Annotated in this window: 48 protein-coding genes, 1 other RNA gene and 1 pseudogene (1 of these 50 running past the window's edge); 21 read left to right on the top strand and 29 right to left on the bottom strand. The window is 44.8% G+C overall.

The window, feature by feature from the left end; all coding sequences use genetic code 11:
• Positions 1-88 precede the first annotated feature (88 nt).
• Complete coding sequence (locus QT984_RS17465) at positions 89-1,723, bottom strand: DUF3352 domain-containing protein (RefSeq protein WP_333057071.1); 1,635 nt, start codon at positions 1,721-1,723, stop codon at positions 89-91.
• A 148-nt stretch (positions 1,724-1,871) separates the two neighbouring features.
• On the opposite strand from QT984_RS17465, the gene thyD reads away from it, so the two are divergent.
• The 3 genes from thyD (at position 1,872) to QT984_RS17480 (ending at position 5,077) form a co-directional block, all read left to right on the top strand.
• Positions 1,872-2,798 (top strand): thylakoid membrane protein ThyD, encoded by a 927-nt coding sequence (gene thyD, locus QT984_RS17470; RefSeq protein WP_333057070.1) that lies wholly within the window; start codon positions 1,872-1,874, stop codon positions 2,796-2,798.
• 310 nt (positions 2,799-3,108) lie between these two features.
• Positions 3,109-3,555: a transposase gene (locus tag QT984_RS17475; RefSeq protein WP_333057068.1), complete on the top strand. Its 447-nt coding sequence runs from the start codon at positions 3,109-3,111 to the stop codon at positions 3,553-3,555.
• A 739-nt stretch (positions 3,556-4,294) separates the two neighbouring features.
• A complete protein-coding gene (locus QT984_RS17480) occupies positions 4,295-5,077 on the top strand; it encodes a hypothetical protein (RefSeq protein ID WP_333208019.1) in 783 nt (260 codons plus the stop codon).
• 538 nt (positions 5,078-5,615) lie between these two features.
• On the opposite strand, the gene QT984_RS17485 is transcribed toward QT984_RS17480, so the two are convergent.
• Complete coding sequence (locus tag QT984_RS17485; protein WP_333057075.1) at positions 5,616-6,560, bottom strand: glutathione S-transferase C-terminal domain-containing protein; 945 nt, start codon at positions 6,558-6,560, stop codon at positions 5,616-5,618.
• 433 nt (positions 6,561-6,993) lie between these two features.
• Positions 6,994-7,893 carry a hypothetical protein gene (locus QT984_RS17490; protein WP_333057066.1) on the bottom strand — a complete coding sequence of 300 codons (900 nt, stop codon included), beginning with the start codon at positions 7,891-7,893 and terminating at the stop codon, positions 6,994-6,996.
• 283 nt (positions 7,894-8,176) lie between these two features.
• Here QT984_RS17490 and QT984_RS17495 point away from each other — a divergent pair, with 283 nt between their 5' ends.
• Together QT984_RS17495 and QT984_RS17500 are read left to right on the top strand one after the other, a co-directional pair.
• Positions 8,177-9,112 carry a class I SAM-dependent methyltransferase gene (locus tag QT984_RS17495; RefSeq protein ID WP_333057065.1) on the top strand — a complete coding sequence of 312 codons (936 nt, stop codon included), beginning with the start codon at positions 8,177-8,179 and terminating at the stop codon, positions 9,110-9,112.
• A 404-nt stretch (positions 9,113-9,516) separates the two neighbouring features.
• The gene (locus QT984_RS17500; protein WP_333057064.1) at positions 9,517-9,840 is read left to right on the top strand and encodes a hypothetical protein; all 324 of its coding nucleotides are present in this window, start codon (positions 9,517-9,519) and stop codon (positions 9,838-9,840) included.
• Between the two features lie 125 nt (positions 9,841-9,965).
• Here QT984_RS17500 and QT984_RS17505 read toward each other — a convergent pair whose 3' ends face one another.
• The gene (locus tag QT984_RS17505; RefSeq protein WP_333057063.1) at positions 9,966-11,318 is read right to left on the bottom strand and encodes a cytochrome P450; all 1,353 of its coding nucleotides are present in this window, start codon (positions 11,316-11,318) and stop codon (positions 9,966-9,968) included.
• Positions 11,319-11,354: 36 nt separating this feature from the next.
• Here QT984_RS17505 and QT984_RS17510 point away from each other — a divergent pair, with 36 nt between their 5' ends.
• The 3 genes from QT984_RS17510 to QT984_RS17520 all read left to right on the top strand — a co-directional run bounded on the left by QT984_RS17510 (position 11,355) and on the right by QT984_RS17520 (position 12,321).
• Complete coding sequence (locus tag QT984_RS17510) at positions 11,355-11,486, top strand: hypothetical protein (protein ID WP_333153426.1); 132 nt, start codon at positions 11,355-11,357, stop codon at positions 11,484-11,486.
• A 300-nt stretch (positions 11,487-11,786) separates the two neighbouring features.
• Positions 11,787-12,011 (top strand): DUF433 domain-containing protein, encoded by a 225-nt coding sequence (locus QT984_RS17515; RefSeq protein ID WP_190662860.1) that lies wholly within the window; start codon positions 11,787-11,789, stop codon positions 12,009-12,011.
• Positions 11,995-12,321, top strand: a complete 327-nt coding sequence (locus QT984_RS17520; RefSeq protein WP_333041785.1) for a hypothetical protein — start codon at positions 11,995-11,997, stop codon at positions 12,319-12,321. Before QT984_RS17515 ends, QT984_RS17520 begins: the two co-directional genes overlap by 17 nt.
• A 54-nt stretch (positions 12,322-12,375) precedes the next feature.
• On the opposite strand, the gene QT984_RS17525 is transcribed toward QT984_RS17520, so the two are convergent.
• The 3 genes from QT984_RS17525 to psb28 all read right to left on the bottom strand — a co-directional run bounded on the left by QT984_RS17525 (position 12,376) and on the right by psb28 (position 14,620).
• Positions 12,376-13,308 (bottom strand): methylated-DNA--[protein]-cysteine S-methyltransferase, encoded by a 933-nt coding sequence (locus tag QT984_RS17525; protein ID WP_333057062.1) that lies wholly within the window; start codon positions 13,306-13,308, stop codon positions 12,376-12,378.
• 284 nt (positions 13,309-13,592) lie between these two features.
• Complete coding sequence (locus QT984_RS17530; RefSeq protein ID WP_333057061.1) at positions 13,593-14,099, bottom strand: MogA/MoaB family molybdenum cofactor biosynthesis protein; 507 nt, start codon at positions 14,097-14,099, stop codon at positions 13,593-13,595.
• Between the two features lie 185 nt (positions 14,100-14,284).
• The gene (gene psb28 / locus QT984_RS17535) at positions 14,285-14,620 is read right to left on the bottom strand and encodes a photosystem II reaction center protein Psb28 (RefSeq protein WP_333057059.1); all 336 of its coding nucleotides are present in this window, start codon (positions 14,618-14,620) and stop codon (positions 14,285-14,287) included.
• A 589-nt stretch (positions 14,621-15,209) separates the two neighbouring features.
• On the opposite strand from psb28, the gene QT984_RS17540 reads away from it, so the two are divergent.
• The 4 genes from QT984_RS17540 (at position 15,210) to QT984_RS17555 (ending at position 17,868) form a co-directional block, all read left to right on the top strand.
• Entirely contained in the window at positions 15,210-15,662 is a 453-nt protein-coding gene (locus QT984_RS17540; protein WP_333057058.1) for a MarR family transcriptional regulator, read from the top strand.
• Between the two features lie 14 nt (positions 15,663-15,676).
• Entirely contained in the window at positions 15,677-15,922 is a 246-nt protein-coding gene (locus QT984_RS17545; protein ID WP_333057057.1) for an NAD(P)-binding domain-containing protein, read from the top strand.
• 179 nt (positions 15,923-16,101) lie between these two features.
• Entirely contained in the window at positions 16,102-17,262 is a 1,161-nt protein-coding gene (locus QT984_RS17550) for a transposase (RefSeq protein WP_333057056.1), read from the top strand.
• A gap of 36 nt (positions 17,263-17,298) precedes the next feature.
• Positions 17,299-17,868, top strand: coding sequence for a hypothetical protein (locus QT984_RS17555; RefSeq protein WP_333057055.1), 570 nt, complete (start codon positions 17,299-17,301; stop codon positions 17,866-17,868).
• Between the two features lie 141 nt (positions 17,869-18,009).
• On the opposite strand, the gene QT984_RS17560 is transcribed toward QT984_RS17555, so the two are convergent.
• Positions 18,010-19,326 (bottom strand): transposase, encoded by a 1,317-nt coding sequence (locus QT984_RS17560; RefSeq protein ID WP_333057054.1) that lies wholly within the window; start codon positions 19,324-19,326, stop codon positions 18,010-18,012.
• A gap of 221 nt (positions 19,327-19,547) precedes the next feature.
• On the opposite strand from QT984_RS17560, the pseudogene QT984_RS17565 reads away from it, so the two are divergent.
• Positions 19,548-19,806, top strand: a pseudogene (locus QT984_RS17565) (transposase); the annotation flags it as partial.
• 119 nt (positions 19,807-19,925) lie between these two features.
• Here QT984_RS17565 and QT984_RS17570 read toward each other — a convergent pair.
• From QT984_RS17570 to QT984_RS17590, 5 genes are all read right to left on the bottom strand, one after another.
• On the bottom strand, positions 19,926-21,389 hold the full coding sequence (locus QT984_RS17570; RefSeq protein ID WP_333374541.1) for a DUF1565 domain-containing protein: 1,464 nt from the start codon (positions 21,387-21,389) through the stop codon (positions 19,926-19,928).
• 453 nt (positions 21,390-21,842) lie between these two features.
• Positions 21,843-22,439 carry a Uma2 family endonuclease gene (locus QT984_RS17575; RefSeq protein ID WP_333057052.1) on the bottom strand — a complete coding sequence of 199 codons (597 nt, stop codon included), beginning with the start codon at positions 22,437-22,439 and terminating at the stop codon, positions 21,843-21,845.
• 294 nt (positions 22,440-22,733) lie between these two features.
• Positions 22,734-24,461 (bottom strand): hypothetical protein, encoded by a 1,728-nt coding sequence (locus QT984_RS17580; protein ID WP_333339860.1) that lies wholly within the window; start codon positions 24,459-24,461, stop codon positions 22,734-22,736.
• A gap of 158 nt (positions 24,462-24,619) precedes the next feature.
• Entirely contained in the window at positions 24,620-25,600 is a 981-nt protein-coding gene (locus QT984_RS17585) for an SMP-30/gluconolactonase/LRE family protein (protein WP_333232962.1), read from the bottom strand.
• Between the two features lie 267 nt (positions 25,601-25,867).
• The gene (locus QT984_RS17590; RefSeq protein WP_333057049.1) at positions 25,868-27,592 is read right to left on the bottom strand and encodes a zinc metalloprotease HtpX; all 1,725 of its coding nucleotides are present in this window, start codon (positions 27,590-27,592) and stop codon (positions 25,868-25,870) included.
• Between the two features lie 226 nt (positions 27,593-27,818).
• Between QT984_RS17590 and QT984_RS17595 the strand changes: the two genes are divergently transcribed.
• The 3 genes from QT984_RS17595 to folB all read left to right on the top strand — a co-directional run bounded on the left by QT984_RS17595 (position 27,819) and on the right by folB (position 31,384).
• Entirely contained in the window at positions 27,819-29,102 is a 1,284-nt protein-coding gene (locus tag QT984_RS17595) for a glutamate-5-semialdehyde dehydrogenase (RefSeq protein ID WP_333057048.1), read from the top strand.
• Positions 29,103-29,498: 396 nt separating this feature from the next.
• Positions 29,499-30,866, top strand: coding sequence for a serine/threonine-protein kinase (locus QT984_RS17600; RefSeq protein WP_333374544.1), 1,368 nt, complete (start codon positions 29,499-29,501; stop codon positions 30,864-30,866).
• Positions 30,867-31,027: 161 nt separating this feature from the next.
• Positions 31,028-31,384, top strand: a complete 357-nt coding sequence (gene folB, locus QT984_RS17605; protein WP_333057046.1) for a dihydroneopterin aldolase — start codon at positions 31,028-31,030, stop codon at positions 31,382-31,384.
• A gap of 112 nt (positions 31,385-31,496) precedes the next feature.
• On the opposite strand, the gene nuoK is transcribed toward folB, so the two are convergent.
• The 13 genes from nuoK to QT984_RS17670 form a co-directional block, all read right to left on the bottom strand.
• A complete protein-coding gene (nuoK, locus tag QT984_RS17610) occupies positions 31,497-31,802 on the bottom strand; it encodes an NADH-quinone oxidoreductase subunit NuoK (protein WP_228042566.1) in 306 nt (101 codons plus the stop codon).
• 79 nt (positions 31,803-31,881) lie between these two features.
• Positions 31,882-32,505: an NADH-quinone oxidoreductase subunit J gene (locus tag QT984_RS17615; RefSeq protein WP_333057044.1), complete on the bottom strand. Its 624-nt coding sequence runs from the start codon at positions 32,503-32,505 to the stop codon at positions 31,882-31,884.
• 116 nt (positions 32,506-32,621) lie between these two features.
• Positions 32,622-33,197, bottom strand: coding sequence for an NAD(P)H-quinone oxidoreductase subunit I (gene ndhI, locus QT984_RS17620; protein ID WP_193975265.1), 576 nt, complete (start codon positions 33,195-33,197; stop codon positions 32,622-32,624).
• 110 nt (positions 33,198-33,307) lie between these two features.
• The gene (gene nuoH / locus QT984_RS17625) at positions 33,308-34,426 is read right to left on the bottom strand and encodes an NADH-quinone oxidoreductase subunit NuoH (protein WP_333374546.1); all 1,119 of its coding nucleotides are present in this window, start codon (positions 34,424-34,426) and stop codon (positions 33,308-33,310) included.
• Between the two features lie 452 nt (positions 34,427-34,878).
• Positions 34,879-35,269: a transfer-messenger RNA gene (ssrA, locus tag QT984_RS17630) on the bottom strand.
• A 174-nt stretch (positions 35,270-35,443) separates the two neighbouring features.
• Positions 35,444-37,204, bottom strand: a complete 1,761-nt coding sequence (locus tag QT984_RS17635; RefSeq protein ID WP_333374548.1) for a serine/threonine-protein kinase — start codon at positions 37,202-37,204, stop codon at positions 35,444-35,446.
• 237 nt (positions 37,205-37,441) lie between these two features.
• The gene (locus QT984_RS17640; RefSeq protein WP_333057038.1) at positions 37,442-39,769 is read right to left on the bottom strand and encodes a hypothetical protein; all 2,328 of its coding nucleotides are present in this window, start codon (positions 39,767-39,769) and stop codon (positions 37,442-37,444) included.
• Between the two features lies 1 nt (position 39,770).
• The gene (locus QT984_RS17645; RefSeq protein WP_333279169.1) at positions 39,771-43,724 is read right to left on the bottom strand and encodes a hypothetical protein; all 3,954 of its coding nucleotides are present in this window, start codon (positions 43,722-43,724) and stop codon (positions 39,771-39,773) included.
• Positions 43,725-43,808: 84 nt separating this feature from the next.
• Positions 43,809-44,129, bottom strand: coding sequence for a type II toxin-antitoxin system Phd/YefM family antitoxin (locus QT984_RS17650; protein WP_333057036.1), 321 nt, complete (start codon positions 44,127-44,129; stop codon positions 43,809-43,811).
• Positions 44,130-44,232: 103 nt separating this feature from the next.
• A complete protein-coding gene (locus tag QT984_RS17655; protein WP_333057035.1) occupies positions 44,233-44,844 on the bottom strand; it encodes a hypothetical protein in 612 nt (203 codons plus the stop codon).
• Positions 44,845-44,871: 27 nt separating this feature from the next.
• Positions 44,872-45,120, bottom strand: coding sequence for a hypothetical protein (locus QT984_RS17660; protein WP_333057034.1), 249 nt, complete (start codon positions 45,118-45,120; stop codon positions 44,872-44,874).
• Between the two features lie 148 nt (positions 45,121-45,268).
• Positions 45,269-47,269: an ArnT family glycosyltransferase gene (locus QT984_RS17665; protein ID WP_445305859.1), complete on the bottom strand. Its 2,001-nt coding sequence runs from the start codon at positions 47,267-47,269 to the stop codon at positions 45,269-45,271.
• Between the two features lie 452 nt (positions 47,270-47,721).
• Positions 47,722-48,300, bottom strand: coding sequence for a hypothetical protein (locus tag QT984_RS17670; RefSeq protein WP_333057033.1), 579 nt, complete (start codon positions 48,298-48,300; stop codon positions 47,722-47,724).
• Between the two features lie 364 nt (positions 48,301-48,664).
• On the opposite strand from QT984_RS17670, the gene QT984_RS17675 reads away from it, so the two are divergent.
• Positions 48,665-48,997: a DUF565 domain-containing protein gene (locus tag QT984_RS17675; RefSeq protein ID WP_333057032.1), complete on the top strand. Its 333-nt coding sequence runs from the start codon at positions 48,665-48,667 to the stop codon at positions 48,995-48,997.
• 75 nt (positions 48,998-49,072) lie between these two features.
• Positions 49,073-50,233, top strand: a complete 1,161-nt coding sequence (locus QT984_RS17680; protein WP_333057030.1) for a glycerate kinase — start codon at positions 49,073-49,075, stop codon at positions 50,231-50,233.
• A 226-nt stretch (positions 50,234-50,459) separates the two neighbouring features.
• Here QT984_RS17680 and QT984_RS17685 read toward each other — a convergent pair whose 3' ends face one another.
• Entirely contained in the window at positions 50,460-50,825 is a 366-nt protein-coding gene (locus QT984_RS17685) for a hypothetical protein (RefSeq protein WP_333057028.1), read from the bottom strand.
• Positions 50,826-51,152: 327 nt separating this feature from the next.
• Here QT984_RS17685 and QT984_RS17690 point away from each other — a divergent pair, with 327 nt between their 5' ends.
• Positions 51,153-51,680, top strand: coding sequence for an orange carotenoid protein N-terminal domain-containing protein (locus tag QT984_RS17690; RefSeq protein ID WP_333057027.1), 528 nt, complete (start codon positions 51,153-51,155; stop codon positions 51,678-51,680).
• Between the two features lie 306 nt (positions 51,681-51,986).
• Here QT984_RS17690 and QT984_RS17695 read toward each other — a convergent pair whose 3' ends face one another.
• Positions 51,987-53,855: a PAS domain-containing sensor histidine kinase gene (locus tag QT984_RS17695; protein ID WP_333057026.1), complete on the bottom strand. Its 1,869-nt coding sequence runs from the start codon at positions 53,853-53,855 to the stop codon at positions 51,987-51,989.
• Between the two features lie 394 nt (positions 53,856-54,249).
• Here QT984_RS17695 and QT984_RS17700 point away from each other — a divergent pair, with 394 nt between their 5' ends.
• Together QT984_RS17700 and QT984_RS17705 are read left to right on the top strand one after the other, a co-directional pair.
• Positions 54,250-54,969, top strand: coding sequence for a response regulator transcription factor (locus tag QT984_RS17700; RefSeq protein ID WP_333057024.1), 720 nt, complete (start codon positions 54,250-54,252; stop codon positions 54,967-54,969).
• A 645-nt stretch (positions 54,970-55,614) separates the two neighbouring features.
• Entirely contained in the window at positions 55,615-57,267 is a 1,653-nt protein-coding gene (locus QT984_RS17705; protein ID WP_333057023.1) for an alpha-amylase family glycosyl hydrolase, read from the top strand.
• 346 nt (positions 57,268-57,613) lie between these two features.
• Here QT984_RS17705 and QT984_RS17710 read toward each other — a convergent pair whose 3' ends face one another.
• Positions 57,614-57,671 carry the 3' end of an EAL domain-containing protein gene (locus QT984_RS17710; RefSeq protein WP_333374551.1) on the bottom strand. It continues 2,594 nt past the right edge of the window, so the window shows 58 of its 2,652 coding nt (coding positions 2,595-2,652); its start codon lies off the right edge, out of view; it ends in the stop codon at positions 57,614-57,616.

The raw sequence follows: 57,671 nt of genomic DNA on the forward strand, positions 1-57,671 counted from the left end.
TGTCTACACAGTCTCTTATGCTTATTTTGTTAACTTTGTCAAGTTCATATTATACCAAATTAGATGAGCTTACCCTGTTACAAATTGCCTAATTGTTGTTAGATTTCAAGGCAAAAAGCATCTCCAACTCAGCAGTTGTCGGTTGCGTAGAAGCTGTGGCTACGCTAACTCCTCGGAGAGAATTCAGCAATTCAGCGGCGGGCGGGGAAACTAAATTTGGCTGTACTGCAAGCAAATATTGGTTAGCCCAAGACAGGGTTTTTTCCATATCTATGTAAAAGTAACCTTGGTTGGCTTGCGGTAAAGAAGTGGCGATCGCCTGAAAACTCGGACTGCTGCTTAACGGCTGGGGCGGCGTCGAAGTAATCACATCAACTAAAGGGCCACCGAAAGCTACAAACACAGAATTTTCATTCAGCCAACCGTGCCCGAATAAAGTGCCTTGCTGGGGTATTTTCCATTCCGTAACTTCCTTTCCTTGAACTTGTCTGGGGGCGACACTGACTGTAGGATTGCTTTTGGCGATCGCATCGAGTTTTTTCAGAGTTGCTTCTGCAGCAGGGCGATCGCTGGTTTCAAAAATCATCGCCGCCCCCATGCCCAACTGAGACAAAATCCCTTGATCCGAACCGATCGCCCCGATCGCAAATTCCCCATTCATCCAACCAAAAACCTCTCGATCCGCATCCAAATCCAACCGCTTAAAACTATCCCTCACCTGCTGAACTCCCCTGTCAACTTCCGGGCTATCTTGTGCCTCAGCGGTTGCTTGCGACCAAATTTGATCGATTCCCTTGCCGCCGACTAAAGCAAGAGTTTCACCAGGAAATCTGGGCAACAATTTTGATGTAAATTGTGGAGTTTGCTGCACGAATTTAGGGTCTAACTGAGCAATAGTTTTTACCCTCAATCCCGCACTATCCGCACCAATTCCCGCAACCAAAGACTTAACCTGTTTGAACTGCGAAAACACTGTCCAAGGCAACTGGATATCAGCGGGCAAATTAGCTTTCAATTGCTCAATTGCCGCAGGATAGTCAGCAATATAAACAGTTGCGATCGGATTCTTGACACCAGCACTCTCTGCAAAAAACTTAGTTGTGCTCTGCTGCGTAGCGAGGGAGGGTTCTCCTTTAAAAGTATCGATCGCCAATTCCACAGGCTGTCTCAAAGGAGCCATCACTAATTGGTCGTTCAGCAAAGCCACACTGTAGCGCTTGCCAGTTGGCTCTGCAATCTCAAAAATTTTAACTCCTTTATACTCGGTTTCTTGAGTAGTTGCACCGGGCTGAGATTTTAATTTATTCGCAAAATTCCAAGCGCTAATTTTATTTTTGACGCTGACTACTACCAGCAGTTTTGGAGGCTCTGTATTCGTGACAGCATCAGGGGGTAGCAAAGCGACCATCACCCCCCCCAGCCAAGGCTTTAAGTCCCTGTCAAAGTCGATTTGAGTGCCTGCCAAGCTTTGTTCTTGAAAGGCCTTCAAACCCTGACCGATCAACTTTTGAGCCCCTGGCGTGCCAAATCGCTGCAATTGTGACAGCGCTTGGGGATTGGGGGAGATAAACGCGGCCATCATTGCTTCGTCGGGTACAACTTTGGCGCTGTCTTGAGGGTTGGATACTTGTTGGCTCAAACCCTGGAAGTAAAAGTAGACCGCAGCGCTACCTGCTGCGGCGATGGAGGCAGCAATTAGAAGCTTTGATTTTTTTGCAGGCATGGTTTGTTTTCCTCGCGTCCCATATCAGTTTAATCAAAATACACTTGGCTTGTGGGGAGGCGATCGAGGCTGCTTTTTATTTTTGTATGATTTAACACAAGTTTGGACGATCGTCTAAACTACTAAAAATGTGCATTGCGGGTAAAAGATGAAAGTAGCGATCGCGGGAGCAACGGGATTTGTAGGTAGCCGGCTGGTGGAGAAGCTGCAAGCTGCGGGACATCAAGTGGTGGTTTTGAGCAGGGATGGGGCGAAGGCTAGCCGAGTTTTTCCGGCTTCAGCTTATCCGAATTTGGAAGTTGTCGCCTACACTCCTGCGGAGTCTGGTGATTGGCAAAAGTCGATCGCGGGCTGCGACGCTGTTGTCAATTTAGCTGGGGTTCCGATTGCGGAGGAAAGGTGGACGGAGGCGCGCCAGCAAGCAATTCTGGACAGTCGCAAACTGACTACGGCAAAATTGGTCGAGGCGATCGTCAATGCTAATCCTAGACCATCTGTGTTTGTTAGCGCATCGGCGATCGGCTATTACGGAACCAGCGAAACCGCTGAGTTTGACGAAACTAGCCCTGCGGGAAACGATTTTTTAGCAGCAGTTTGCAAAGACTGGGAAGCAGCCGCCCAACCTGCAAAAAATGCGGGAACGCGGTTAGCAATTTTGCGGCTGGGGATAGTTTTGGGAATGGGAGGCGCATTGGCAAAAATGCTGCCACCTTTTAAACTATTTGCAGGCGGGCCGCTGGGCACTGGGAAACAGTGGTTTTCTTGGGTGCATCGCGAGGATGTGGTTGATTTAATTTTGTACGCTTTGCAAAATTCGCAAGTTGAAGGCGTTTTGAATGCAACAGCACCGAATCCGGTGCGGATGAATGAATTGTGCCAAACTTTAGGGGAAGTTTTAAAGCGGCCTTCTTGGTTGCCGGTGCCAGGTTTTGCTTTAGAAATGCTTTTGGGAGACGGGGCAAAAGTTGTTTTGGAAGGGCAGAAAGTGTTGCCGAAACAAACTTTAGCTAGTGGTTTTCAATATCAATATCCGACGCTGAAATTAGCACTCGAAGAGATTTTATCGGGAAGTTAGAAGTCGCATCCTCGTTGTCCAAGAAACCGGGTTTCTGCGATAATTTTGGCATCTTCACGCCCGATTTGGTGAAGAAACCCGGTTTCTGAGGCCCTGCCAACCATCCAAGAAACCGGGTTTCTGCGATACTTTTGGCATCCTACCGAAGATTTGGGTAAGAAACCCGGTTTCTGACTCCCCGACGCGCGCCCCTCAGCCTCAGCCAAGAAACCGGGTTTCTGCGACAATTTTGGCATCCTACCGAAGATTTGGGTAAGAAACCCGGTTTCTGAACCCTCCCCTTCCGCTAGCCACTCACCTATCCTCTGATATGCCACGTCGCCAAATTATCTTCCAAGCGGGTAATTACTACCATGTTTATAACCGAGGTAATAACCGTCAGCTTATCTTTTTTGAGCGAGAAAACTATATTTATTTTTTACGTCAATTAAGAAACCATCTGATTATTCATGGTGTCGATATTATTGCTTATTGTTTGATGCCGAACCACTATCATTTATTAGTTTACCTGCAAACGGATGATTTTTCCAAGCTGATGCAGTCATTTACTCTGTCTTATGCTAAGGCTATCAATAAACGCTATCAAAGGGTGGGTTCACTATTTCAGGGACGGTTTCAGGCGATTCATGTGGATGGAGAAGACTATTTATTACACTTAACTCGATATATTTACTTAAACCCAGTCTGTGCTAATATAGTTGAAAAAGCAGAGGATTGGGAGTTTTCCAGCTATCAGGAATATATTGATTTGCGTTAGGGAAGTTTACCTAAAATAGATGGAGTGCGATCGCAATTTTTTTCAGCCGATGCTTATCGTGACTTAACATTTGAAGAATTGAAGGCTTTAAGAAACCGGGTTTCTGGGAGAATTTTGACATCCTCACGCCCGATTTGGGTAAGAAACCCGGTTTCTGAATCCCCACGCGTGTTCCCAGAAACTCCAAGAAACCGGGTTTCTGGGATAATTTTGGCATCCTACCCAAGATTTGGGTTTCAAACCCGGTTTCTCAACCCCCCACGCGATCGCGCCTAACCCTGAGCCAAGAAACCGGGTTTCTGTGATAATTTAGGCATCCTACCCAAGATTTGGGTTTCAAACCCGGTTTCTGAGCCCCACGCGCGACTATATCTAGTTGTTATAATAAATAAACCTGAGCATTTTTTCTTCTAATAGAATAGCTTGTATTAATTGCCAGATGAAGATTAAGCGCGATCCCCCCCCCGGAGAGTGACAGAAGAGGGATATAGGGTTTAATCTTCAATATTGCGATCGCAATATAAACGCATTCTTAATATTCTGTTTATTCCTTGCTATTGAAACTGTTTCAGAGTAATCTAGTAACCATAAGTCAGTTATAATATTTTCATAAGTTGGATTCACGAAAAATTTCTGCAAGTTTAACTCACATCTCTTGCGCTCAAATCATATGGACACATCTGAAAAGTTTTGTTTTTGTACTCTAGCTGTAGGTGATAGGTATCGTGCTCATGTAAAGATGCTAGCTCAAGATATCCAGACCCATATGCCTTCCACAACTTTATGTATCCTAAGCGATCAACCAGAGCAGTTTAAAAATTTCCCTCATGTTCTGGTGTTCAAGCACCACCTCCAGAGTGTGAAAGGGTATCATGACAAACGTTTCGTTCTTGAAAAAGCTCTCTCACTATTTGAGAGTTGTATGTTTTTAGACTCTGATGTTAGATTGCTAGGCCCTCTAGTAGAAGAAATGAATTGGTCTCCTGGAATTACAGCAAGAGCAGGTACTGATTTGGTCAAACACATACAAAACATTAAAAATCCGAAAGAAATTGAAGTTATAAAAGCAGCAGGGCAAAAACTAAATATCGATCTTCAACAAGTGAAGTGGCTTCACGAGTTTATGTTTGTCATGAAGAGACAGAATGGATTAGAAGGAGAATTTTTTGAACTTTGGCAGACAATTTCTTACTTTTTTGAAATGCAAGAAATCTATCATGGTGAGGGTTATGCTATGGGGCTAGCTGCGGCTCGAATTGGGATGACATTTGATTTTTTCCGCGAAGACAAATTTCCATTCTTTAAGGATAATATTGAACGAGTAAGAATCCAAAATGGACAAGCAATTATTCAGGAGAAACAAATTTACTTCGACATCCATAAACAGATTGAATATCCCAAACGTTCTCTTTGGAAGAAAATCAACAACAAACTAAGTAAACAGGTTGTGTTTTATTATCGATTATTTAGACTGAGAGTTTTTATTAAAAAAGATCCTAATTATTATAAAATCTTTGGATGAGTATACAAAAAATAATGGCTCTTCATTACTTGGTATGCCAAATTGTATAGAAATGTAGTCAAAACCTTTGCTCCGCAAAGGTTTTGACTATTTATTTAGATGAATTGGGCTAGAATGAGCGATATTTCGTTTAATCCTTATTTAATATTGTTTCCGGTTGCATCGGAATGATTTAACCACAGAGAACGCAGAGAACACAGAGGGAGATAAGAGAGATGAATAATTCCGATGCTACCGGATTTGATATAACAAGGTTTACAGCTTGATTTTGGGTTGTTTAGCATACTACGTACTGAAGAACCAAATATTTCAACCTGAAAGCAGATGATGCAGTAATTTGCAGTATAGAAAATGGAAAAATAGTCATAGAGCCTGTAAATCAGAAAGTTTCCAAATATACCCTAGATGAATTATTAGCAGGCGAAATAGAACCGGGCGAAGAAATCTCTTGGGGAAAACCAGAAGGAGAAGAATTTTGCTAAAATATATCCCCGAACGAGGTCATTTTATTCGCTTCAATTTCGATAATCACAGAGATTTATGGAGAAACCCGGTTTCTGAACCCTGCCCGATCGTGAGCTTTGAGCAAACTCGCCGGATCGGGCCCAGCCGGGATAATGCAGCCGGGATTCAGCGGGAACAAATTGCCGTAATAATCGCGCTTGACAGCCTCCAAATCGCAAGTGCCGGCAACTCCCGGTAACTGGTACAAATCGCGCAGATAAGCTCCCAAATGCTCGTAATCTTGAATGCGGCGCAGATTGCATTTGAATAAGCTGTAGTAAACGGCATCAAAACGGAATAGAGTAGTAAAAAGCCGCACGTCTGCTAAAGTCACCCGATCGCCACACAAGTAACGACTCCTCAAGAGCGAGCGATCGATCTCGTCTAAAACAGCAAACAATTCACTGCAAGCCGAGTCATAAGCAGCTTGAGATTGCGCGAAACCGCAGCGATAAACGCCGTTATTCACCGATTGGTAAATCTTCTCATTCCACTCGTCAATTTGTTCTCGCAAATCCAGAGGATAAAGATCCATTTGAGGATTGCTAGCAAACTCGTTAAACTCCGAGTTTAGCATCACAATAATTTCCGAACTCTCATTATTGACGATCGCCTTTTTCGAGTCATCCCACAGCACCGGCACCGTACACCGCCCCTGATAGCCCGGTAAAGCCAACTGGTAAAGTTCCGGCATCGTGTTGCAGCCAAAAGTCTCCGACTCCATCACCCACATTCCCCCTTCCGAGGGATAGACAATAGATACGGATATCGCATCTTCAAGCCCTTTGAGCGCCCTCGTCACCAGAGTGCGGTGCGCCCAAGGGCACCCTTTACCCACGAAGAGGCGATACCGTCCCGTGGCGGGCCCGTGAGGGTTGTCTGGTGCAGTGCTGACAAAGTTCCGGAAACTGCTGCTGGGGCGAATGTATGCTCCCGTGCGATCGGGCGGCGCTAGTTTTGACATCATTAATTGCCACATTGATGTCCAGACAAATTTACCTAGCTTGACTGTTACGGATGAAGGAAGCGATTTGTTTTTCACAATGCGATTAAAAGAGGTTTGCTAAACATAATCTGCTTATTTTAACTCACAGCCGAAGGAAGAAGGAAGAAGGAAGAAGGAAGAAGGCAAACTAAGCAATGGTTTCAGCAATTAATAATGCACTCCCGCCTTCCGGGCGGGCTAGGAGCAACGGCCCACAATAAATTTAATTTTTGTAGAACAGGCTTTTCGGCCTGTTCTTTAAAATGATGAGCGACGAGGTTTGTTCCCTTTATATCTTGGATCATTTGCAATAATGCCCTTCAGGGCGGGCTAGAAGCCCAACCCCTACTCCCCACAATAAAATTTAATTTTTGTGGAACAGGCCGGAAAGCCTGTTAAGCGAGAATGATGAGCGACGAGTTTTATACTATCTATCCGAGGCTATTTCGCCATAAGCTCGATCGATCAATCGGCGAGCAACCGTCTGAATTCCGGTATGTTCGTAATAATTGGTACTCATGTCTAAAAACGCCGCCACATAATCCAATTTGTCATCGGTAACATCAATGTATTGCTTGAGATGGCCTAAAACTATGGCGGGAGTTAAGCCGCGAGACTGTACTAAATTGTTCATCCAACCTTGCGCTGAGGCGAAAGTTGTTGTCACGAATCCAAATTTTGCTGCATTATTAGCGCCGGGAATTAGGTTGCTGATATTTTGGAATGTTGAGTTTTGCTGCAAGGTTGAAGGATTCAATCCGCCTAGGGTATTTTGTGCTACTCTAAGGAAGTCCGGGCCAAGGGGAATTAAACCGTCAGCACAAACTAAAGCAGCCATCCGCATCAGAGATTCGTCTTTGTAATGGGATAAATAATTACCAAAGCTTCCCACATTGTTAAGGGAAATATTGTTAAGTTTGCAGTAGGCAATTAGCTCGATCGCCACTTTGACGCACAAGTCGATCGTTTGAGTTGTGTCAGCTTTGGGAGTGAGGCGGTTGAGAAAGGAAAGAAAGCCGATGTTTTCGCCGATTTTATTCGCCATAGCCGTTGCACCTAACGCACTGTCGGCGCTGTCTGCTAACTGGTAAAGCCTGACTACGCCTTGATATGGCTCGTTGGGGTTAGCGTAAAGCTCGATCGCGCGATCGCGAATTTTCTCAACTAATTTGCGCTTTGTTTCCCCTGTCAGCGCTTGAATAGTATTATCAAAACCCGTGAGATTGTTCCACTCCCCCGGAACCACAAAATCGAGAGATTTTAACATCATCACAGTGACGCCACCCGACGGCAAATTGTCAACCAATTCAACAATAGACTTGCTCATCAAAAACTCCTGAATAGCCCGATTTAAAGTGTTCTTCCAAATACTCCAACTTCAGCAAATCCGATTCCCGATTCCCGGTAAATTCCCCAGCACTAACTAGGCAAGCACAAATAAATATTATACCACCCGATCCACTTTTGCCCTACTCCGATCTTTTCTCTCTTCTCGCTCCTCTGCGTTCTCTGCGCCCTCTGCGGTTCATTAAAAAAAGTCTTTATATTGACCAACTCAAAATCGCCCAAACGTGTTAAAATAGAGGGCGCAAAATAGAAAAACCTAAAAAATGACTGTTGCAGTTAACAAAACTCCCGGATTAGCCTCGCGTTTAGTAAATGGCGTACTCTCCATCAAGCCTTTAGCTAATCTAGCCAAGCACCAAGCGCGGGAAATGATGATAACAAGAGCCGAAAAAATTGGAGTGCATTGGCGACAAGAAGCCCAAGCACTTTTAGCTCGAAATTGGGATGCAGAATTGCTCAGCGTTCAAAATCCCGATCTGGTTTACCCGAAATATTATCTAACTTCATTCCACGCTTACGAACAAGGTAATATGAGTTGGGAAGCTGCTACAGAAGTAGAAGTTGCCGCCCGTACAGTTCACGCCACAATTTGGCCGGAAGCGGGTGCAGAAGGCGATGCAAAACTCCGCGCCAGCTATCACGAAGTCATCAAATCTCAAATTGCTTCTTCGCCGCGAGATATTGTTGATTTGGGATGCAGTGTGGGAATGAGTACCTTTGCTCTTGGGGAGGTTTACCCGGAAGCGAAGATGACTGGAGTAGAGTTATCGCCTTATTTCTTAGCAGTGGCTAAATACCGTTCCCAACAGCGAGAATCCCAATCTTTCAATCAAAAATCTCCGACTTGGGTTCATGCTGCTGCTGAATCTACAGGTTTGCCTGCGGCAGCTTTTGATTTAGTTTCTATTTGTTTAGTTTGTCACGAATTGCCGCAGAAAGCTACTAGAGAAATATTCCGGGAAGCGAGGCGTTTGCTGCGTGTTGGCGGACATTTGACAATTATGGATATGAATCCTCAGTCGGAAGTTTATGCCAAAATGCCTCCTTATATTTTAACTTTGCTCAAAAGTACGGAGCCTTATTTGGATCAGTATTTTGGGTTGGATATTGAGCAAGCTTTGGTTGATTCTGGTTTTGCTGCGCCGACGATTACTTGTAATACAGTCCGACACCGAACTATTGTTGCTGAGGCAAGATAGCGGTTTTCAGTAGAGTGAAGTACAGATATAGCAATCCTTGCAGGAGTCGTAAATTTTTGACCCCACCCCAACCCTCCCCTTATCAAGGGGAGGGAGTAAGAAATTCACAAATGATTGAGGATGGCTAGATCGGGTAGGACACGGCACTGCCGTGTCTAAAGTTGTATTTATTTAATTCGATTGAAAACTGCTATAAATGGTAAAGTTGCAGAGATATTATTCGATCCTTGGGGCGGTGCGTGAGTGTAAATAGTCTAATCTGTGGATTTAAAAATTTCTGCGATCGCGCCCCCTACTGATAAATAATTCCGATGCTACCGGATTTGATATTAGACAGCCGTAGAAGCTATTCACAGCGCCATTTGTTAGACATTTTGAGAGAACCCTAAAAGAAGGACATCATCATGAACTCGACAGCACCCTCTCAAAACATCATCGATTGTTTGCAGGTTATCTTGGATGCCACTGCATCGAAAAATTACGAGCTTTTTACCACAGTGGGGGATGCAGGCTACAAAGCGAGCATTACACAACAAATGTTTGACGATGTTAGCGAGCAGCTTGCTTCCCGCCTGCAAAAGGGATACTCAATTAATTATTTTGGTGAGATAAAACAAGGTAATTTTCCGATTTATTTGTGGAAGCTGAGTTTTGAAGATGGTGGAGATGAATTTGTGGCACACATGACTATGAATGAAGACAAAGTTGCGGGGATTTTCATCGAATGACATACAGCATATTCCATGTATATGTAGTACACACAATCTTGAGATCGCCCGTGTAAGGTGCGTCGCCATCAACAATCTGCAAGTTTTATCCAATATCTCGCAGCGACGCACCCTACAGATTAACACTACAGCCGATCGCCCACAACCGTTAATCGGAATCGATCGGGCGGCACAAAGGTGATTCCCCGGCGCGCCGGACGAATTGGCCGATCGAGATTCGATACAAACTCACGGGAAGACAGCACCGTGGCTAAAACCAGCTTCATTTCAAACATCGATAACGCCATCCCGATGCAGCTTCGACTCCCGCCTCCAAACGGTAAAAATTCAGAGGCGGAAAACTTGCGATCTAAAAAGCGATCGGGGTTGAACCGGGCGGGATTTTCGTAGGTTTCAGGGCGACGGTGGGCCAAATAGACACAGGGGATTAAAATCGTTCCCGGTTGATATGTATAGCCTTCGAGTTCGATCGTCCGTTTCACCTTGCGCGGCTGCGAAATTAAGGCAATTGGATAAACCCGCAGCGCTTCCTTGCAGACTGCTGTTAAGTAGGGCGACTGCGAAAGCGCAATCGGATCGGGATTCTCGCCTAATTCATCCAATTCCTGCCGCAACCTAGCAAGGCATTCGGGAAACTGATGCAGCCAGTAAAACGCCCAAGTCAAGGCCGATCCAGTCGTTTCATGTCCCAATAACAACAGCGTCATCAACTGATCGCGCAATTCTCGATCGCCGAGGGATTCGCCGGTGTCGTCGCGGGCCATCATCAACACCGACAGAATATCCGTGCGAGACGAATCGAGAGATTGCGATCGCCTCTCGGCAATTTCCGCATAAATCAGCGAGTCAATCTGGGCCATCTGCTGCAAAAACTGCCCCCACGGGCTCCAAGATCCCAAATTTTGCTGCAAGGGTTCAAAGAAAAATTGTAGGGAGTACAGCTCAGAGGTAATCGCCTCTAAAAGCCTGCTGAGCAAGTGTTTCAGGCGTTCGTAGCGCTCTCCCGGCACTAATCCAAACACGACTTGCAAGATTACTTGCAGGGAAATTTCTGACATTTCTTCGCGGACTGCGATCACATCTGGGGCTTTCCAGTCGATCGTCTGCTTTTTCGTCAAATCAACAATCAAATGCCCTTGACTCTGCAACTGTTCCCGATGCAGCGCGGGCATTAATAGCTGTCGCTGTCGCAGATGTCGCGGCCCTTCATTCATAATTAGGGATTCATTTCCCACCAGGGGGCGAAATACGTTGGTCACTTTGCCAAACTCAAAGGCATCGGCTAAGGTCGTAAACACCGCCTGAATCGCTTCTGGAGAGCCCAGAAACACTACGGGGGGCGAAGCGGGCCCCAACACGCGGGCGGTAAATGTATCGCCGTATTTGGCCGAGTTGCGATCGAAAAATGCGATCGGGTCAGCTACCAGCGAAAGCGTTTGGAACAAAGCAGGAGAACGAGATCCGGTAGGCAGCGTCATTGAAAAACTGGCGATACACAATATTTCTAGTGTATTTTGACATACTCCGAAGTCCTCGATCGACCTTGCAGCCTGAAATTTATCTGCGATCGATTGCCAAGGCCAGTAGCAAAAATAGTAATGCTATCGGGATCGATCGCAGATTGTACGGCTAGCTTCCCAACCTAAACTGCTAAAAGTTGTAGTCTTAGATGAAATGGATGCTAGCGATCGTGTGTTTGGCATTATGCTCACGAAAATCAAATGACCGAAAGCATCCAGGATACCCGCCACGTGATTCATTCCGAAAGTAGACTCAGGACCGGTGAAATAAAAAACCTGTATCCGATGAAACTTGCCGAACGTATTTATCTCGCGCAAGTCAATGCTTCAATTCTTTAATCTAAAATCTAAAATCTAAAATCTAAAATCGATTGACTTTGGGATACAATTGTTGTAAAAGCTGGTAGCCAGTTGGCTGAATTTGTTATGACATTAACATCCCGTGTTGTTCATAGCGACCCCGATATTCTGGGGGGAACCCCTGTTTTTGTTGGGACTCGTGTACCAATGAGAACCCTACTTGACTATCTTGAGGCTGGTGATTCATTAGAGGTTTTTCTAGACCATTTCCCTAGTGTCAGTCGGGAACAGACAATTGCAGCTCTTGAATTAGCAAAGGAAATGCTGACAGCCTATGCGAATCCTGCTTGATGAATGTGCCCCACGACCTTTAAAGCGTGAACTTGCTGATTACGAGATACGCACAGTTGTTGAGATGGGATGGTCAGGAAAAAAGAACGGTGAATTACTGCTGCTTATGAGTCAAGAGGGCTTCACAATTCTGCTTACCACAGATCAAAATTTGCGTTATCAGCAAAACTTGCAGCAAGCTGGAGTAGCAGTCGTTGTTCTTGTAGCATCCAGCAACAGACTTCCTGATTTACTTCCTCTGCTACCAGATGCTCGTAACGTTTTGAATACTATTACTCCGGGGGAAGTGATTGAAGTCGGAGGTTCTTAAAAGTTCTCTAGGCGACGCAGCAAAACAACGCCCATGCACCCGATCGCACAGAGGTTATTTGTTGGGAACGGAGGTAGTCTGCAGCGGGTGATTGACACCGTTAGATCGCTCTATTCCTGCGAGGGTGGTTCCGCAGATTGTACGGCTAGCTTCCCAACCTAACATGACTGTTTTACGCTCTACTCCCCAGCCATAGCCACCGAGTTCTCCAGATTCTCGAATGACTCGGTGACATGGAATTAGATAGCCGATCGGATTTTTACCGATCGCATTTCCTACAGCCCTAGCAGCAGTTGGGCGAGCTACCATTTGAGCTATACTCTGATAAGTTGCGATCGCACCAAATGGCAATGTCAAAAGTGCTCGCCAAACTTGAATCTGAAAGTTAGTGCCTTTTACCAAGAGCGTTAATGGTTTTTGCTCGCTGAGAGTTTCTGAATTGAAAATCAGGTCACACAATGATTGAGTGGCTTGCTCATCACGAATAATTTCAGCGTTTTTCCATGCCAATCGCAGTCTTTGTGCGGCGGCTTGTTCGTCTGTTGTATCCAAAAAATAAAGATTACAAATACCACGGGTAGTTGTCGCAATTAGAGAGGTGCCAAACGGGGTATCATGAATACCATAGCGAATTTGTAAACCTGCTCCGCCTGCTTTGAACTCCCCTGGTGACATTGCTTCTAAGTTCACAAATAAATCGTGCAATCGTCCGGGACTCGATAGTCTCACGTCCAATGTTAGGTCGAGAAGGCTTTTAGTCTGAGTGATTTTTGACTTGGCATATTCAACTGTCAGATATTGCAAAAACCGCTTGGGGCTAATGCCGGCCCATTGAGTAAATAGCCGTTGAAAATGATATTCACTAAGTCCTATGTGTTGGGCCACAGTTGCCAGATTGGGCTGGTTTAGGTGGTGTTGTCGCATAAAGGCGATCGCCCGAGCAATCCGGTGATAATCTTCGCTAGCATAGACACTCGCATTCTGCATCGAAATCATCTAGTCTAAGTCAAGGGAATAGTGATGTTTCCTCACTTTAGCCATAGAGTAGGCTCAAAGCCACCCGTTTCTTGCGGTGAATGCAGCCACTCGATTTTAGATTTTAGATTTTAGATTTTAGATTGAAGAGATTGAAGAGATTGAAGAGATTGAAGAAAGCGACCTCATATCGTTTCCGGTTGGATGGGAATGATCAAGTCAAGGTCGCGCAATTCCACATTCCCCCACGGATCACTCCCCACTCCCCATCATAAGGAGTGTTACCGGAATTGATATCACCCTCCGCGCAACTGCGTCACCAAGTGAACTAATTCCGGTAAAATTAGCTTTTCCACAGCTAGTTTCACGCCATTGCTAGAGCCAGGAAGAGAAAAGACTAACTTGCCTTGATACACGCCTGCAACAGCGCGAGAGGCGATCGCCCTCGAACCAATTTCTTGATAGCTCAAAAACCGAAATATCTCCCCAAATCCGGGTAAAATCCTGTCGAGCAAACTCTCCATCACATCATAAGTCGTATCTCGGGGAGCGATGCCCGTGCCGCCGTTAAAAATGATTGCATCTACATCTTCACGCTGGGAAAAAGCCTGCATTTGCAATACAATTTTGGCTGCATCATCTTTAACAACAGTGTAAGCTACCACAGAGTGACCCGCATCTTTTAGCAGCTTCTTAGTTAACAAGCCGCTAGTGTCTGTTTCAGCAGAGCGCGTGTCGCTAACAGTAATGATAGCGCAGTTTACGGTTATTTTAGATAAGTCGGGGTGAGGAATTTGCGTCATATAACAGATATTGAAGGAAAAAGGAAGAAGCAAGAAGGAAGAGGAAATCAGGAAAAGGGAAGAGGGAAGAAGTCATTAGTTAGTTGTGATTTGTTCGTTGTTAGTTATTCATTATCAAATAACTAATAACCAATAACCAATGCCCCATACCCCATGCCCCATACCCATGCCCTATTCCCCATCAATTATGCCTTGCTAAATCCTAAGCCGTTTGATTCCGAGTAGCGTTCCATAAAACGCATAAATCGATCCCATTCTTCGGGACTTCTCATTAGATAAAGAGCTTCCAAACCAGCAGGCTGACCGTTGATGAACTTAGCCTTAACCTCGCGAGTGAGGAGTTCGCCTTCTTCGTCGATCATGTACATTCCAGTAATGTCTTCGGTACTGGTGCTGCTGAGAGCTTTGGGATTTTCAAAGATAAACGTGGCAGTGCCTTGAGCTCCCGTTTTAGAACGGGTTAGGCGCACTTCGGGCACAGCATCTTCGTCTATACCCCGAGAAAATTGAATTTTAGCCATAATTTGACAGTCGAACCTTAAGGATTGCTTACTTAATTTCTTAATGTTTAATCATAAAACGATTCGGGTACTCGCAAATCAAGACTTGAGAGAGTGGGAGTGGGTGAGAGTGGGTGAGAGTGGATGAGAGTGAGGGAATCGGAGACAAGGGCGAGGGGTGATGGGTTGGTTCTTCTGAGATATTGCACCATTCTCAATAATCCTTTCAGGGCGGGCTCTCCGGCCCACCCCACAAGATATTCTAACCAGAGTTCGGGTTAAGCAGAAGGGAGAAAAAAAGCATCGATATTGAGAGAAGGCTTCTTAGGATGAAGGGAATAAAGCGCACTTTCGCCGGGCTGGGTCGCAACCTGCCTCTGATCAAAGATTATGAGGCCCTGCCGCCTAGCCCAGAAGCCTTCGTATATGTGTCCACGATCCGCCTCATGCTCAAGCGGCTCACCAAGCCAAAGCTGGCGAAACGCCAATTTCACGGCCTATGAAACACGCACTTATAGGGATCGCCACAGAAAACCCAGAAAAAAAGTGAATTATAGGTATTGAACTATTATGTAGTGCGCTATATAATAGTTGTTGACTGGATTTTTAAATGGATAACAACTCGAACATCAACGAACGGCGACAGGTGGGGAGGCAGCTTTCGTTTGCCCTCTATAGTGCGTCGAACCGCGTCATTCGGCTTCATCGGCCCTTTCTTGAGCCTTTGGGCCTGACCTATCCTCAGTTTCTGGTCATGCTGGCTCTCTACGAGGGCACCCCGCGCACTGTTGGAGAAGTAGGGCAAGAACTCGGTATGGATAACGGAACCTTGACGCCGCTCTTAAAGCGCCTTGAGAGCGCGGGGTTGGTGACGCGCACCCGTGACCAACAGGACGAACGCCGCGTTCTTATCGAGCTGACAGAAGCGGGCGAGGCACTCCGCGAGGCAGCGTGCTCGATCCCTGAAAAGATCGAGACGGCCTGCCGTCTCTCCGATGAAGACCTTGCTGAGCTTCGCGATACCTTGAACGGGCTGGCAATACCCCGCCAAACAACACAGTAAAAGGATGATTTATCATGGATAACACGAAGAAAATGAACATCGGGATCTTGGGTACTGGCCATATCGGGAAGACTTTGGCACGCAAATTGGCTGAGGCCGGACACGACGTGAAGGTGGCCAACTCTCGCGGCCCTGAGACGATCGAGGCCGATGTGCTGGCTTTCGGCGCACGCGCGGTCTCGACGGCCCAAGCGGTGGAGGACGTTGACCAAAGAAATGGGTACAAGCCCCGTCCTTCTAGGACGGCTTTTCTTCTTTGAGTTTATCGATCCAGTCTTCAATCATTTGCGTTATCGTCTTTTCCCGTTGTACAGCAATTCGTTTCAGCTTTTCAGCACGGTTCTTGGAAACTCGAATATTTAACCGACCTTCTTTCATGGCAGACACACATCGTATGTCTTTTTATGTTATCATAAATCAAGGTAAATAGCTTTGCAGTATGAAGTCCAGATACCAGTATCGTTTCTATCCAACCGACCAACAACGACAGAGTTTAGCTCAGTTGTTTGGATGTGTTCGTGTTGTGTGGAATGATGCTCTGGCTATCTGCAAACAGGCTGAAAAGTTACCAAAGAATGGTGAGCTACAAAAGCTCGTTATCACCCAAGCCAAGAAAACTGAGGAGAGAAAATGGCTATCTGATGTATCGAATATCCCGTTGCAACAGTCTGTAGCAGACTTGGGAGTTGCTTATCAAAACTTTTTCGACTCCCTTAAAGGAAAGAGAAAAGGCAGGAATGTCGGTACGCCGCGATTCAAAAAGAAAACGAATCGGCAATCAGCGCGATTTAGAAAGGGTGGTTTTTCAATTAAGGGAGAGGAGGTTTACCTTGCTAAAATTGGGAACGTCAAACCCATTTGGACAAGAGACTTACCCTCTGAACCCAGTTCTGTTACCGTCATTAAAGACTGTGCAGGTCGTTACTTCCTTAGTTTTGTTGTGGAGGTTGTGCCTTCCACCTTGAAAGCGAATCATCCATCTATTGGGATTGACCTGGGAATCAAAACCTTTGCCGTCTTGAGTACAGGAGAAAAGGTTGCAAGCCCTAATTATTCCAGATTGGATAAGCGGATTCGCCGTAAACAACGCAAGTTGGCACGTCAATCCAAAGACTCAAAACGGAGAGAGAAAACACGCCTACAAATTGCCAAGCTGCATAACCAAATCTCTGACACTCGCAAGGATTTCTTGCACAAACTATCAACCCGTGTAACAAACGAAAACCAAGTTATTGCACTGGAAGATTTAAATGTGTCGGGAATGGTTAAAAACCGCAAACTTGCCAGAGCGATTAGTTTACAGGGATGGCGGGAATTTAGAACATTCTGTGAAGCAAAATCCCAAAAACTAGGGCGCGAATTTGTCGTCATCAGTCGATGGGAGCCTACCAGCCAAACCTGTTCCTGTTGTGGATTTCGCTGGGGAAAAGTTGATTTATCTATCCGCTCAATACTCTGCATGAGTTGCGGGACTGAACAGGATAGAGACGGGAATGCTGCAAAGAATATAGAAATGGTCGGCATGGGGCATCGGCACGACCTTAAATGTACGTCGAGAGATGGTAAGACTACTTCGGTAGCACAACTCAGTGAAGCGTAAAGAATCCCCACGCCTTTAGGCTGGGGAGTATGTCAAGTGGTGATCCTCTCGATCCCTCTCAACCGCATTCCCACAATCGCGCCGCTAATCGCCAACCTACCAGCCGAGACAGTCGTCATCGACACGTCCAATTACTATCCCCACCGCGACGACAAGATCGATGCTATCGAGGCCGGGCAGGTTGAGAGCCTTTGGGTGGCCGAACAGCTAGGCCGGCCAATTGCCAAGGCGTGGAACGCGATAGGATCTGGCTCCTTCGCCACTAAGGGCAAGCCTGCTGGAAGTCCTGACCGTATCGCCCTCCCTGTGGCTGCTGACCGCGAGAAGGATCGCTCCGTGGCGATGGCGCTCGTCGAAGACACCGGGCTTGATGCTTTCGACGCCGGAACGCTCGCCGATTCGTGGCGTCAGCAACCAGGCACGCCCTGCTATTGCACGGATCTCACGCGCGAACAGATGGCGGCAGCGCTGGCATCTGCCGACGCATCACGATCGCCAAAGCGCCGGGACTTAGCAGTTGCAGTGATGCAAGAGCGGCTTGGTGACGCCACGACAAATCCGGATGCCGATTTCGGGGTTCGTCTGAGCCGTGCGATTTATATGTAACGTGAGTTCGGGATAAGAAAGGGACAAGCAAGTAAGCTAAAAGTCATCACACCAAAGCTTTACAGGCTCGTCCCATGATTAGTTTAGAAGAACTATTTTGCGCTGTCGATGATTTCTGCCAAGTTTGTCAACTACCCAGCATCAAGCGGAGTACCGCCGGAGACGTGGGCTTGCATCTGAACTCCACCGCAATTCCGAGAATCTTTGCAGAATCTCAGCTTTAGTTTCACCGCCCGACACATTAGGGGATGCTGACAAGCTCCCCGTACTCGCCCAGTCTTGCCGGACGAGTAACGTTCTCATGGCAATATTTCGCGCACCCACCAAATCAGCATGAAGCTCGTGCCCGCAACATTCACAGCGAAACAATAGCCCTTTTTTAGGTCTATTTGCTACCGAGGTGTGTCCACATTTTGGACAGCTTTGCGAGGTATAATTAGCTGGGACTTTAGTAGCTAAAGAGCCGTTCAAATTAGCTTTGTAGTCAATATAGCCGTGTAATTCGGCAAACGACCATTTAGCTTTATTTCGATTAGCTCTTCGCTGTTTTCTGCTAGCCTTTTTGCCCGACTTGGACTTGGTTGTCTCCCGTATTCCGGTGAGGTTTTCTAGTCCAATTAGGGTGTTACGTTTGGCAATATCCTTACTGATCTGGTGGTTTACATCAGCGATAAACCGTCTTTCTCTTCCCGACAAAGCAATTAGCCTGCGCTTTGCCGAACGAGTGCCTTTACGCTGAAGAGTTATCCGTGCTTTGTGATAGCGGTTGGCTTTATGTCTAGCTTCTGAACCTGAGTAAAATTTAGACTTGTTTTGTAAGTCTGTTTCTACGGCTAAGTAGCGCATTCCCACGTCAACGCCAGAAATTCTGGTTATTTTCAGTGGGTCGACTTCAGGGGTTTCTACCTCAATACTTACCATCAAATAGTAAACTTTAGAGGAACGCTGATAGACAATTTTAGCTGCTCCAACCTTGGAACCATTGGCAATCAAATCTAGATGTTTGTTGTAGCCCTCATACGAGACTACTATTCTACCAGCTAGGGTGATAATACTCACCCTTTGCTCGGATTTAAACGAGTAATCGCGTTGATAATTTAAGGTACAGGTTCGAGAGATATATTTAGGAGGTTGGTCTAGTCCTTTGTACCGTTTCTTGGTGTACCCTTTAGCAATACCATCGTTAGATTGTTTTACTTTAGTCCAGAGAGTTTTGTAAGTTGCCGAAACTTGTCTTGGTACATTACAAGCCATCTGAGCACCGAGTCCAAATCGAACTCGCAATTCATTGTAGACAGCCTTTTGCAACTTAGCGCCATTGCTGGTTTTGTTCGCATCAAAAGCAACTCGCGAAGTATGATTCAAGGCATCGCGATAAGCCAAGGTAGTCTGAGACACCAGAGCTTTTTGCTCGGCATTCAGGTTTAGCTTTAACTTGGCGGTGATTATTTGAGGCATTACTTTCACGAACTCTGAGAAAATTCTATCTCGTGAAGACACCAAAAGCAAGTGGTGTAGTAAAAATCATCTGTTCGCTCATCGACCGCCCCTCACCTTCCGACACATAAAGTCATCGGTTTGGTTCGGGGCGGCTCTCTTCGCTCACGCCAATTCCTCCCGACGCTCACCTGGGTACAGGTAGAGCGCGGGACTCCTTTGGGTTTAGTTGAACCCAGATTGGGATTCAACTGATTACACAGCCAAAGTGCAATATGAAAAATAAGCTGATGCCACTGATGGATAAGCTACTAACGCGCAAACGCTCCATCATTGAGACGATTATCGACCAACTAAAAAACTTCTCTCAGATTGAGCATTCTCACCCGTCGCAGTCCGGTCAATTTCTTAGTCAACTTGGTCTGTGGATTGATTGCCTATTGCCTTCATCCTAAAAAGCCTTCTCTCAATATCGATGCCTTTTTTCTCCCTTCTGCTTAACCCGAACTCAGGTTAATCTACTCTTTGTGGAACAGGTCGGAAAGCCTGTTCAGCGAGAATGGTGCAAGATGTGAGTTCTTTGTAGCCCAAGTTATCCTCTCCCTTGTCTCCCAATTCCCTTAGACGATGTAGGGAGAGTTTATAGGATCGGCCCGCTTTGTGGCTACCAGAGTTTGGTAGATGAGGGCGGATATCTCGCCACGGGTGATGTCGTGGGCGGGGGAAAGCTTTTCGCGCGCGGGATAGTTGACCACGATTTTACGCTCTGTGGCGGTTGCTATCTCGTCGGTGGCAAAACTGGGAATCTGAGCTCGATCGACATAAACGCTCAAAGAATTGGGGTTGCCGCCGCCCAACTGCAAGCCGTTTACCAAAGATACGATCGCCTGAACTCTAGTCAAATTCTGCTCCGGGCGAAACGTGTTGTCTGGATATCCAGCCAAAAAGCCAGCTCGATTAGCTTGGTCGATCGCTCCCTTGGCCCAAAAATCCGCCCCCACATCCTTAAAAACCGTCGCCTCACGGCGCGGCACCAATTCAAACGCCTTCGCCAACATCGCCGCATACTGAGCTCTAGTTACAATCTCGTAAGGTTGAAAAGTGCCGTTGGGAAACCCGCTAACAATATTCATCTTTGCCAAGCGATCGATAAAATCCTTAGCCCAATGCGTGCTGATGTCGCTAAATTTTAGCCCTCCAGGAGTCGGAGTTGGCGTCACATTTCCCAAATCAAATAAACCTTTCACCCGCGAAGAATTGAGCTGATTTCCCACCGCATAAATCTTAACCCCAGTCGCATTTTGCAAGTCGAATTCGCCGTTATTCTGAAAGATATTGCCGCCCAAATCTTTAGCATTCCCCATATCTGGCAGGGACTTTTCCTCCGCAGTCAAACCGTATTCCGTATTTTTTTCAATGCGATTATTGCGTAAAATCGGCTGAGATTCTCCTGCTAAAACTATACCGGAGCGATTTTCCAAAATTTGGTTATCAGCAATCAAAGGAGCCGACTGAGCTTCCAGAGAAATGCCGAAATCCGTCTTTTGAAAAATATTGCGCCGTATTACTCCCTTAGCAGTTCCCGCCATAATCACCCCAGCCGCAGAGTTTGCCATAAATATGTTGTCGAGAATCGCAGGATTAGCGCTACCCGTGGCAAAAACGCCTCCGCGCTTACAAAGTGTGAAAGTGCAGTTAGCCACAGTCGGAGAAGTTGACTCAATCCAGACTCCCGTGCCGCGACTATCGAGATTCGTAACAGTTACTCCCCGCAATTGGGAATTACTTGCTAGCAGTATGGTGATATTTTGGCCCGCAGCGGTGGGACTGACAAATTTGCCGCTGCCTTGAATTAGAATGCCTCTACCTTTGTTAGTTTCATTGCCAATAACTTTTACTCCCGATGGAATTTCCAAGGGGAATTTTTCACCACTAGCAGCGCTGTAAGTTCCCGGTGATAACTGAATCGTAGTTCCCGATGCAGCGCGACTGACGATCGCGCGGGCTATAGTTTTGAATGGAGCCGATTGAGTGCCGGCCGCGGAATCGCTGCCTGTTAGCGGGTTGACGTAAAGTGTTGTCATGTTTTTGTTGAATAGATAATTGGCGATCGAGCTTTTGTGCAATTTTCATTGTCTGTGAACTTGACCCCGAATCTATATTCAGCTTTGATTGCGGGGGTTATTTAATTGCACGATATCTGCAATATTACCAATTAGGAGTTGCAACCACAGAGGGATTCCCCCTACAAAAGACTGTATTTCTCGTTCCCAGCAACAGCAGAACCAGACTTATTTAAGAAGTGCCGGATATAGGGATGCTATTTTTTCCAGATGTTGCCAAAACCACTAAAATTTCGATCGCCTCCACCGGAAAATCGAAGGTTTTGCTGTCATATTATGTCCGGTAGATTCCCTCCGCTTCGCTTCGCCCAAAATCAGGTAGGGGCGGGTAAACCTGCCAATATCTGCCAATAATTGACAATCTCAAAAACCCGCCCCGGCTGGGATATTATGGTCAATCGATCGGACATGATATCATGTACGATCCATCGAGATTCCCTGCCCAAAAACCTTAACCGCTTCAGCCAAATCAGTTTCACCCATTAAAATGCAGCGTCTTAGCAAATCGATATCCAGCGTTTCCAATCCTGACAGTTGACTCTGAATTACTTGCTCGTAGCCATCTTCCCGGAGATGATAAAGCCGCAGCGTGCCATCTTCCCAAAACCAGATTTCAGGCACGCCCAAAGCTCGATATTTTGGCAACTTGCTCAGTCCACCGCTAGTATAAACCACCTCGATCGACAAATCGGGAATCAACTTAGGTTCTCCCAAACAAAACGATTTGTCTGCTTGAGTTGAAGCTTCTGGCGTCTTCTCCTGCGTCATTGAACCAGAAGGGTAAAACTTAATACCTTGTTGCAGCAGAAAAGTAGTCACCAAGTAACCAATGATTTCAGAAAAATTTTCGTGTTGGAATCCCGGCATTAGAATCTCGATCGCCCCTGCAAAAAAAGACAACTTTATGCCAGGGGAATCTTCCGAAACCTTCTGGATTAACTTGAATTGCTCCCAAGTGCCGTTGAGCACCACTCGCCCATCAAGAATTTCGCGATCGAGAACTTGTGTCATTGACCCGCACCATTATCTCCTATTGGCATTATAACTGAGATGTTGGCACCATTCTCAATTATTTGTTTAGGAACAGGCCGGAAAGCCTGTTCCTAAAATTCACTCTTTGTGGAACAGGCCGGAAAGCCTGTTCTTGAGAATGGTGCAATATGTGAGTTATAACGCATTGGGCGATCGCTCCTACAGAATATCCATGCAGCAATTGTAGCTTCAAAATCCGAACAGTTATCTCTAGTTCCCAGGCTCTTCCTAAGAACACATATCCCAAGGCTCTGCCTCGCCTTAACTCCCAGCCTATTTCACAATACAAGACGCATCCAAAACCACTAGAATTTCATTCTGAAAAACCGCACAACTTGTCATTGCTGAAGCTAAGGCGGGAATTTTCCCTTGTTCGAGAGAAAGGCTCGCCTCCGGTATAGAATCAAATTGATTTAGCCAGCCATCATCCTTTATATACTGAAGACTCAAAGCATTGCGATCTATCATCCAAAAATCAACTCCATATTGATTGATAAAATTTTGCAATACAGCTCGATCGGGAGTGTATTGAGCGCGAATTAAATCGTTAAGTCGCTGCAGATATCTGCTGTAGTAGCCTTTCTGATACGGCACTGCATATTCTTTTGCCACCAGAACCGAACGCTGACTAAAGGTTGGCAAATGATCCGTATCGGTGGCGATCGAAGCAATCAATATATCTTTAGGTTGTTGCTCAAAAAATTTGTACAAAGCTGGCATTTTACCTTCTACATACCCGACAGTTGGGAATTTTTTGACCAAGGCGGGATAAAGGACAACGGCGATAGCGATTGTCGCTGTCGTAATTAGTGCCACGATATTTTTTAAATGAAATATTGTTGCTGTTTTTGATGCCCAATGACCGACTCCATCGATAATTAAAGTGAGGGCGATCGCAGTTATTAAAACAACAATAAATCGCAAGCTGTAAGCTGTATATCTACCTGGTTGATACAGCTTGAAAATGGTAGCGTGAGCCGCAAAAAACATCGCCGATGATGCTAAAAATAGCTGAAGCAAAAGCCAGATTTTGCTTTGAATCTGATTTGCTAAGGGAAAAGCCGATCGCAAAAATAGCAGCAGCGGAAATAACAGCGCGACACAGTGAGTTACAGGCGTAAACAGCGACTTGGGAAACATCCCGCTACCCCGCCCTGTCAGCCAATAATCTACCGGATTTGGACGAAAAAAAGCATTTCTGCCACCTGGTGCAAATTCGGCCATTTGCTTCGCTTCTGCTGCGGTATAAGTTGGGCCAAATTCAGAGTTATCTAAAGCATAGGGCAGCATTACTAAAAATATTAATCCCAAACCTGTACTGCAAAATAGGTAATTTGTGCGATCGCCCGACAAACGCAAACCGCCGTTTTTCCAGCATAGCAGGCGCAAAACTAAAATTCCGGCAGCAACCAAGGCGTAAGGAGGATAGAATAGTCCGATCAGCGCGATCGCCCCCAAACAAGGCAGCAACGAACTGCGCGACAAATAATATAAAAAAGCCAGAAATATCGGATAGATAAAAGCTCTTGGCGTTGTGGAAGCCAAATCATCAGTCATCCACATATGCTGATTTAACAGCAAAGATGCAATAAATCCAGTCATCGGCACTGGCAACATTTCTAGGCAAAGACCAAAACAGTAATAGGTGGAGATTAAGCCGAGAAATAGTGGCAATATTTTGTGAAATAATAGCGGGTGAATGCCAACTGTTGCTGCTAATTTGTAGAGCGTGCTGTATCCTGCGGGGGCGACAGATTGAAAATAATTAGCAATGAAATCGTTGGGGAATAATTCAGGATCGACAAACCGCATCATCCAGAAAACGTGCTGCCTCGCATCGTCTTGCACCATATACTCGGCGCTAAAGACTTGCTTGAGTCCTAAAACAGCATAAACTGTGGCAAATGTCAAGCTCAGAGTCAACCAAAATATTGTGTGCGATCGGGATGTGCGATCGACTGTAGCAGTCAGAAATTTGTGCAACCGAGCTATTAATACCATTTTAGATTTGAGATTTGAGATTTGAGAATTGGGAATGACTGATTTTGACAAGTAGGATTATATTATGCCAGGTCAATTACCCCTAATAAAAAGTGTTTGCCGTAAGGACTTTAGTCCTCACGACAAACCGCTTATTTTCAACTTCGCCCTATTTTAGATTATTTTCCAGGCCGCACGCCCGCAATTTTAAGGCGAATCCGATAAAGACTTGTACTTCCGGTAATATAAAGCGTTTTGCGATCGCTTTCTCCCCAAGCCAAATTAGTCGCCGTCTCAGGTACAGAAATCTTCCCCAAAAGCTTGCCATCCGGCGAAAAGATCCACACTCCCCCCGGCCCGGTGCTGTAAACATTCCCCTCTACATCAACTTTTAAACCGTCGGGTACTCCCCTTTGACTGGCATCTTTTAACTCCGCAAAAAGCTGCTGGTTAGTAACAGTTCCGTCCGGTTTTACATCGAAAACAGCAATGTATCCCGCTTCCGAATTGTTGACATAAAGTTTTTGCTCGTCTGGTGAAAAGGCGATGCCATTCGGCAGCACCAAATCCTTAACCAGCAGAGTTAATTTTCCGTCGGGTGCCAGTCGGTAAACACCGTAAAAGCCCAATTCTTCCTGCTCTTTACTAACACCGTAGGACGGATCGGTAAAATAAATACTGCCATCGGATTTAACAACTAAATCGTTCGGACTGTTGAGCCGCTTACCCTCGTATCTATCCGCCAAGGTGATAACTTTTCCGTCCTTTTCTGTACGGGAGACGCGGCGATTTTCGTGTTCGCCAGTAAGTAAGCGGTTTTCTTTGTCTAAAGTATTCCCGTTGGCTTTTCCCGAAGGGCGGCGAAATACCTCAACTTGCTGATTTGAGCCAAATTTATAGATAATATTGGCGGGAATATCGCTGAACAGCAAAAAGCCGTCTGGATGCCAAATCGGGCCTTCTATAAATTGGAAATTGCTAGCTAGTTTTTCTAGTTTGGCGCTGTCATCGAGAATACTTTGCATGGTATTTTTTGTGTTCTGGTTTTCCGTTTGAGCGGTCATTTTTGTGAAGTTTCCGCTAACTATTTCGCTAGGACTGCTGACTGCTAAAGTTAATACCATCAACAACAAACTAATTGTAGCAATTTTGATTGTCATGTTTGCTCATAAATAAATTATTTCCTTCCCGCCATAAGATTAACTATCTCCTTCTTTACTTCTTCCTTTCTTCTTTCTTTTCTCCAAGAGCGCTATCGCGCCCCTTCGCTAACAAATCTAAAGCGGTTCGTAAACTCACTCTTTTGTCCAGCAAAAAAGATGATTGAGAGCGGTATTAAATTTAATAGTACCGTATGGAGCAAAAAAAATAAGCTCTAAAATGCGAGCTTAATTATATTTAACTTAAAAGGTTTTACCTGTCAACTGTTAAGCTGGAAATGAAACAAATAGCGCCGCAATACCAAGAACGATCGCACCGATACCCATCACAAAAGACCAGAAGCGGTGATAACTGTTAACCACCGTACCGCTATCGCTTTCAAGCTGAATCAAATCCATCCAAGGTGCAACACCCCGGCGGAACCAACCCAAAGTCCTAACATCCATCCCAATCAAACTTTCAACCCGTTTCATGCCAAACATAAAATTACCAATTGGCCCAAAACGAGAAGCATAGCGCAGATAAATCATTCCCGTTCTATCTTGCAATTTCAGATCGGAACCGAAGGTATAACCCGCATCGCCGCGACCAATTAATTCGCCTTGTAGTTGCGCCGGTTGACCCCGCAAAGGACTTGCGTAAGGGTCAGACATTAAGGTTAAAACATCCAAATGTTCTGCTTGTTGGTAATTCGGGAACATCACCAGAGTTTTGAGCAAAATTCCTGCACCCAAACCGATCAAAGGACAAGCAACCATCATCATCGGGTTTACAGCATACAGGGAAATGCCGATCGCAAAACCCACCGCTAAGCCCAGAGTTTCTGCACTGTACAGCAGCAAATCGAACACAAAATTGCCGTACAATCTCCGCTTGCTCAAATCGTTGCCTTCGCCGACAATTCGCCCCATGTCAAACTCAATATCTAAGCCTAATTGTTCGGCATAAGTGCTCAAAGCGCGAACTCGTTTACCAGTCAGCGGGTGAGTCGAGTTCAACTCCATCCACCAACCCCACGGATTAAACATATCCCACAAAAACACTCGCCCAATCTTTGCTGGTTCCGAAGAAATCCTGTAAGCAGTGCCAGTAGAGGTGGCAGCTTTGGCATCGTAAATGCCTAAAGCGCGAGTTCCTTCTAATAAGCTGCTGGGTTCTGTTGCTCTTTGTCCTTCTTCCAAAATACCGTAAGCAATTTTTACCAAAGCGCGGGACAAAGCATTGGGATTTCCGGTTGTTTCGGCAGCAAAATGGTCGGCAAAATATTCTCGCGTCCGCGACAAATACAGCAATAAATAAGTGCCAGCGATGTAAAACAAATAAGCAACAGCAGCTACCGTACCGGCCGCATCTTTAGCTTTTTCCCCACCACTTCGACCCATCCTTTGAGTTGTAGTGTAAATTAAATAAGTAATCTGCACCAAAGTCGAAGCTAAAGTCATTACTGCAAAGTCCCAGTGGACGATGTGACCGAGTTCGTGGGCGTAAACAGTGGCAATTTCCTCGTCGTCTAAATAGGTAAAAAGACCTTGACTGACGACTAACCGAGCGCTGTTGGGAAATGAACCGTAAGTAAAAGCAGTAGGGTTTTGGTCGTCGATAATTCCTAAACGCGGACAAGAGAGTTTTTTCTGCTTGCAAACCTTCTTAATAACTTTAGCTGTTTCTGGACTTAGGCTTTCAATTTCTGCTAGGGAAACCCAGCGAGTATGGTATAACCAATTTTGGCTTAAGTCCATCAAGTAAGGTGATAGGAAAAAGGCAGCGATGTTAAAAATCAGAGTTATGGGAAGTGCGATCGCCAATCCGGCGACTGGATCGGGACTGCTGAGAATCAAAACTGAGGCTAAGGATAGCGCTAACACCATACCAAACAGCAGGCTGATGGTGACGCCGGAAGCTAAAACGAGATTTCCCCCAGTTTTCTGTATCAGTTTAACGCCGGCTTTGGCTGCTCGCCCTGCCTTGCGTAAAGGGGCATGAGATGACATAATAATCTCCAAAGGTTATTGACAAAAGGAAATGACCGTGGGATTTTATCTATACTTCACTGTTTTAACCTGTTAATGCGGATTACTGTCAGGGGTCTCAACAAAAATATAGAATTTTCTCTAGAATTGTTAAAACTGAAAACCGCCCCGAAATTTATTTGTGCGGATTCAATTCCCAACTCAAAATTCAAAACCCAACACTCAAAACTATTTAAAAGTTACTGCCATGTCTATTATTGAAATTGCCCAAAAAACGCGCGGATCTGCTAGAAAATTGGCAGTTTTGTCCGCTGAGGCCAAAAATCAAGCTATTGAAGCTATTGCGAAAGCTTTAGAAGCTGCTGCGCCGGATATTGTGGCGGCGAATGCTGCTGACTGCAAGGCGGCTGAGGCTGATGGAATTGCGAAACCGCTGTACGATCGCCTCAAGTTGGATGAGAGCAAGTTGAAAAGTGCGATCGCGGGCGTGCGAGATGTTGCGAAACTCCCAGATCCGATCGGTGTCGTGCAAATCCACCGCGAATTGGATACAGGATTAATTCTGAAGCGCATCACCTGTCCTTTGGGCGTTTTAGGCATTATTTTTGAAGCGCGCCCAGAGGCGTTAATTCAGATAGTATCCTTGGCAATAAAATCTGGAAATGGCGTCATTCTCAAAGGTGGCAAAGAAGCAGTCCGTTCCTGCGAAATCTTGACAAAAGTGATACATCAAGCCTTAGCAGAAACAGCGGTTAATCCAGAAGTCGTGCAGTTGCTGACGACGCGGGAAGAAACAATCGAACTGCTGAAAATGGATGAATATGTAGATTTGATTATTCCCAGAGGTTCTAATTCCTTCGTGCGGTTCGTGCAGGAAAACACGCGGATTCCCGTGTTAGGACACGCCGACGGAATTTGTCATTTGTACGCAGACAAAGCGGCGGATATTCAGAAAGCAGTAGAGATTTCTGTAGATGCAAAAACCCAGTATCCCGCCGCCTGCAATGCCATTGAAACTTTGTTAGTTCACAGGGCGATCGCCCCCAAATTCCTGCCCGCAGTTGCCGAAGCTTTGCAGCAGAAAAAAGTCGAATTGCGGGGAGACGAAAAAACTCGCGCCCTCCTCGAAAATATTGCCGAAGCCAATGAAGCGGATTGGTCTACAGAATACAGCGATTTGATTTTGTCAATCAAAATAGTAGATTCTGTGGAAGAGGCAATTAATCACATTAATACTTACGGTTCCAGACACACAGATGTCATTGTTACCGAAGATAGCGAAGCCGCCGAAACATTTTTAAATGGAGTCGATGCGGCAGGAGTTTATCACAATTGTTCGACTCGATTTGCCGACGGTTTCCGCTACGGTTTCGGTGCAGAAGTGGGGATTAGCACGCAGCAAATGCCACCTCGCGGGCCTGTTGGTTTAGAGGGGTTAATTACCTATAAGTATCGAGTTTTTGGAAATGGCCATATTGCGGCTAGTTATGTGGGGAAAGATGCTAAGGAATTTACACATCGGGATTTGTAAATCCTCGATAGCCGATCAAACCCGACAATAAAAAAGCCTGTAGGGGCGGGTTTTACCAACAATATTTGATGTTCACGAACAATTTATATAAACCCGCCCCTAGACAGCCGATAATCCAAATTAACCTGATGTTCGATCGCAGGCGAAAAATGTAGATTTAGATTGGTCGTTGGGTGGGGGCGGGTTTATTATATTTTTGGTTGATAACATAGATGGTTGGTAAAACCCGCCCCTACGATATCCTGTAGATACTGAATCTTAACCAAAGTGTCGCTTCTCCTTCATCCATCCCAAAAAAAGCGATCGCCCTTCCTTCCCTCGCATTCAAACAAACTTAGCTACAATAAGCTATACTGTGCTCGGCGACTCCCCACATCGAACAATTTGCCGTGGTTTATGTCTAACTCCTCCCTCCTCACCCCAGGTTCAACTCTAGAAAAACGCTACCGCATCCTCCGCGAATTGGGCCGCGGTGGCTTTGGGCGCACTTATCTCGCCGAAGATATCAACCGCTACAACGAACATTGCGTGCTCAAAGAGTTTTCTCCGGTGGTGCACAGCCCGAAAGCCGCCGAATTGTTCGATCGCGAAGCGAGTATGCTTTACCACCTCCAACACCCGCAAATTCCCCGGTTTCGAGAACTCCTGCGAACCGATTTGGCTGGGAATCCATCTTTATTTTTAGTCCAAGATTATATCAAAGGTCAAACCTACGAAGAAATATTGATATCGCGCCAGCAGCAAGGTAAAAATTTTAGCGAAGCTGAAGTTACTCAACTGCTATTTCAGCTTTTACCAGTTTTAGAATACATCCACTCAAAAAATTTAATTCACCGCGATATTTCCCCGGATAATATTATTCAGCATGATGCTGACAAACTACCATTTTTAATTGATTTCGGTTCAGTCAAACAAATTGCAGCCAATGCCGTACTTCAGTTTAACGGACAATCGGATACGGCGATCGGCAAACAGGGTTATTCCCCAGCCGAACAAATGCGACTGGGGAAAGTTTCTGCCGCTAGCGATTTGTATGCTTTAGCCGTCACGGCGTTGGTATTGCTAAGTGGCAAAAAGCCTCAAAAATTGTACGATATCAATAATAAAACTTGGGATTGGCGATCGCACGTCAGTGTCAGCCCTAATTTAGCCACGGTATTGGATCGGATGTTATCAGAACAACCGGGCGATCGCTACCAATCCGCAAAAGCAGTCCGCGAAGCACTCAAAGATCCAAAACTCTCTCAAATTGGCAGTATAATTTCCCAAATGGTGACAATGAACTTTGTCGGCCGCCCTTTCAAAAACGCCACTCAAACTGCTACTAGCAATCATACTCCTGTTCACCAAACTCCTCAAGTTGTTAACCACAACAGCACATTCAAGTTAATTCCTTGGAAAACCCTAGGGAGTTTAAGTGTGATTTTGGTACCGGGAATTTTAGCTTTTAGTGTAGTCAAATCTGGTTTCACATTGCCCAAGTTGCCGGATTTACCTAAATTTTCTTCGCGCCAACCGCCTCCCGATACATCTTTAGAGGAAGCAGAGATAATTCGTCAAGAAAAGATTGGGAAACGACGCAAAAATCTCAACATTGAGCAAGATATATTCTATCAAAAAGTTGATGAATTATATTACAATAAATATCCTGAATTCCAAGGTCGTACCTTGACAGAAAAGCCAGAAGATGCTGAAGTTAGGCGGAAATGGTATGAAGTTGCTGAGGATTTATTGGACAAGTTGGAGAAAGGAGGACGGTTGTGAAATTTAAGATAGAATAAGAGTGATTGAACCGCAGAGGGCGCAGAGGGCGCAGAGGGAAGAGGAAGAGGGCAAAGGGCAAAAAAAGAGAGGGAAGAGAAAGAGAACTTTATCTGGTTTAATACAAATTGGTATAGAACAACGCACTTTTAGTTTATTGCAAAATGGATTCTATTCAACTTACAGGAATTCGCTGTTACGGATATACGGGCTATCTGCCGGAAGAGCAAGTTTTGGGGCAGTGGTTTGAAGTGGATGTTACTCTCTGGCTGGATTTATCGCAAGCTGGAAAAAGTGATGATATTCAACATACTCTTGATTACCGCAGCGCAATTACTCTGATTCAAAAGCTAGTCAAAGAGTCGAAGTTTTTATTAATCGAACGCCTAGCAGATACTATTGTTCAAGCGCTTTTACAACTACCGTTAGTCGAAAAAGTTAAACTACAACTCTCGAAACCTGCTGCCCCCATCCCTGATTTCGGGGGTAGAATTACTCTAGAAATTACTAGAAGTCATTAGTCCTTAGTCCTTAGTCCTTAGTCCTTAGTCCTTAGTCCTTAGTCATCAGTCTTTAATCTGCATTAGTTTGTCGCTAATGACTGATGACTGATGACTGATGACTATTGATTAATTACCACTTCAGCAAGTTAAATTCTTCCATGTCTACTGTATTGCGGTTGCGATAAATCGCCAAAACAATTGCCAAACCCACCGCAGCTTCAGCCGCGGCTACCGTAACTACAAACACGGTAAATACTTGGCCCTTAATTTGTACGGGGTCGAGATAATTGGAGAAACCCATCAAATTGAGATTGACAGCATTCAGCATCAACTCGATCGACATCAACACGCGCACTGCATTTCTGCTGGTAATCAAACCGTAAATGCCAATACAGAAAAGTGCGGCGGCTAATAACAGGAAATACTGGAGTTGCAGTTGCATAAATTTTGCGATTTTGTCTCAATCTAAAGTTACTACAAAACTAACACTATGGTGCGCTCAGCGCACCATAATATTACTTAGATTCTGGCGAAGACACATCTCCGGCCGAAACTAATTCGCGAGGTCTTTCCGGCAAACTAAAAGCTGGTGTTTCAGATAGCTTGTTGGACAATTCATCTGGCAAGAAATCGCGGCGCGCCAAGACAATGGCTCCTACCATTGCCATTAACAAAAATACTGATGCTAACTCGAAAGGCAGCAAAAAGTCGGTGAAGAAATGTTTGGCGATTGTGACGATCGAACTTTCGGCCGGTGCTCCTGTCGTCGCGACAATAGTCCAAGGAGTAGACACCACCATCGTACCCAAAAGCGCAAACAAGCCTACGCAAACTACTGCTGTTGCTACTTGACGCACCCAAGCGTTGGGAATTGTGCGGAAATCTTCGCGCTTGTTCACTAACATAATCGCAAACAAAATCAAGACGTTAACAGCGCCCACATAAATCAATACCTGTGCTGCTGCTACAAAGTCGGCATTCAGCAACAGGTACAAGCCGGCAATGCTGGTAAATACGCCGCACAGCAAAAAGGCTGAGTAAACGATATTTGAGAACAGCACTACTCCTAGTGCTCCTGCAATCATCATTACGGACAATATTCCAAATGAAACAATTTGAACCCCTTCAGCTAGATTCACAATTTTTTATCCTCAATTATTAGTGTTCTATTGTTCGTTTTTACTCATTAGTTAGCAGTCATTAATAATTGGTTATTTCACTAATGACTGATGACTGCTGACTAATGACTAATGACTTACTTTTCGATAATTTCCTCTGGACGCAGACCGGCGCGGCGATCGGTGTAGGAAACTTCATGGGGGTCGATCGCACCTTTCGGCAAATAAGCGAATTCCCGCATCGGTGTCACCATCGGGTCATCTGTAACCTTGTAGGGCAAACGTCCCAGGGCCACGTTGTCATAATTCAATTCGTGACGTTCGTAGGCGGCTAACTCATACTCTTCTGTCATGGACAAACAATTAGTCGGACAATATTCTACGCAGTTGCCGCAGAAGATACACACTCCGAAATCGATACTGTAGTGCTTGAGTTGCTTCTTCTTAGTTTCTTTGTTAAATTCCCAATCCACTACAGGTAAGTTGATCGGACACACCCGAACGCAAACTTCGCAGGAGATGCACTTGTCAAATTCAAAGTGAATTCTGCCCCGGAAACGTTCGGAAGGAATTAATTTCTCGTAAGGATACTGCACCGTAATCGGGCGGCGTCTCATGTGGTCAAAAGTAACAGATAGCCCTTGACCGATATACTTAGCAGCTTGAAGAGTCTCTTTGGCGTATTCGCCTACTTGATTGAGGAATTTTAGCATCGTGTTCTCTCTCTGTACTTGAGTTTTTGGTAATTGCTAATTGATAATAGGTCATGAGAGTTAACAGCTACTCTAGGTTAGCTATTATCTGTTCTGTTACCTATTACGAATTAACCGCCAAAAGCAAAGGGAAAGGCAAGCTTCAAAGCTGCGGTCAACAGCAAATTAACTAAAGCAACGGGAAGTAAAAACTTCCATCCCAAATTTAGCAATTGGTCGATCCGAACTCGCGGCAGAGTCCAGCGGAGCAGAACAGCCAGAAACAAGAAAAAGTAGGCTTTCAGCATGGTCATTGTAATGCCCAGCAAGCCGGTAATTACCTGCAACCAAGGAGTCGTTTCGCTCAATCCTAGGGCATTTGTCAGGACTCCGACAGGAATCGGGGACTCCCAGCCGCCGAGGTACAAAACTGCTACTAACAGGCAAGAAAGGACGAGGTTAACGTAGGAAGCGATATAGTACAAAGCAAATTTCATGCCTGTGTACTCAGTCTGATATCCTGCTACCAATTCTTCTTCTGCTTCTGGAAGGTCAAAGGGTAAACGTTCGCATTCTGCTAGTGCTGCGATCCAGAAAATCAGGAAACCTGCTGGTTGCCGCCAGATATTCCAGCCGAGAATGCCGTAGCCGGCTTGCTGGTGTACGATGTCGATCGTACTGAGGCTATTGGACATCATTACAACTGCCAATACTGCCAAAGCTAGGGGAATTTCGTAGCTGAGGGATTGAGCGGCGGCTCTGAGTCCTCCGAGGAGGGCGTATTTGTTGTTTGAAGCATAGCCGGACATCAGCAAGCCGATCGGCTGAATGCTAGAAAGAGCAATCCACAGAAATATTGCTGTCCCCATATCGGCGATCAGCATATGCTCTCCGAAGGGCACGATTAAGTAGGAGAGAAAAACTGGAATCACCACAATTACCGGGCCTAGGGTAAATAGCAGCGCGTCAGCTTTTGCCGGTACAATGTCTTCTTTGAAGACCAACTTCAAACCATCAGCAACGGGTGCTAGCACTCCCAGAGGGCCGATAAATTCCGGGCCTATCCGCTGTTGAGCGGCGGCGGAAATTTTCCGTTCTAGCCAGACGCTAGTCAGTACCCCGAAGACGGCAGCGACAATCATCAGCAACATTGGCAGCGGTAGCCAAAGCACTTGGGCGATGTCCGCCGGTAAGCCCAAATTCATCAGGGCTTCTACAAAACTTCCTTGTAAGTCAATTCCTGGGTTCATTTTTCCAGCTTTTGAGCGCTCAGCATATAATTTTTCACCCGTCCTTTGTAGGAGTAGGCTTAGAAATCGGGGTCTTTGTAAAGATTTTTAATGCTTTACCGCCTAATAGTATATCGCCCGACAGGCTCCAAGAACGCACAGACAGGGTGAAGTTCTAATTATATGAGCCGGCAGCGTAGCTAATGGGTGGGTAACTTATGGTTGATGGTTGACTGTTGACGGTTGACTGTTGACGGTTGCAAGGCGGTGAGAACGCCAATTGAAAAACGACCAGCAAATATTTCAGTCCCCTCGCGGGGAAAAGGTAGAGCACTGCACGGATTTTGACACGGATACACGGATGAGTTGAGCTATCTGAGCCAAACAAAAGGGCCCAGAGTTAACTCTGAGCCCTTTTAATGCTATAAAGTGGCTTTCAAATGGCTTAAACCATTGATTTTACGTCACTTCTTTTATGGAACTGGGCAGAATCGAACTGCCGTCCAAAGCGGGTATTTACCTTCCGATCGTTCACAGGTTTATCCCCTCTAATCCTCGGGGCGGGAACCATCTTTATCCCAAATGGGGGGATTTTCTAGTGATTGCTTTCCTAGCTAGCCGACTAGAAACGTTTAGCTAGGGCATCCGTTGGGGGTTGTTATGCTACCTTTAACGGAGTGAGGTGGCATACACTCTAAACCAAGCTCAAGAAGTTTTTAGGCTACAGCTACGGCTTTGCGAGCGAAAGGAACGATGTTGTTCGCATTTACTATTTTTTTTGAGCCGATATTAACGAGAGTAGACTCCCTCTCGACCTGCATCACGGAGCAGCTTTCGCCACCCTGTCGAAACCATTACAGCCCCTCGTGCGTTCTCTAATTATAGACAATATTTCGTGTTGCGTCAACCGATTTTAGATTTTAGATTTTGGATTTTCGATTGGGGATTAAAGAAACCGGGTTTTTTGCGGTTTTTGTCTGCTTTAACGAAGTCTTGGAGCAAAAACCCGGTTTCTGACCACCCGTGCGTAATTCCTAATTAATGCAAGTTCTCGTCCCAGACGCCGATGTAAATCCGATCGCGCTCATTGCGTTCGATTATCCCTTCCAGCGAACCTTTCCTAAACGTAAAGCGATTACTCCGGCGCTGCTGCACGTCGCGGAATCCCTGCAAAATCTCCCGGTTTGCCCCGCCCACCATGCCGTTTAAGGCGGTTCGCACCACCAAATCGTCCACAGACTGAGCAAAAGAACCCTCTGTTTGTACTAGCTGGGCCGAATCGCGATCGTAAATGTAACCCAGAGTAATCCGATTTGGCAATATTTCGTAAAGTGCGGTGCGAGTATTTGGCCAATAGCCCCGCGCTTGAGAGTCAGTGGGTTCTCCCAATTCGGCTAAAATCTGACTTTCCGGCGTACCAACGGCATACCCAGGGATTGTGGGAGTCTTCTGATAACTGGTTCCCGGTTGTTCGCTGGGTGCGGGCGATCGATCGGGCGGCAACTCTTTGTCAACAAGTTTTTCTGTTGGTGTGGGTTCGACAGCATCGGGAGAAGGCGCTGGTGTTGGCGCTGGGGCCGGTGTTGGAGTTTCAACAGCAGGCGCTGGATTTTCAGCAGCAGGCGCTGGAGTTTCAGCAGCAGGCGGCGGAGTTTCTCTCGGAGTCGGCGAGAAAGGCGTTGGTGTCGGCGCGGGAATTGGTGCGGGGTTCACGCGCGCGTCTGGATCTGCAGGGGCCGAAGTGCGATCGTCCTGGGCCACCGGTGCGGGTTCCGAAGACGGCCGGTTGAGGAAAACCCTAGCAATACCGACAAAACCTGCCACAATAAGTGCGATCGTCACGAACCCCAAAATCCACCAAACCTTGCGGCTGCCTTGCCCAGAAGACACCACAGCAGGCGCTGTTCTGGAACCCGCCGGCGACTGAGGCCCGTGTCCCGGCATCACCGCCACCGTCGGCCCGGTGCTCGGCGACGCTGCACCATGAGGCTGCCCGTGCAGCAGCGACAGCCACTCATCCACGCTAGCAGGGCGATTTTGAGCTTCTACTGTCATCCCCCGCATCACTGCAGAACTGACAGCCGCACTTAGCTGAGGCCGCAAGTCGCGGGGTGAAGGCATCGGCTGACTGGTACGCAAAATTGCAGCCACCGGCACCTGTGCTGTCAGTAAAGTGTAAAGCGTCGCCGCCATACCGTAAACATCTGTGGCGGGCGTATATTTTCCTTGGGCGAAATACTGTTCTGGGGGCGCGTAGCCGTCGGACACCATATTAGTGTGACTTTGGGTTGCACCGGGAGTAAACTCGCGGGCAATTCCAAAATCTATCAGCACAACTTCTTGGGTGTTTTGGCGCAGCAGAATGTTTTGCGGCTTGATATCTCGGTGCAGCAAACCCTTTTGATGAACAACTTTTAAAGCAGCGCCAATTTGAGTGATGTAGAGAATTGCGAGATTTTCTGGTAGCGGATTATTTGAACCGACTACATCGCCCAAATTCTGACCCGGAACGTAGTCCATCACCATGTAAGGCTGCCCGTCTTCCACAAAGAAATCGCTGACGCGGACAATATTCGGATGAACGCAGGAAGCCAACCGCCTCGCTTCGTCTTGAAACTTGCGATCGAACTCAGCAAAATTAGGTTGCTGCCGCAGAGATTCGTTGAGGGTTTTTATGACTACAGGCTGTCCTAAATAGCGGTGATTTGCCCTGAAAGTTATTCCAAAGCCGCCGCGTCCCAGTTCTTGTTCGAGGGTGTACTTTCCACCCTGTAAAGTTTTGCCGATTAGCGCATCCATATTTCCAGGCGATCGCGTACCAGATAATATGGCTGATTATGGCACGTATGGTCGGCCAAGTTACCAGTCTAAAGGGCGATCGCAATCCTCGATCGGCTCTAAGTAGCAGGTTGGCTTCTAGCTGACGTTGATACTTGTCTCCGGCCTCAGACCAGATGTGAGTGTATCCGATGAGCTTCTCCTCTCGCTGAACTATCTGGATTTTTTCTGAAAGCAGCATTCAAATTCAGCCTTGTTTCAATTTTCAATTAATACTTGTGCTACTTTTTGTAACAATGACGATTGACTGTTTTCCCCGATTTTTAAAACATTGTGAGTTAGCGTACTAAGATGTAAAGCTGTGATGGGATGCTCGATCAGCTCAGATGTGGGAATTGACTCTCCTGAATATCTCTTCCCAATCAAATGATAGACTCTAAACCCTTTCTTAATCACTCCTACGATATTTTGCGCGGGAGGAACATAATACTGAATAAATATTTCGTTCTTTAAATCCAAAGATATCATCTTTTGGATTCTGTTAATAGGTTTAATCTCGCTATTGTAATGGGATACCAAAGGTAAAAATCTACTACTATTTTCACTTTTGTTTTTTCGATCTATTGTTAGTTCTCCGCTTTCCAAGTCTTCAATAATACCAGTCCGTCCAATTAACGTTGGTGTATAAAAATCATCTGTATAACAACTAATATACAGATCCTCTGATTCATCTACAAAATATTTTTGATCGTCAATTAATTTTTCTGACTTATTTTTTTTCTTTTTTAAGAATCGAAACTTAGATTCTATTTGTTTCAAATCGTAGATTACATTTTTTATATATATGCAACCATCTTTGCAAAGAAATTCTACCGCAACCGCTTTAGCTTCCTTGTTTCTAGGGCTGCGGACATAAATACTAAAAAATTGTTTTTCAGTAAATGATTGAGGAGTAGTAATAGGCAAGCCCAAGTTCTCATTTGAAAAACTCTGCGCGATCCAGTTCTTAATTCCCAACTCTATCAAGACTTTCTGAAATTTTGGGGAAATCTTTATCTTGTATTTATCGCAGAAATTTTCCCATTCCTTGCTATCTTCTTGTCCTATTAGATAGCAGGAAATATAACCCTCTACATCCAATAATTTCCCCTCTGTCCAAGCTTTCGTATCATTTTGGAGACTATCTCGATCGATTTGAGCTGTATAATTAAGAACCGCCAAAGCTGATTTATTATTTCCTACACCAGTAAATTCGGGTATATTTATCCCCTGCGTGCTAACAAAAACTCCTGTGTCTAAATAGTTAAATCTTTTCTTTAACTGTGAATAGAAATCTACTGACGATTTATTATCTATTTTTGTTGATGGACACCACAGAGCATCTTTTCTCTGGTAAGCCCTTGAACCGGCTTCTTCCTCCAAAAGTTTATTGAAAACCAAATAGTTTTTTCCTGATTCGAGTTGAATATCTGACCATTTAATAGATTCAGTAATTCTCCAGCAAACCTCTTCCTCACCTTCAGATTCTACTTTTTCATAGGTACTAACAGTTTTTCCCTGATTGTAAAATGCGATCGTAGATACCCCTTGATGTTTCAGAAAATGTTGCAAAAATTGTTGGTCAGATTCAGCTAAATCGACTCCAGTATTATTAATAATGTCTAAAAATTCTACAGATTCTATGTTTTTGATGAAAGGGTTTTCTAAGTAGTGGTCAGCCTGAAAATCAAGAGATTTAAATTTAATCTGGCACTCACTTAAAAAGCCCTCAAGTTTTGTCATGAGGTTTTGGTAATGATAAAGCTGAGTTTTTTTGAACTTGTCATAATTTTTGGGCTCTGTATCAAATTGCATAAAAGGAATATCATTTTTGTGACGAGCATCTAGATCGCGATCGAAGTAGTAATTTTTATTTTTGCATACCAACAACTCTCCTAAATTATCACCATCTACAGTCTTGTAATCTTTTTTATCTTTGGGCAATAAGAATTTTCGGTATTTTCGAGACAAGGTTAATGTTAGTACATTATATGGATTGTATTTGATTAACAAATTATGTCCCCAGACAAAAAGAGATTTTTTTGATTCAATGGGCTTCATCGAATGGAGTAATAGTAATTCTTCAAAACCATTTATTGTTTCAACGGATAAGCCTAGAGACAGAATATAAAACTTGAAAATGAGGTTGAAGATTCTTTCTCGATCGCTAGAATTAGCCGTAAATAACTTTTGCCATCCCGAATGATTTTTATTAGGCGATAAAAAGAACACATATTTTTTGCCACCAGTATAGGATAGGAAGTATTGAATGTCTGAATTTTCCCGTTCTTGCCCATGTTCAGCCAGCCTTTTTTTTATTTCATTTTTAATGTATTTATGCTGTTCTTTATAAAAGCTAGCCCGTGAATCCTCATTCTCAGAATTTTCATCTTCAGCAAGCCGATTTTTAAGAGGAAAATGTTCTATCCCTTGTCCCATTTTAAATAGATACTGAAACAGTTTTTCGGCAACTTCTTGTGGGTTTTGTAATATTTCTATTTGGTTGGTTCGCGATATATCTGATAAGGCTGCTATTTTATTTTTCATTTTATTTCTCCTTGGGAAACAAAAACTCGGTGAGGATATTGGATTGTACTGGACAATTGCGATCGTCAAAGAAAATCAAATTTCCCGAAAATAACCTGGGTGAGTGTTGTTGATTTTTTGCTTGGGCGGCGTGCAAGTTAAGGAGTAACCCTCTCGCAGTGCTAAATTCTGGATAGTCTGAAACAATCGCCTTCAGCTTCTTTTCGGTTTTATCCAGGGTTTTTTTGGACAGGCGATTTCCCGAAGCCACGCTCCAAGCTTTAACATCAATACAAAATAGCGTCTTCTCCTTGACATAGTACAAATCAAACCGCTCGTATAGCTTACGATACTTTGTGAAATCTTGCAATGGCTCAAAACCATAGGTGGATTTTATAGCTTTCCAGTCTTTGCCTTTGAAAATTATATCTTGAATCCAGCGTTCCACAAAATTTTCAGCCAGTGAGGGATACAACACATCGTAAAAGAAATGCGGACGCGGAATATAAGTATTAAAAACTTCGGGTTTGGGGATCAACTTGTTGTACAGTCTGTAGATTAAATCAGTCGAAGGCTCTAGCGAGTCAATTTCATTACCTTCTAAGTCATAGCCTCGATCGCTGATTTTTAGATATTCAGGATATAACCCCTTCTGGTAAAAATAGATTTTTTCCCCATTGATGCTATCACTGATAATCTGGAATTTTTGACCGCTTTCTTCCTCGGAAGCTAAATATGGCGTAAATTCAACTTGTTCTGGGTTGTGATAGAATAATGACTCAATAAAATCATCAGGAAATAGCTCTGAATCTCGCAACTTTTCCAGATACTTGGCTGGGTCCTTGAAAACAATTGGGTCGCGCAACGCATCCCACGCTTGTGCGATATCAAAAGTATGTGTATTAAGATGAAAGCGCTCGATTTCCTCCAACATTTGTGTTCTAAACTCTTGAAAAGCCAGAGTGGCATCAATCTCATCAATAACATGATCGTCATAATCCTTAATCGCTCGTTTTTTCTCTTCTTCTCGAACGCTTAAGTAGACTTTGTGGTTGTTAACGGAAAATTTCCGAATTTCCTCCTTTTCTTCCCGTTCCAGGTATCTGTAAAAATTTACTAGATTTTTTCGGGTTTCTTCATTAACAAATATTTTTACTACTTGGTTTGGAAAATCGCGTCTCTCAGATCGGCCGATAGCTTGCAAAACTTGTTTCCCTAATAAAATCTGGTGTTGCTGCTGTCGAAATTCTCCAGCTTCTGGTTGGCTGAGGTATTGGTTGAAATCTTTGATTTCAATATCAGACTCTCCCAAATTTACAATACTTTTCATTAAGGCAAAATGGTAAAGCGTCATAGATAATCCCGAATCTTTTGATTTGTTAAGCGATGGGCCCATTACTGTATAGTAACTGTCCATTAACAAAGCTAAAGAGTCGAAATCTTTTTCATTGCCGTTAGGGTTTTTGATGATAGGATTCAATCCTTTGGAAGCTGATTGATAAGCCGATATGAAGAATATTTTTTCCCCTTCTTTTTCAACCAGCTCATTCAAATACGTGTTCTCAGCTTTTTTGTCACAGTAAAGACTGTTGAATGATGCCTCATACAAAATTATTTTAATCTGAATCTTACTCTGATATTCCTTATGCTTTACTTGCAGATAATATATATTTGGATGTTTGGGTGACACCTTAAATATAAAGTTAGCATGATTGAGCCGCTCGCAATGTTGAATTAACTGTTTAATCCAGCGTAGAGTTTGAGTAAAAGCAATTGTTTCTTTAATTGAGTCATCCTCAAACAGGTAAAACAAGAAACGAATAAACTTTTGAAGTTCTTGGATTTTGTAATTTCCCAGCCAATTCCCATCCTGCTTGATATCGTCGATAAAACCTTTTAAAATCTTTTCTTCAAATCGTTCCACAACTTTTTGAGTTGCGTTATTTGGGAAAGACAATAAATCCTCACCGAAAAACTTTACTGCAATCTGTCGCTTCGCCTCACGACTCTCTCTGATGTTTTCGCAAAGCGATACTTCTTCCTCGCTCATTTCCTTAAAGGAACTTTCACCGGATTCACTAGCATTCCGCAATTTATCTTTGAAATACTGCATATCATAGCTCGTGCTTAAATCTCCTAAAATTCCTCCTGTTGCTGAAATCAAAAAAATCACATTACTATTATTGCATAACATGGAATTTATCTTGAATTCAGGCGAAGTCAATATAGCCGTACTACCAATAGAAACTTCTCTAAGGGCGCGCTCGATCAGATTATTTTTAGGATTTTGATAACGAGAAATTTCTTTGATATTTACGATCGACTTATAACTTTCATAGACATAGGCAATATTTAAGTATTTTAGCAGTTGATTTTGCGATGGAGTTTCTTCACTTGCCTTTTGGACTTTAGCTATTTGTTTCGACCAAATTTCTAAAGAACGGGATTGAGAATCTTCAGCATCTAAGACGTTAGCTAGAAAATCTTTGATGGTTTTGATTTGCGATCGCACAGCTAGAATGGCATAAATTAACTCTGCTACAGAGGTATTATCTGCCACTTTTTCCTCTGTGATTTGGACGTGCCCGCCAGAAGGTTTGGTTAAAAACAATTTTTGCAGAGGTTCTAGGTTGTAGATGTATAGGTTGTTGTATGCAAAAATGTTCATTAAATCATCACATATTTTATTGTAAAGCTTTTGAGGAATCAACAAACTTCTATTATTCTCGAATTTTGAAATAACTCTGGATAACATTTCAAAATCTACTATAATGGGATTTTCTTCATCATTATTCTCGAAAATTCCCACAATTTCTTCCGTTGATTCGTCAAGCCCCTTTTGAATTTTTACTATTTGTTGTAAAAACTTGATAGAGTTTCCCTCCTCAACAGTCAGTCTTTGATATGTGCGGGCGAATTTTTGCAATTTTTCTTCTAGAACTTTGTCTTTTTCCAAGTGTTCTTGAAATTCGTAAAAAGCTCCCTTATTCTTATCTACAAAAGTTAAAAAATCTCTGTTTTCATTGTTTTGAGTTGAAAACAGCATCGAAAATTCTCTATTGATAGATGACAGCGCATTATTGATGGCCAGTTTTTCAGGAGAGATAATATCAATCTTCTCCTCTAGCATAATTTGATAGCCATCTTCCTGCTCATCCAAGGCAAGGATAAACTTTCGGGAGTTGTCTGTATGCTCAATAACGTATTTATCGAGATGACTGCTTTTCTTTACCCATTTTGTACCATTGTGGATAAAGTACGGAATAGCCGTTTCAAATTTATTATAGGTGAGCATCAAAATTCCAGATTTGTTTTGCAGAAGATGGAGGGGGAAAAATATTTCAATTAACTTTGAGCATTGAGCAGGACAATTTCTTTTATCTAATTCACATTTGATAAAAAACTCTAAAAAGCTTTCAATTAAATGATTCAGTTCCCGTCTGGCTCTCGTAATTTCAGAATCATTAAAATCCTCATCTCCTAAACCTGTGTTTTTTACATATTCAAGGCGTTTAATCACCTCTTTTACTTTCTCTAGGTTGCGTTTATTTTCCTGAACCTTTTCCTCAGAACATACTTTTTTATCAATTCTCCAAAGTTTTGTGTTTTTGAGAATAGAAGATATTAGTTCCTTGTATAATTTGATATACTCATCCGTCGTTTTCATTTCTAACGAATTTATTTTATAGACGGGAATATTTTGGTATTGGCTCTCAACTGAAGTTGGAACACATAAGTGTTCTCTCAATGGCGCAACATATATGCCGATTATTTGAATAGTTGAATGTTCTTCTATGGTTTTATAAATCGCTTGAAACAATTGGTGAGTTTTTCCAGAACCCGTACCATAATTGATAAGTTTTAGTTGGGGACGGTTTTCTCGAAAGCTATCTTCAATAGTTGCCAGGTAGGAATTAATAATTTTGCAACGAACTGATTCTAACTGCTGATTAAGATCGTCTGTTTGCTTTTGCATTATGTGTTATCACCTTATCTAGAGTAAATACATATCGTGGGATAGTCTTTTCTTTGACTGATACCCATAGTAGCGCCTGAACTCTTATGCTTTGTATCGTAAATTGCTAAACACCAGTTTTTTGGCATCTTTCTGTGCCTGCTTGGTGTATACCAGATTCCCATTCACCACTGCAACTGGCGATCGCAATCCTCGATCGCCGTTGCCATTCCTTCCCGAATTGATTCCCGCATCCCTGGCACTGAGAGAAGATACAGTGTCTCCTTCCTGCACAGATGCCCAGTCAGATTCAGATAATAACACTGTATTGCTAGTCTGTCCTGCGATCACAATAGGTTGGTGTGACTGACTCACCGCATCGATCAACTGCTGCAACTGCTTTTGGGCTTCATTGATTGGAATCATAATCTTCCACTTTTCTAAATACGCTTTTCTCGATGATGTGGCGTGGCTGTAGACACTCCCTTAATTATGAGCGATCGTTCCCTTTCTGGCTTCTATATCCATTTTATTTTAAGGTTAGGTCAAGACTTTCTATTTGTTTCTGTGTGTCGGGGTGCACCTGAATATTCAATTGCTCAATTTGTTCTCGCAGATAACCCTCAGAAATGATTACATCGTCCCATTCTTGCGAATAGTAAATCAAGCTTTCACCCCAAAAATCCTGAACTATATAATCTAAAACTTCCAAAGCAAATTTTAATGTCTCTGTGGAAGCTTCGCAATCAGGAGCGGCAGAAAAATGGACAATGATGTTTCGCAGATCGCCAAATTTTTGATATCTATCTAATTCCTTGATTCTATAACCAGTTGTCGCCCAAAGAACTTCAGGTAACTCTGAATAAATTAAAGTTCGACTGTACTTAAAGAGTTCCTTGATACTCAATACATCCTTAGTAGTATTTGATTTAGGGTAGGACTTGAAGATTAAAAGCGGATGCTCTTCAGCAATGCGTGCCTTGATAAGTATTTCTGCTCCATGTGCTGCATGAACTACCGACAACATATGAGCAAAAGGCCTCGTGATCTCGCTAAATGTTGCATCATAAATAGCTCTCCCAAGAATATGAAGCCCAAATTCTTTCATGTGCTGTGATACTTGTTTTGTCTCAGGATTCATCTAATCTACTCCGTAACGCTAGTTAACTCACGATCGCTGATTGACATCTTGAGCCGCCATCATTGCATTGATGTGGGTAAAGATACGATCTAATTCCCCAATGGCATCGAGTTCGGCTGCCTCTTCTGCTATTAGTCGATCGTCCTTCTTCTTCTCTAACAAATTTTCCATACGCTGTTGGAGCGATTCACTAAATTTGAACAACTTCCACCGATCGACTTTTTCAATGCAAATCTCATGGATTAATGAGGAGGGTTTGTTGAGAATTGAAACCATTGTAGGCTCCCAGCTTCGGGCTTTAGGTAGTGACTAGATTATAGCTTTTGCAGTCCTGGACGCACCATATCCAAATTCCGGGGCAACCACGGGGGGATTGCCCCTACTTTCACACCATATAGGTCGGCTCACACCGCAGTACAATCCACTATCGAAATGCTGTTCTCGGAACCCTGGCGAGTTGGTAAGCGCCGCGACTTTCCAACAATTGATATTGATTTGGCTGCAATCCTAATTCCACAAATTTCTCTGGATATCCCAGCAACAAAATAGAGGGAGAATTTGGGTTTTTTGATTCCTTAATGTAGTCGATCGCCCTTCTGACAGCTCGGTAGTAAGTCACCGGCTCTTCGGTATAAAAAACCAGACTTGGTTTCCAGAAACCAACCATAATAAACTCTTCTCCTGGCAGTTTTTGTTGAACGGCAACCTGCGCTAACTGTCTCAGAGGTAACTGGCGGTTGATATCAACCAATTTGTAGGCGGGAGTAAGACCAAAGATGATAAATGCTACTAACCCGATGAAGTTAGCAACCAAAATCCAGCGCTGTTGCCGCTGCCAAAGTAAAAGTCCGATCGCCACCGCTGTAATTATCCAAATCGTACCGCCTACAATCAGCAATCCCGACTGCTGAATTGCTTGGGGAAAATTGGGCATAGCCGGGTCGTCTCCGAGCCAGTTGTAGCAGTAGAAAGTTGCTCCGGCTATAATCAGTAAAAATATGACATTGAAAATGTATGTAACTAACAGCCCTCGCGGTAAAGAATTAGGTTTTTTTTCTAACTTTGCCCGCCTATTTTCTGGTTCGTTGCCTGCAATAATATCGCTCCACAGCAGCGTTACCAAAATCGCAGCGGCGGGGATTAAAGGCAATACATAACTGGGCAATTTGGTCACGGCGATCGTGAAAAAGCCAAAGATGCACCCGAACCAAAAGATGGCAAATAAACTCAACTGAGCCGATCGCGGTTGACGACGCCAGTAACTGCGCTGCCAAAAACGGGTACGGGCGATCGCCACCGGCAAATAAATCGACCAAGGTGCAAAACCAACTAGCACTACAAAAAAGTAAAAATACCAAGGCGCGGAGTGCTTGTTGACTACTCCAGTAAAACGCTGGAAATTGTGATAGCCAAAAAAGCTGTCAATATAAGTTTGACCGTTGTCTAAAATAACCAAAATGTACCAAGGCAAGGCGATCGCCAGAATAATCAAGATTCCCGACACCGGACGCATTTCGCGCCAAAGTTGCCAAAAATTTCCCAAATAAAGCCCGAAGCAGCCAACAATCAGCGCTGGCAAGACAATTCCCACAGGCCCCTTAGCCAGAATTGCTAAGGCAATTAGTACGTAAAAAGTCAGATACCACTTATTGGGAAATCGGGAAGCGGAAACGGTGGAAAATTCGGCTTTTTCTCTCTGTTCTTCTAGAGTGTAACCGAGAAAAAATGCGAATAGTGCCGAACACATACAACTAACTAATAGCATATCTGAAACGCCAGTCCGTCCCCAGGCAATAGTTTGGGGATTTAAAGCTATTAGGGCAGCACCAATCCAGGGAGTAGAAAGAAAAATAGGAATACTAGGAGAAGGGGAGAGTGGGGGAGTGGGAGAGTGGGAGAACGAGGGAGAAAAGACAGTTACATTCATCCGTGTATCCGTGTCCGAATCCGTATCGTGCCCTTCTTCCTTATTCCTGACATCCGTTAAATCCGTTACAGAATCCGTTGCCGAACTTCCTCCTTCCTTCGATAAGGTATAGAATCCGAGGCAAGTCAGACCGATCGCACACAAGGCCGAGGGAAGACGCACGGCCCATTCGTTAACACCCAGCGTGCGGTAAGCCACCGCCATCAGCCAGTAAATCAACGGTGGCTTGTCAAACCTCGTTTCGCCGTTGAAATAAGGAGTGATCCAATCCCCTGTCAGCGTCATTTGACGGGCGGCTTCGGCAAACAACGGTTCGGTTTCGTCAACTAAACCGATGTTGCCGAGATTCCACAAGAAACCTACCCAGGCGATCGCGCACAGCCATAAAAGCGACAGCAGCTTTGGTGCGATCCTCTTCGAGGGCTTTCCTTCGGATCGCTTCGCTAACGCTAACGGGCGCTTCCTAAACTCTGACAAATTTTTAATAACTTCCTTCACGCAAACTTCCTGCGATTTTAGATTTTAAATTTTAGCTCGCATAGAGAGTCTACCGAAAGATTCGCATTCTCGAAACTCCCCATTCGATCGAATCTGGTTAAACTCAGATGTTACACCATTCTCAAGAAGGCTTTTATGAACAGGCTTTCCGGCCTGTTCCACAATAAAATTCACTCTTTGTGGAACAGGCCGGAAAGCCTGTTAAGCGAGAATGGTGCAAGATATCAGTTAAACAGAGATGTTGCACCATTCTCAACAAGCCTTTCAGGGGCTGGCTCTCCTGCCCAACCCCTACTCCCCACAAGAAAATTCACTCTTTGTGGAACAGGCCCAAAAGCCTGTTAAGCGAGAATGGTGCAAGATATGTGAGTTTAACCTCCCATAGCCCATTCTCAACAAGACCGTATCGACCGGAATTCTCGACCAAAATCTCGGCACCTGCAGCTAAGCGTTCACGGCTGCAAAATTAATTGCCATTCTCCGGCTGTGCTGTTCCAAGCCGGCGAGGGTGTCTCCCCGGCGACGAAAGGCCCCCAGTAGCGGCGAGAACCATCCTGAGCAAAAACCACTAAAATGTCTCCCCGTTTGACTTGTAACTTTCCCTCCGGCAGCGATAGCATCAGTCCCTTGCCGCCACCTTCCCCCGGCGCAAAATCCCAGTGCGCCGGTTTGCCGTAGGATTCCTTGGCTTGCCGTTTCGACAGCAGGGCCACTCGCACTGGGTGTTCGCTGCGGTTGCTGACGCGCAAACGGCCGGAGGCTTTAGCATCTACAGGGATTGAGGAAAGCACTTCCTCCTCTGGATCTGGGGGGGTTGGTGTTGAGTCGGGTTTGGGCTCGCTAGCGGTGTCTGCTGAATCTGTCGCAACTGGAGAAATGGGGGGTATGGGGGGGAGTGCGGTGGCTTGTGAGGGCCAATCGCTCGACTGATTTGAACCGTTGGAGATAGTGATTTCAAAACGTCCTAGAAACATTCCTGTAATTAGGACGATCGACACTCCAATTACGAGCTGGTAAATTTTAAGATTCATAAATTTTAGGCTTAAAGGATAGACTGCACCCGCAATGAGTCTTAACTATTTTTAATGTAAAACCAGGGGCTGCTGTGACACAAGATACAGTTACACTTAATGACTTAACCGTTCTCTGCTATAATTCGCCAATCGCTTAATACCATCTTAGATGTTAAATTTTATATTTTAGATGGCGACATACTGACCGCGGTAAGAATTTGGATTTAGCCTGGAGGGGCATTTGTTGACTCATCGTTATAGCTTTTAATAGCAGTTGAAAAAAAAAGTGCTACTCTATGCCCGTACTCCAAAACCCAATATTCATCAGTAATTCCGCATCTCAAATCTCCAATCTCGAATCTCCAATGGTATAACTTTTTTTATGCAGAATACCCGAATTAACAGATTGATTGATGTTCTGGGCGAGCGATTCCGAGGCTGGCTGAGCAATCCTTGGCGGCGGATTTCGCTACTGCTAATTAGCCTGCTTTTCGGCACTTTTTTGGGAACTGCTATTTCGACTATCGCCGGACAATCAGCAGATTGGGATATTATCGCGGCCGGGCTGTTGGTGTTGTTGACTGAGTTTGCGAGCTGGCTGGTTTACGGCAGCCCGCGGCCTGTAGCCCGTTCTTTTTGGGTGGATATGCTCTATGCTCTGAAAATTGGCGTGACTTACAATTTATTTGTGGAGGCTTTCAAACTTGGCTCTTAAAAGGAGGGGAAATATTTGTCGGTTGTAGATAGTAATTGGACAAAACCAGCCCCCGCTAGCGAGAGTTTTTAGGATATGGATCGATCGACTGTAACCCCTGTTGAAATTTTACATCGATGGCAAGCCGGCGATCGCCCGATCGCTCCCGACTTCGATCACCTGGCTTTGTGGGAACTTGCGGATGATGTGCGATCCTCTTCGAGGGCTTCGCGAACGCGCGCTTTTGGGATTACTCCTGACAGTGTAGCCGATGTTGTCCGCTGCAAAACCGATTTATTCTTTTCTCTTCTTGACGAACTGCATACTTTCCCCCTAAAGTCAACTGTTTTCCTCGAAACTTTGTGGAATCTGTGGCTGCCGCTGGCAATGCAATTATCGACTGCCAAACAAAGTTTAAACCGTCCTTTAATTCAAGGAATTTTAGGAGGGCAAGGAACGGGAAAAACTACTTTATGCCAAGTTTTGAGGCTGATTCTGGGAAAATTGGGATATTCTACTGTCAGCCTTTCTTTAGACGATCTTTACAAGACTTATGCCGATCGCCAACAACTCCAAAAAGCAGACCCGCGTTTAATTTGGCGCGGCCCCCCCGGCACTCACGATATTGACTTGGGAATCGCAGTTTTAGACAAGTTGCGCGGTTCTCAAACTCATAATTTAGCAGCATTTGACAATCCCAAATCAGATGCCCTCAAACCGGATATAATTAAAAATATAGAAATTCCCAGGTTTGACAAATCAGCCTATGGAGGTGCAGGAGATAGAAGTCAACCCGAAATTATTTCCGGTGCGGATATTGTACTTTTTGAAGGTTGGTTTGTCGGTGTGAATCCGGTGGTTGATGCCAAATTAAACGAGTTTTTGGCGGCTGCACCGTTTCCGATTTCCACAGAAAGCGACTGTCAGTTTGCGCGCGATATGAATGCGAAGCTGCACGACTATCTGCCCCTGTGGAACCGATTAGATCGGTTGATGGTTTTGTATCCCCAAGATTATCGCATTTCTCAAGTGTGGCGCAATCAGGCGGAACGGGAAATGATGGCGACGGGGAAGTCGGGAATGTCAGAAGCGGAAATTAATCGGTTTGTCGAATATTTCTGGAAAGCGCTGCATCCCGAGTTATTTATTAAGTCGATGGTTGAGGAGGGCGATCGCGTGGATTTAGTAATTGAAATTTTGGGCGATCGCACTGTCGGCCAAATCTGTCGGGCGATCGACTTAAAATTAAGCGATTAGGGAGAGTTAAAATTAACGCTTTAAGGACACAAAAATGTTGTGTCCCTACCCTATTGCAGCTTTTAAGGACAAAACCTTGTTCCGTCCCTACTGTATTGCAGCTTATCGTACAGTCACTTGCAGGACTTATATAAAAAGTGGTTTGACGCGCGAATTATAGGGGGAAGGCGCGTCATAAGCACCCTACAATACAGAGGTTGTCCGTCGAGGATGGAGAATTTCTAAATTAACTGCCGGGAGTACCAAGATCGATCGCTTTCTGCATCAAATCGTCGGTAACTTCGCCCGGTGTACCTGCAGGCTTAATTTCCTGAGCCATCGAACGAAAATCAGCGGGATTGCCGCTTGTATCTGCCGGCTTTGCGATATCTTTAGGAGCGGGAATAGGAAATTTAGGTGCAGTTGCAGCGGCGGCAGCTTGAGCGCCGGCACCCGTGCGATCGATGTCACTAACACTAAATTCTTTTGAAGCTTCGTAGTCTGCTGATACATCAACTGTCGGCAACTTTTGTTCTCCAGCTTCCACGCTTTCAGTTATCTGCTGAGCGTCAAAGCTTTCAGTGTTATTTGGTTCTGTATTGATTTGAGACATAGCCGACTCCTTTCTAGTTTTATTTAACAATTTACTGTATTTATTGTGATTCTATTTCGTTAATTTTTCATCTACCCGTAGATATATCGCGCGCTTCTATCTCAAGGCTGATTTATTCTCATGTGGCTGGTCAACATTACACGAGTTTCCTAAACTAATCCAACTATATGCAAGCTTCAAACCCATACCTCATCTGTCATTCTCAATTCTTTCATCTAAAATCTAAAATTTAAAACCTCAAATCGTATTACCTCTTCGGGATGGTGACTGGCACTTACAAATGTTGATATTTATATATTCTGAAAGCATTTTTAAGGAATTTTGTTTATGAACTCACCCGCCGCCACCAATCCTCACTCTCTCTCCAACGACACTCAAAACATCGTTCAGACAATCAACGGGTTGGGTACAGATGAAAAGCTGGCGCTGCTCTACTTTGTTTATGAAAAAATGGGAGATTCAATTACACCAGCCGCTCCCGCCGCCGCCGAACCAGAATTAGCTCCCATGCTGCTGGATGATTTTTACAAGCTTTCGGCCGATCAACAACTGAATATCATGCGAGGTATTGTCAACCGCGACGACACGCCCTATTCTCACGCTTACGGAGCTTTAACTGCTAACAATCAGTTGGTGGTTTGGTATGCTTGGGCGATTGGTATGGGTGAAACAATTGTCGATATCCCCGACGGATATGAGGCAACTGAGGCTGTCAATGGCGTGTTGGGTCAAATTGAAGGTCTTGATTTTGAACAGCAAATTTCGGTGCTGCGCGACGTAGCTAATAATATGGGCTACACCGATGTTAAACCAATTGCTACTCAGGCAGAAGTAGGGAAAACTTCTAGTCTTTAGATAAGAGTCTGCTGTTGCAACCTATCCTACACAAACTCTCCTCCTAGCAGAGAGGGACTCAAGAATAAAGGAATTACCCAAAACCTCTATATGTAGGGTGCGTCTCGGCGCACCCTACCGCTATAATTAGTAGGTAACACCTTTTTTTGCTCTTAGTCCTATTTATTTTTTCGTCTATTAAGCTGTTGTGCATTTAAAGCACTAAGGAATGAGAATTAAATAACTTCCACAAGTTTGTGGGACGGGCGGGACGCCCATCCCACAATAACAATTAAAATTGTAAGTTATTTAATTCGCGATCCTTAGTCAGGAAGTAAGTTTTTTAGGATAAACTTTTCGCGGAAATTCCATCCGAAATATCGAACCTTTTTTTGGTTGACTTTCAGCAGTAATTGTGCCGTCGATCATCTTGACTAAAGAGGCACAAATAGCTAGTCCTAAACCAGTGCCTGGATATTGGCGAGTTGTGGTTTGGTCGCCTTGGTGGAACTTGTCGAAAATGTGGGGAAGAGCCTTTTCACAGATGCCGATTCCTGTATCCCGAACGGTGATAATTAGCCGATCGCGATTTAATTCCCGCACCTCAATATAGATGCTGCCCTCATGTGTGAATTTAACCGCGTTGGAAACGAGATTGACCAAAATTTGCCGCAGGCGCAACTTGTCATTAACTATAAACTGATGCTGCAAGCACACGCTGACGGACAATGCCACATTCTTATCGGTGGCTTGATTTCCGAATTCCAAGGCGACATCCATTACTAAATGCGCTAAATCAAATTTTTCAATTTTTAATTCTGTGCGGCCACTCTCGATTTTGGAGAGGTCGAGGATATCGTTAATCAGCAGTAGCAGGTTTTTGCCGTTATGTAAAATGCGCCCCACCATTTCTGTTTGCTGGGCGGTCAGCATTTGTTTGTGCTGGCGCAGCAGCAATTGGGAAAAGCCGATAATCGAATTCATGGGAGTTCGCAATTCGTGGGACATGATGCCCAAAAATTGCGATTTTAACTTGGCTGCTTCTAGCAGTTCCAATTTTTGCTGTTGAATGCGTCGCCCCTGATTTTCCAGTTCTTCCTGCTGGCGAATTAGCAGCTCGTTTTGCAAGTCTAAAAGCTGTTCCTGCTTTTTTAATTTTTCGATCGCCAGTGCGTTATTAATGGCCATCGCCGCTTGTTTTCCCATCACCGCCAGCAGTTGCTGAGTATGCCCGTCCATCGCCGTGCTGTCTTTCCCGTTGCCGATGGCGAGCACACCCAAACGCCCGCTTTGCCCCGACTCGATCGCCGCTGCACAAGCCGCCGCCGGCAGCAAGCCTTTGCGGCACTCCGAGCGCCACAGTACAGACTCTCCCGTCGCAAATGCTTTCCACAGCAGCTTGTTTTGCACGTGCGGAGTTTTGCCCCCACCAAAGTTTTCTGTCCCTCCGACAGCGCTGAGTTTGAGGCCGCTGCAATCGGACTCCAGGAGAGCAACTAGGCAAAATTCCGCTCCTGCGATCGCCTCTACAGTCGCATCCGCAATGCCTTGCAACAACTGGCACAAGCTACCCGCCCGCTGGCTCAATATATTTGTAAACTGCTCTATCACCTGTAAATCCTGCCCAGCCTTTATTACCGTCCGGGCTTCGCACAATTTTTCTACTTGGAAATTAGCTTCCGATCGCGCTTGATGCGGCCAAAATTCTCGTTTTGCTTGGGGATCGGCTTGAGTTTGTTCGATCGGCTCCATATCTGTGTAGGTTCCCACCCACTCCAAAACTTCCTGACTGTCGGGGTTAGCAGGCTCTCCTTTTGCCACGTTCCAGCGGTAAGTGCCCTCTCGCGTCTGCAGACGAAATATAATTTCGTAGCTTGGCGGCGGGAACTTAGAACTGTGCGATCTCGCCAATAGACGAGGGCGGTCTTCTGGGTGGACGCGCGCCAGATAGCCGAAACCCAAAGCTGCTGATGCTGGTACGCCTGTGTACTCCTCCCAGCGCTGACAGAAATAAGTCGCCCAGCCGTCGGCCTTTGTTTTCCAAACTATGTGAGGAATTGCCGACCACAGGCGATCGTCCTGAGTTTCGCAGTCGCCAACTTGCGGTTGGGGGGATGTTATTTCAGATACTTTGTGTAAGATTTCCGAGTCGGAAAACTCCGAGGGAAAAGACTTATTGCCGTGATACTGAGTCATAACAGGTTATATAAATAAGCATTGGACTAGAGCCCTAACACCGGCTAAAGACTCGTGCTGCTAGCTTTATTGATTTTGAGAACCCAAGTGCATCAAAATTTTTTATACTTTAAATTTATCCGGGTAGTGGTATCTTTACCTCTATCAACGGGCGGACAATGAGATAATTCAGTTAAACTGTTAAAACATTGAGAGCTTACCTGTCCCGATCGGGTTCCTGCAGGCATCGCAAAATAACTTAAAAATTAACTTGCATTCTTGGCGGCTGCATGAGTATGCTTTAAAATGATGTGCTACCTGTAAAACCCTAAATCAGGACACATTCTCAAATTTACTCAGTTTAGCTGAGTCAGTTGATGATATTTTAAAACTTTAGCGGACTATTGGAAGAAAGATGAGTAAAATTCGCGTTGCTTTGGTAGAAGACCATGACCTGACAAGAGTTGGCATCCGCACAGCTTTACAACAGCGTGACACAATAGAAGTTGTCGGCGATGCAGCTAACGCTACAGAGGGATTGAAACTGCTTCAGTCTTCAAAACCTGACGTGGCAATTGTAGACATTGGGTTGCCGGATTTTGATGGCATTGAACTTACACAAAAGTTCAAGAAATCGGTAGCGGAGTCCGATCCTGATACAAAAATTTTGATTCTGACTTTTCAGGACAATGAAGAAGAAGTTCTGGCAGCTTTTGCCGCCGGAGCTGATTCTTACTGCATGAAAGATATTAGCTTCGATCAGTTATTAGATGTAGTAAAAGTAACTCACGAAGGTAACTCTTGGATCGATCCGGCGATCGCCCGTATCGTCCTCAAACAAGCTCGCACTCAGGAACCCGCGCCGGAAGAACCGAAGGCTGAGGGCAAAAGAGTCACCATTAAGGCTGCCGAACCAGAGTTTAGTCACATCATTGAGACTTACCCTTTAACCGAGCGGGAATTAGAAGTTTTGGAACTAATCGTACAGGGTTACAGCAATGCTGCAATCGCCGAAAAGCTTTATATTACCGTCGGTACAGTCAAGACTCACGTCCGCAATATTTTGAACAAGTTGTGCGCTGATGACCGCACTCAGGCAGCCGTTCTCGCCCTGCGTTCTGGCTTGGTTGGATGAAGCCCGATCGTCAGGCAAAATCAAGTTAAAAGTAGGGTGCGCTGGGCGCACCTTACGGCCAATCGATTTGAGATTTTAGATTTTAGATTAAAGAATTGAAGCATTGACTTGCGCGAGATAAATTCGGGGGTTCCTTTATCGGATACACGTTTTTTATTTCTGGGTCCTGAGTCTGCTTTTGGAATGAATCACGGGGCGGGTATCCTGGAGGCTTTCGGTCACTGATTAAGGGTGTGCAGTGCACACCGAATGACTAATTGTTATCAAAAAATTAGGGCAGGCAGTGTGTACCAGCCGAGCAATTGTTTCTTGTTAAAAAAAAGATCGAGTTTAAATCCGCATCTATCCCAGTACAGATATTTTTTTCAAAATTTTAAAAAGTAAATATACCTTAAGATAGATGCTAAAAAACTATGATATTACTAATACTTATTGTTGAGCGATCGCCAGTGAGATAAATTTCGATCGCACTGCCAATACTGCGCGATTTCACTTCATAAAAGGCAGAGACAGAGACTAGATTACGATACTTTTAGGAAGAGTTAAGCCTTAAATAAATTATATCCGTAGAGTGATGCTGAGTTCGCTTAAATTTGTAAAATTAAAAGTATCAACTGCTACTGAAAAATTTTAGAAAGAGGTATTATGGCTGCCCCAATTGAATTCAAGTTATTTGCTCCCTACAACAAAGGAGCTGCCGTGATTGGCTCTTTTTCTAATTGGGAAGATATTCCGATGGAAAAGGACGAAGAAGGTTTTTTTCGCACGCGAGTTGAGTTGGAGGATGGCGTTTATCAATACAAATTCCGCGTTCAGTCGAAAAGCTGGTTTCTGGAACCCGATCAGTGGGTAGATGTGGTCGATCCCTACGCGACTGATATCGACGATCCTACTCAAAACGGCATTGTTCGGATCAAAGATGGCTCGCGCATTGTCGATACCTACGTCTGGAAACACGATGACAAACCGCTACCAGCCGATCGGGAATTAGTGATTTACGAAATGCACGTTGCCGACTTTTCCGGTGGCGAAGACGATCCCCTAGCCCGCGGCAAGTACAAGCACGTCGTCGAAAAACTCGATTACCTAGTCGAACTCGGCGTCAACGCGATCGAACTCATGCCCCTCAAAGAATACCCAGGCGACTACAGTTGGGGCTACAACCCTCGCTACTTCTTCGCTACCGAGTCCAGCTACGGAACCACAGAAGAACTCAAAAACCTGATAGACGAGTGTCACGGGCGGGGGATTCGCGTCATCATCGACGGTATTTACAACCACTCGGAATCATCGAGCCCCCTCACTCAAATCGATCACGATTATTGGTATCACCACGAACCCCGCGATCCAGATAACAATTGGGGCCCGGAATTTAACTACGAATTTTACGACGAAAATTTAGGAACTTTCCCGGCGCGCAGATTTGCTGGCGATACAGTCCGCTATTGGGTTCAAGAATATCATCTCGACGGCATTCGTTTCGACGCGGCGCGACAAATAGCTAACTACGATTTCATGCACTGGGTAGTTCAAGAAGCCAAAAATGTCGCCGGCCCCAAACCGTTTTATACCGTTGCCGAATACATTCCCGACGATCCCAGCATCACTAATCTAGAGGGGCCGATGGACGGCTGCTGGCACGACAGTTTCTATCACTCGATAATTCCACAACTGTGCGGGGACAATTTTGATTTAGAACGCCTCAAAGAGGTAATCGACTGCAAGCGGCAAGGTTACTTGGGTGCTACGAATGTAGTCAATTATTTGAGTAATCACGATCACGATCGCATTTTTGCCGAATTTGGCGATCGGGGAATTTTGGATGAAGCCGCCTTCAAGCGGGCAAAGTTGGGAACCGTGCTGTTAATGACAGCAGTTGGCGTGCCGCTGATTTGGATGGGCGAAGAATTTGGCGAATACAAAGGCAAAACTATTGAGCAATCTAAAATTGACTGGACGCTGCTAGGAAATGACCTGAATAAAGGTTTGTGGGAATACTACAAAGGCTTGATTCACCTGCGTAAAAATAACCAAGCACTTTACACAGAAAACATCGAGTTTTTCCACGAAGATCCCGACTCGAAAGTTTTTGCTTACACTCGCTGGAACGATGAAGGTTCGAGAGTTGTAGTAGTGGCGAATATGTCGGAAAATTATCTAGCAGGTTACAGCGTTCCCCACTTTCCGGCAAACGGAACTTGGCACGAATGGACTGGGAATTATGATGTTGAATCTGGCGATGACAATATTATGATTGACTTGCCGGAATACGAAGCAAAAGTGTTTGTTTGGCAGTAAGGCAACGGAGGACAAAGGCTTTCGCCGTTTCCCTAGCCCAAAATAATCATTATGTAGGAAAGGGCACTGCCTTTCGTCGTGTCAACTTAATCTATCAGTCCGCCAGTCCTCCCACCCGGCAGTCCGCCAGGGACTGAAGTCCCTGTCTAATAGCTGAAGTCCTCTGAAGAGGACTAATGAGTTTTTCAGTCCTCTTCAGAGGACTTCGGCTTTGAGGCAGGGGTTTCAACCCCTGCCGGACTGCCGGAGTGCGGGTTTAACGCTAAGTTGACACCTATGGGCATGGCGCCGTGTCCTACTCCCCGCGCCGGAAACGGCGAAAGCGTTTGTCCCTATCAGATATCGCTCAAAAGAGAAGCTTTTGTTTGTTCCCCGATTGATTTTCTAAGCACAATTGGGTGATG

Origin of the sequence: Microcoleus sp. Z1_B2 (assembly GCF_036700325.1) — a bacterium.
Classification (GTDB): domain Bacteria; phylum Cyanobacteriota; class Cyanobacteriia; order Cyanobacteriales; family Microcoleaceae; genus Microcoleus.

Excerpts from the sequence above, each read along its gene's own strand:
- QT984_RS17465 (WP_333057071.1), bottom strand. The coding sequence starts at position 1,723 with ATGCCTGCAAAAAAATCAAAGCTTCTAATTGCTGCCTCCATCGCCGCA.
- thyD (WP_333057070.1), top strand. The coding sequence starts at position 1,872 with ATGAAAGTAGCGATCGCGGGAGCAACGGGATTTGTAGGTAGCCGGCTG.
- QT984_RS17475 (WP_333057068.1), top strand. The coding sequence starts at position 3,109 with ATGCCACGTCGCCAAATTATCTTCCAAGCGGGTAATTACTACCATGTT.
- QT984_RS17480 (WP_333208019.1), top strand. The coding sequence starts at position 4,295 with ATGCTAGCTCAAGATATCCAGACCCATATGCCTTCCACAACTTTATGT.
- QT984_RS17485 (WP_333057075.1), bottom strand. The coding sequence starts at position 6,560 with ATGTGGCAATTAATGATGTCAAAACTAGCGCCGCCCGATCGCACGGGA.
- QT984_RS17490 (WP_333057066.1), bottom strand. The coding sequence starts at position 7,893 with ATGAGCAAGTCTATTGTTGAATTGGTTGACAATTTGCCGTCGGGTGGC.
- QT984_RS17495 (WP_333057065.1), top strand. The coding sequence starts at position 8,177 with ATGACTGTTGCAGTTAACAAAACTCCCGGATTAGCCTCGCGTTTAGTA.
- QT984_RS17500 (WP_333057064.1), top strand. The coding sequence starts at position 9,517 with ATGAACTCGACAGCACCCTCTCAAAACATCATCGATTGTTTGCAGGTT.
- QT984_RS17505 (WP_333057063.1), bottom strand. The coding sequence starts at position 11,318 with ATGACGCTGCCTACCGGATCTCGTTCTCCTGCTTTGTTCCAAACGCTT.
- QT984_RS17515 (WP_190662860.1), top strand. The coding sequence starts at position 11,787 with ATGACATTAACATCCCGTGTTGTTCATAGCGACCCCGATATTCTGGGG.
- QT984_RS17520 (WP_333041785.1), top strand. The coding sequence starts at position 11,995 with ATGCGAATCCTGCTTGATGAATGTGCCCCACGACCTTTAAAGCGTGAA.
- QT984_RS17525 (WP_333057062.1), bottom strand. The coding sequence starts at position 13,308 with ATGCAGAATGCGAGTGTCTATGCTAGCGAAGATTATCACCGGATTGCT.
- QT984_RS17530 (WP_333057061.1), bottom strand. The coding sequence starts at position 14,099 with ATGACGCAAATTCCTCACCCCGACTTATCTAAAATAACCGTAAACTGC.
- psb28 (WP_333057059.1), bottom strand. The coding sequence starts at position 14,620 with ATGGCTAAAATTCAATTTTCTCGGGGTATAGACGAAGATGCTGTGCCC.
- QT984_RS17540 (WP_333057058.1), top strand. The coding sequence starts at position 15,210 with ATGGATAACAACTCGAACATCAACGAACGGCGACAGGTGGGGAGGCAG.
- QT984_RS17545 (WP_333057057.1), top strand. The coding sequence starts at position 15,677 with ATGGATAACACGAAGAAAATGAACATCGGGATCTTGGGTACTGGCCAT.
- QT984_RS17550 (WP_333057056.1), top strand. The coding sequence starts at position 16,102 with ATGAAGTCCAGATACCAGTATCGTTTCTATCCAACCGACCAACAACGA.
- QT984_RS17560 (WP_333057054.1), bottom strand. The coding sequence starts at position 19,326 with ATGCCTCAAATAATCACCGCCAAGTTAAAGCTAAACCTGAATGCCGAG.
- QT984_RS17570 (WP_333374541.1), bottom strand. The coding sequence starts at position 21,389 with ATGACAACACTTTACGTCAACCCGCTAACAGGCAGCGATTCCGCGGCC.
- QT984_RS17575 (WP_333057052.1), bottom strand. The coding sequence starts at position 22,439 with ATGACACAAGTTCTCGATCGCGAAATTCTTGATGGGCGAGTGGTGCTC.
- QT984_RS17580 (WP_333339860.1), bottom strand. The coding sequence starts at position 24,461 with ATGGTATTAATAGCTCGGTTGCACAAATTTCTGACTGCTACAGTCGAT.
- QT984_RS17585 (WP_333232962.1), bottom strand. The coding sequence starts at position 25,600 with ATGACAATCAAAATTGCTACAATTAGTTTGTTGTTGATGGTATTAACT.
- QT984_RS17590 (WP_333057049.1), bottom strand. The coding sequence starts at position 27,592 with ATGTCATCTCATGCCCCTTTACGCAAGGCAGGGCGAGCAGCCAAAGCC.
- QT984_RS17595 (WP_333057048.1), top strand. The coding sequence starts at position 27,819 with ATGTCTATTATTGAAATTGCCCAAAAAACGCGCGGATCTGCTAGAAAA.
- QT984_RS17600 (WP_333374544.1), top strand. The coding sequence starts at position 29,499 with ATGTCTAACTCCTCCCTCCTCACCCCAGGTTCAACTCTAGAAAAACGC.
- folB (WP_333057046.1), top strand. The coding sequence starts at position 31,028 with ATGGATTCTATTCAACTTACAGGAATTCGCTGTTACGGATATACGGGC.
- ndhI (WP_193975265.1), bottom strand. The coding sequence starts at position 33,197 with ATGCTAAAATTCCTCAATCAAGTAGGCGAATACGCCAAAGAGACTCTT.
- nuoH (WP_333374546.1), bottom strand. The coding sequence starts at position 34,426 with ATGAACCCAGGAATTGACTTACAAGGAAGTTTTGTAGAAGCCCTGATG.
- QT984_RS17635 (WP_333374548.1), bottom strand. The coding sequence starts at position 37,204 with ATGGATGCGCTAATCGGCAAAACTTTACAGGGTGGAAAGTACACCCTC.
- QT984_RS17640 (WP_333057038.1), bottom strand. The coding sequence starts at position 39,769 with ATGAAAAATAAAATAGCAGCCTTATCAGATATATCGCGAACCAACCAA.
- QT984_RS17645 (WP_333279169.1), bottom strand. The coding sequence starts at position 43,724 with ATGCAAAAGCAAACAGACGATCTTAATCAGCAGTTAGAATCAGTTCGT.
- QT984_RS17650 (WP_333057036.1), bottom strand. The coding sequence starts at position 44,129 with ATGATTCCAATCAATGAAGCCCAAAAGCAGTTGCAGCAGTTGATCGAT.
- QT984_RS17655 (WP_333057035.1), bottom strand. The coding sequence starts at position 44,844 with ATGAATCCTGAGACAAAACAAGTATCACAGCACATGAAAGAATTTGGG.
- QT984_RS17660 (WP_333057034.1), bottom strand. The coding sequence starts at position 45,120 with ATGGTTTCAATTCTCAACAAACCCTCCTCATTAATCCATGAGATTTGC.
- QT984_RS17670 (WP_333057033.1), bottom strand. The coding sequence starts at position 48,300 with ATGAATCTTAAAATTTACCAGCTCGTAATTGGAGTGTCGATCGTCCTA.
- QT984_RS17675 (WP_333057032.1), top strand. The coding sequence starts at position 48,665 with ATGCAGAATACCCGAATTAACAGATTGATTGATGTTCTGGGCGAGCGA.
- QT984_RS17680 (WP_333057030.1), top strand. The coding sequence starts at position 49,073 with ATGGATCGATCGACTGTAACCCCTGTTGAAATTTTACATCGATGGCAA.
- QT984_RS17685 (WP_333057028.1), bottom strand. The coding sequence starts at position 50,825 with ATGTCTCAAATCAATACAGAACCAAATAACACTGAAAGCTTTGACGCT.
- QT984_RS17690 (WP_333057027.1), top strand. The coding sequence starts at position 51,153 with ATGAACTCACCCGCCGCCACCAATCCTCACTCTCTCTCCAACGACACT.
- QT984_RS17695 (WP_333057026.1), bottom strand. The coding sequence starts at position 53,855 with ATGACTCAGTATCACGGCAATAAGTCTTTTCCCTCGGAGTTTTCCGAC.
- QT984_RS17700 (WP_333057024.1), top strand. The coding sequence starts at position 54,250 with ATGAGTAAAATTCGCGTTGCTTTGGTAGAAGACCATGACCTGACAAGA.
- QT984_RS17705 (WP_333057023.1), top strand. The coding sequence starts at position 55,615 with ATGGCTGCCCCAATTGAATTCAAGTTATTTGCTCCCTACAACAAAGGA.